This window comes from Paraburkholderia bannensis NBRC 103871 (assembly GCF_000685015.1).
Classification (GTDB): domain Bacteria; phylum Pseudomonadota; class Gammaproteobacteria; order Burkholderiales; family Burkholderiaceae; genus Paraburkholderia; species Paraburkholderia bannensis.
This window is the reverse complement of record NZ_BAYA01000043.1, coordinates 1-50,668: the sequence shown is the minus strand read 5'-3', so window position 1 is coordinate 50,668 and position 50,668 is coordinate 1. Positions and strand designations below refer to the sequence as shown.

Here is a 50,668-nt window from a genome sequence, read left to right as displayed (position 1 = left end):
CCGCGTTTGCAGTCAAACAATTGCAGAGAGATTCAGTTTCAGCAATATCACGTCGGCGGTTGGAGCACTGGATGCGCCGACCAAGTACTTGTCTGACCCAATTGCGTCCTCGTGCCTTGGCAAATCGCAACACTAGGCGCGTAAAGTGGAACACAGAGTTTGGTTCGGCACCCTTCCCCAAGTTGCTACAATAAATTCGGTAAAAAACGGGCAAGAACCGCGGGTCAGCTCATAAATAACTGAGAGTCATTAAAACGCCCTCTTGAGTCTGGAACTGACCGGCGTCGAACCGCTGGAAAGGCGTTGGCTAATAAGCGGAACATGACGCCAAACATCTGCGAAGCAGGACGGTTGAAGCTGTTTGCCGCTTACCGTGCCTGCTCTTCGTATCGGTCGCCCTCTGATATTTACTTGACACCAACTTGTGACGAGCCTTCCGTCGACGCGCCATAAGCAGCGTTCTCCTGTGCGACGCGCATTTCGGCAGACTGAATGTCTGCCGGGTAGGTGCGTGGGTTCATGCGCGCAGGATTGTAACCTGCGTGCTCCAGTTGCACCATTTCAGCGCGAACTTGCGCGCGGGTGAGTGGTTGACTGGACTGTGCAAATGACAAAGTGGGGGCAGAAAACACTACGGCCAAAGAGACAGCAACGAGAGAAATTTTCATGATCAAGGCTCCATAAGGGTAAGGATCAATTTAATCCTTAGATAAAAGTCTATAGGCAATATCACCTAAGGATAACCCCTCTTGAGCCGAATTCACTGTTATCGTGAATGCGACAATCGCGCCCTCGTTTGCTCCAGCCCTTTCACCGAGCTATCAGATAAAAGGCACTCAACCGTCAATAATAAAAATATTTTATATTGTGATTGACATCCCCGGCCTCATTGCCAGCAACGAAGCTGGCAAGTGCAAATGGTTTTGTTTTAAAAAAATAAACATTCATTCATTTTTCCTCGCGATTTTCTCATTTAAACATCAATTTTTCAATAGGTGGTATCCATTTTCCCGTAACGCGTGGTCGGTTGATTTCTTTTCAAATCAGAGCGTTGCATCGTTTCGCTCAAGGCGAGACTGGTAAGTGTCAAACATTGCATTGCAATTTGACGACATTTATCGCCTTGCAAATTTTTACTTCTCGCCTCGCAACGGCACCTTTGATACATTCGCTTCGTCGTAAAAAGAAGAAAAAAGGTTGCGGGAAAAAGTAGTTTCGCTTCCTAATCGCGCCTGCTGGGGAACTGAAAGTAGAACTGCGATCAGCAGAGGTGTCGTGATCCCAGAGCAGGGAACTTCGCTAACTTGGTTAATTGCTTGCGAATGGTTAGTGATACTTAGTAAGTATTCTCACGGAGGAGACAATGAAGAAGGCATTGCTTGCCGCGGCGCTTATGTCTGCTGGAATCGTCGCACACGCACAAAGCAGCGTAACGATGTACGGACGCCTCGATGCGGGGCTGCAGTATCGCCAGGGTATTCCTGGTGGAAACTCCGTTCAGATGGAAAGCGGTGACTGGGGGGAATCGGAGTTCGGCCTGCGGGGGGCTGAAGATCTCGGCGGCGGCACAAAGGCGATATTCAAACTCGAAATGGGCCTGAATGCGACCAATGGTAACTATCAGAACGGTTCGCTGTTCGGTCGTGAAGCGCGCGTTGGCCTTACAAATGACACGTGGGGCACGTTCAAGATTGGTTATGCCGGTGCGTCTGAAATCATTCAGGATAGTTGGGATCTCGATCCGCAACTTATGCAGCAGTACGCCATTTCGACGCTCGTGCGCGGCCGCAACTGGGCGCAGGCCGGCAACAGCGTGGAATACACGTCGCCGCTTTTCGCAGGCCTCACGCTGAAGGGCCAATACGACCTGGCCAACAGCTCGAACTGGAACGGTAACGGCGGTACTGGCAGCGCTCCAGGTCAGCTTGGTGCGACTTCCGGGTTCGGGAGCAGCCAAGGCCGCTCAGATGGAGCCAAGATCCAGTACAACGCCGCCAATTTTGAGCTTCAGGCAATCTACGACGAAATCCGTGACCCGTTTGGTCGCTTCAGTAACGTCTATCTTTATTCACGTTCGATCATGGCGGGCGGCACGTACTCGATCGGACCAGTCAAGCTCTATGCGGGCTACCAGCATCTCTCTGCACCTGATGCAGACGCTGCCGGCTACGATTTTGCAAGCTCACCGAATGGCGCTGGCCTGCCGACGGGGGTCGACCACGAGTGGGGTGGTGCCGCATGGCAGGTCACGGCAGCAACGGCACTTACCGCCGCGGTCTATCACGCAAATGCTAACAACGGCAACGGTAACGCGACGATGTACACCCTCGCCGGAACGTACAATCTGTCGAAACGCACGTTTCTGTATACCGAGTTGGGCTATGTACATAATAGCTCGACGTCGAACATTGGCCTCGGTAACGGTTACGCGGATCCGTACGGTGCGAGCGGTGCTACCAACGCAAACGGCGGTGGCTCAGTGGGTGATGGCATCAATGAAGGACCGGGATATGGTCATAGCCAGTTCGCCGCGAATGTCGGCATCATGACCCAATTCTGATAAACGGCCAGCGGGAGGCCGCCTCGGCTTCCCGCTGGCCGGGGTAGAGAGACAGCAACAACCTTTCAGGGCAAGGAGATAAGACATGAAGGTCATACACGTTGCGAAGGCGACTACTGTTGCATTTGCATTGATGCTGGCTATGGGTGCACATGCGCAGGCCAGTGACGCCCAGGCTAACAGCATGCCGGGCGCAACGGCAGCTTCCCGCAAAGAAATGAGGGTTGCCAATCGCGCGCTCACGAAGAAGGTGCGTCACGCTTTGGCACGTACAAAGGGACTTGATCCGACTCACATTTACGTAAAGGCTGTCAACGGCGCAGTGATTCTCACGGGTAATTGTGTCAGCCAAGATCAGATCAACCTCGCGGGCGAGATCGCACAGAAAGTCGACGGTGTGACGTCAGTCGCGAACAAACTTAGCGTTAAGACTCCTCGATAATGGCTTGTTGAACCACTGTCGACTGTCGCTTTGTTGTTTGAGATGTCAGGCGGTGTTCGTACCGCCTGACATTGGTCGCTCCATACTTTCCACGCTCCTATTTGCGCCCGGTTGGTCTTACTCCCACTTCAGATGCACGCCTCATCCCCTCGTCGCCGAGCCTCTGCATTTATAAAGCAACGCTTTGATGGTGCACATCGCTTGACAAGCGACGATCGACCGCCGATTCGGCTTCAGTACTCGGCCACCCGGCCGTTGATCTTCGGCTGCGCAAACCGGATGTGTGCATTTGTACGTCGACACTTCAGCGCTGTTGTCATAAATACGCGCATAGCCCGCAACCACGGTTACCGCAGACACAGCTCAATCTGCGCATCGCCCACGCGCCAACGCTTCGACGTGAACCTGTATGCTGGTCTAAGCGCGGAGCCGTCTTCAGCGCATCTATTCTCTGTTGACTAGGCAAACTCGCACACAACGATCTGGTGATGAAGTTTCCCGATAAAAATCCGGCGTCTGCTAGGCTTTATAGTTGCGGTCAGCGTAAATGAGACGCACAATTAGGCACCAACACTATCTTAGTATCCTCTGTACCGGACGCCGTCATGCCCACAAAACGTAGATCGCACTTTTCTGCAGGCCGGTCGAAAGCGATGCTGCTTCCTATGGCCCGCGAAAAATCGACTGACCTTATCCTGCGAACGCGATTGTTTCTTGAAAGCATCAAAAACGGAAATAGCGATCGAGATAAAATTAATCATCTGGCTAAGATTTGCATAATTAGTGGATACATTGCGAGAGCTGGGCATGGAAGAATCCCGGCCGAAAAGTTCGAAATGGTTGAAAAGGAACTGGCTCGGTTACTTTATGATGCTCAATTAAATGACAGGTGGCGTGAACCCAATGCCTTATTGCTGCAAGCGATAACGGACGTTGTTAACGAATATGATCGTATGCTTGGCGTTGTGCGCTTCGAACTTTTCGCACAAGCCAGTGAGTATATGGAGTATCTTCTGAACGTCGCGGCGAGTAGAAGGGGCGATGACCTGGGAGATCTAATTGGGCCGCTGTCTTGCGAATTAAATTTACGCCAATAGAGTTGAACGCTATTTTTGTGCATAGTCGCTGACATATATTGCGCTGGGAGTTGGCCTACTCCGATGTATCAGTGAGGCGGTCGGCGTGCGATGGCGGAAAGGTGCTGTGTCGCGCGAAAGGTATGTGTACGATCGCGCATAGCGCTTGCTATAAGGCGTATGGCGCGTAAATTTTTCAGCACTGAAAAGTGGAACGAAGTAAATTATCGGTAGGGTTTTCAATTTTCTTGAATATATTGCAGTAAGCTTGGCGGACAATAAAATCCCCGAACAAGCTTTCCGAGTTAAAGATTGGGTATATAACCAGAAAAGCCACGCGTACTTTCGATGATGGACGTTTGGGCAGCAAAATCTATTGGAAATCTACTTTGGCACGTTTCATGCTTTGGTTGTCAATCGATAACGTGAGATGACAGTGAAAAAAAATCACGAGGGCATTGTAGTGTTGCTCGTTGATGACGATGATCTCGCCAGAGCGGCTGTGCCCACAGCGCTGGGGGCTTGTGGATTTGTTGTAATCACGGCAGAAAATGGCCAGATTGCCTTGGATACTGCAGTGGTCACCCTGCCGGATATCGTAATCACCGATCTCACTATGCCAGTGATGAACGGCTATCGGCTATGCTCTGCGCTTCGCACTCATCCATTGTTGATGACGATACCGATTATAGTATTTTCTTCCTTAATTTCCCAGGATTCGTTAGATCTCCCTCGATTTAATGCAATATTTCTCCAGAAGCCCGTCGAAATTGCTACTCTTGTTGCGTCAATCATCGCCCTGCTCCATACCGGACAGGCTAGCGGATTGAGCAGTCACGACGAGACGTAACTGCCAGGGCAGTTCATCGTGTTCTCGTGGAACACTATCGAGAATAGCGTATCCATCCAATGTCAGGGTGCCGGTATAGACGTGAGTGTCAAGTTGAGTTGCTCGTGTAATTCAGGGCACGCGGACATCTTCAGGTCGATGGCACTGAAGCGCGGCTGAACTATCGAGGTCAGTTATATATCAGAGCTTTGTGCGAGGGGCGCGGATTGTAGGTGTTCCCTTGATTTCGTCCACGTTTGCGGTAATGCACATCTCTGCACTCGCGCGCCCTTTCCTTGTAGCCTGTTTGATTGGGATAGGGGGCAGCTTATAGCTGCGCCCCTCCCACACCACCCGGCTGCGGGCCGGCACCGGGCGGTTCGAGCAGTTGAGGTTATGAGAGACGGGGTATCCCGAGGCTGTCGAGGTAGGCAACACTAAGTACCTGATGAATTATGGTGCCGCACCGTGCACGGGCACCGGCGCTCGCGGCACCTCGAGCTACCTCGTCAGAAGCCCCAACCTGCGAAGCTCCCGATAGATAGTCGTGCCCCTACGCCATTGCTTGAGTTGCGCAGCTCGAACGCGATGTCGAATCCACGAATCCAGATTTTGAAATACCTTTGGGGTCTGCGCCAGACGGAAATAGGCTTTCCATCCCGGCATGTACTCCCGGAGCAGTTCCGCAACCTGTTCCATGCTTCTACCACCCATGCGTCGAGTAATTGCCCTGATACGGTCCTTGAAGGTTTCGATTGCTTTGGGAGCTACCGCTATCTTGACGAAGCCTCCGGACCACCTTCGCAGGCAGTATCCAAGGAATTTTCGCCCAAACACTATTCCCACCGCAGTTTTCGCCTCATTTACCGTCAGCTTTAACCCCAAGTAGATTCGACGCATAGCGGCCAGAACTCGCTCGCCTGCACGCTGAGACCGAACGTACACGTTGCAGTCGTCGGCGTACCGGGCAAAGCAAAGGCCGCACTTTTCTAGCGTCTTGTCCACTTCGTCAAGCAACACGTTGGCCAGGAGCGGCGCACCTTGCGGTGTTCCTTCTGTACGCGCCTGGACTGCGCCATCCATCATGACGCGCGCCTGCAGGAACCGCCGAATTAGCCGTAGGACGGCCTTGTCGTCAATCCTTCGGGAGAGTCTATCCATGAGGATGTCGTGATTTACCCTATCAAAGAACTCCTCCAGGTCTACGTCCACAACAACTTGTCGGCCTTCTTGCACATATCGCTGCGCCTGAAGCACTGCGTCGTGTGCGCTTCGGCCCGGACGAAATCCGAAGCTGGATTCCCTAGAACGTCGGGTCTATCAAAGGTTGCATGACCTGTAGTAGGGCCTGCTGTATCAGGCGGTCCACGACGGTCGGAATTCCCAACTCACGAACACCGCCACCCGGCTTTGGAATTTCCACGCGGCGCACGGCACTTGCCCGATATCGCTCATCGAGAAGCTCTTGCCGGATTGACGGCCATTCGGTCTTAAGATATTCCGCCGTTTCGTCGATGGACCGACCATCGACTCCTGCACTGCCTTTATTAGCTTTGACGTGTTTCCACGCTTCCGCCATATTCTCGCGCGCAAGGGCCTGCCGTAGCAGGTCCTTGCGCCCCAGACCTTCGGGGCTACAAGTCGCCGGAGGCGTTTCATCGTGCATCGCTTCGAGGTGGCTTCACCCGCTCTCTACGCAAGGCACCCGGTGTGACCCGGCATCTGATGCATTTCAACTCCGAGATTCATAGTCGCTGGTCTTCCTTCTCGTTCGGCCCTTCATCACTAGCCTCAGCCTCGCCGGCATATCCTGTGACTAATATGGCCTCTGCTGACTTCTCGCTCCGGAAACTCTCCGTCGCCCTTTCAGGCATGAGGCGAGACCTCGCCAGCCCGCCTGTCAGCGTCGGATAGATACTCCTCATTTTCGTCGAAGTAATTTTCCCCAGTTTTTGTCTGGCGCCGCCGCGTAAGCGGCGGCGCCCTCCCGATCACCGACCATATGCCACTACGGATCCGTCGAGGGGGTGTCGGTGATCGAGCTGGGAGAGGTTATGACGATTCTGGCATTGCACCGGCAGGGGCTGAGCATCTCGGCCATCGCCGCTCGACTGGGTATGGACCGCAAGACCATTCGCAAATACATCAAGGGTGGTGTGCAGGCGCCGCGTTACGGTCCACGTGCACCGCGACCCTGCGTCATCGACCCGTTCGTTCACTATGTGACCGAGCGTGTGCGTGAGTATCCGGACCTGAGCATCGAGCGGCTGCTGCGGGAGATTCAGGCCATGGGTTACGCAGGCGGTCGAACAGCTCTGGGCGACCTGGTTCGGGAAGTCCGGCCACCGCGACAGCGTGGCTTCGAGGTGCGCTTTGAGACTCCAGCTGGCCACCAGGCGCAGGTAGACTTCGCACACTTCAATGTTGAGTTCGACGATGTACCGGGGCAGCGACGCTCAATCTGGTTGTTCTCGATTGTGCTCGGGCACAGCCGCTATCTGTGGGGGCGTTTCGTCGAACATCAGGACCTGCAGACCGTCCTGCGCTGCCACATGGAAGCGTTCGAGCACATTGGTGGTGTGCCACGCGAAGTGCTGTACGACCGCATGAAGGCAGCGGTGCTGGGCGAAGTCGAGAAGCACATCGTCTACAACGCGAAGCTGGTCGCGTTTGCACAGCACTATGGTTTCGCTCCGCGTGCGTGCAAGGCGTATCGCGCCAAGACCAAGGGCAAGGTCGAACGCCCCTATCGCTATATCCGGCAGGACTTCTTCCTCGCGCGACGATTCCAGAATCTCGCCGATCTGAACCGCCAGTTGCGCAACTGGCTCGACACGGTGGCCAACTCACGAGTACACGGCACGACGCATCGCGTTGTCATGCAGCACTTCCGGGAGGAACGCCCCGCGCTCCAGGTGTTGCCGGCCGGCGCCTTCAATGGCGTCATCAGACTCGAGCGGCGCGTGAGCCACGAAGGTCTGGTCTCGGTCGGCGGCAACTACTATAGCGTGCCCGACCGCACCCGCAGACGCACGCTCGACGTCCATAGTCTGGCTCACGAGATCCGCATCTACGAGGACGGCGAACTGCTCGCAGTGCACCCCGTGCTGGAAGGCCGGCGACGAACATCGTTGCTGCCTGGCCATCGGAGCGCGGGCCAGCGCAGGCAGCAGGCGGCGCGCGACGTATCGTCGGGCACGACTGGTGTCGGACGTCGGCCGCTGTCGTTTTACGATCAGGTGGCCAGGCGTCTGGCTGATGCCGGGAGGCGCGCATGAACAGCGTTCCAACCTCAACCGTCGAACGGATACAGCGTTACCTCGTTGGCTTGCGTATGCCGCGTGCGCTTGAAGCGCTGGATGCCACCTTGAAGCGTTTCGAACAGGGCGACAGCTCGATGCTCGAAGTACTGGAGACGTTGCTGGGCGAGGAGTTCACGACGCGCGAGACGCGGCGCATCCGCATGGCGCTGCAGACAGCGAGGCTGGGCACCGTCAAGACGCTCGCCGGATATGACTTCAGCTTCCAGCCGAGTCTCGATCGCGATCGCATCATGACGCTTGCGCAACTTGAGTTCATCAAACGACGCCAGACGGTCCACTTCCTCGGGCCGCCAGGAACTGGCAAATCACACCTCTCCATTGCACTAGGTGTCGAAGCGGTGCGCGCCGGCAAGAGCGTGTACTTCGGCTCACTGGCAGAAATCGTCAATTCGATGGCGAAGGCCGAACGCGAAGGCAACCTCGCCCAGCGTGTGCGCTTTCTTGCGCGCAACAGTCTGCTCATCGTTGACGAGATCGGCTATCTGCCGATCGGCTCCAACGGGGGCAACTTGTTCTTCCAGCTCGTCAACGCATGTTACGAGCGCTGCGCCATCGTCCTCACGTCCAATCGCAGCTTCGGCGAATGGGGTGAGGTCTTCGGTGACACAGTCGTCGCAGCGGCGCTGCTCGACAGGTTGCTGCATCACGCGATTGTTGTCCAGATTGAAGGTTCGTCGTACCGGCTGCGGGAGCATGCCGATCTCCTGCCTGACCACCTGCGCAACCGACCATCCGCCCTAAACCCGGCACCGGTCGAACCTGCTAACCGACGCCCGGGTCGCCCCCGAAAGAGCTCACCTGATCCATTCAGCGGCTGATCACCGCAAATACACAGGGTGGGGAAATTTACTTCGACGAACACGACATTAGGATACAGCCGCTACAAATAAAATGTCGATAATCTTGGTTATGTTAAATCTGAGTGTTGGGCCAGCGCCTCACAAATCTCCGGTGCTCCGGTTCGAATCGGGCCGGTCGCCCGTGACTACTTGCCGACGTGATGATGCAATATGCGTCTGCGTGCGGCCATAACCTGTCGTTCAGCGAGCGAACGGAACTGTCATCGGATCGACCGCACAACTCCGCTAACGACCATTGCTCACGTGTAGCGACGAATGGCTGCGATGGGTCCGCACACGCTCACTGACGGTCGACGGTTCGGAGATGTGCAAGGCTCACCGAAGTAGCTCGCATGCTCAAGCAAGAGCTATCGCCCGGCTGCTTTTCGCCTAGGAAAACAGCCAAGTTCCAGCTCGAGGGCCGTGATGCTTGCGACCGCAAGCACACATTCAACGCGGCTGAAACGCAATCACGGCCATGCCGGCAAGCGAGAGCGCAACGCCTGCCCAATCCCAGTTTGTCGGTCTCAGCCCCTCCACCATCCACAGCCAAAGCAGCGCGACCGCAATGTATACGCCACCGTAGGCTGCATAGACGCGCCCAGCGGCAGAGGGATGCAAAGTTAGCAACCACGAGAAGATCGCCAGGGAAATCGCCGCAGGAACCAGCAGGAAAGCACTCTTACCCTCCTTGAGCCAGAGGTATGGAAGATAGCAGCCTACGATCTCGGCAATCGCGGTAACGGCATAGAGAAGCAGTGTTTTCATCAAAAGAGTAATTGCGCGACGGCGGGAATAATACATCGACAGAAGTAAAACGAAGTGGCCCGCTGCATGTCGGCGCGCAACTGATCCCAATCCGCTATGTCCAAATCGGTCGCGTAGAACGGCCAGGACAAACGCCGTGCCGGGTGAATGCAGACTTCGTTGCGCGACTACCTTACAATCATCGAAATTGCTTATCCGAGCTACCTGCGCGCTCGTATTACGCCCGAACAGTTCTCTCCTGCAGGTCTATCAAGCTATGCAAGCGGGGAACGAAAATGAAAAGAAAATCGCGGCGCCGCAAAGCCGCTCGCGACGAGCGCTCCGGCTCATTCAGATCGCAATCACGGTCGCAATCCTTGGTCTTTTGATCGTCCTGATCATCTCGAAGATGATGACGAGACCGGAGGTGATCAAGCACAACCTTGCGAAACAGGACATTGCCGCAATCGTAGAGGCCCTGAATAGCTACCGTCGCGACAACGGCCGCTACCCGACCCAGCCGCAAGGCCTGCACGCCCTGATTGAAAGGCCCGACACGGATCCCGTACCGCGCGCCTGGAAGAAAGACGGCTATCTTGCCCGCTTGCCAGACGACCCGTGGGGCAACGCCTACCTGTATCTCAATCCTGGCGTGCATGGTGACATCGACGTATTCAGCTATGGTCGGGATGCCAGGCAAGGCGGTGAAGGCGACGACGCCGACGTGGGCTCATGGGAATAGTAGTATCTCCCACGGAGTGCTAGGACCGGCCACGAAAAGACGCTCGTACCGGTGAATCAAAAGACCGAATGTCAGCTATATCTCGACCTGCTTCACAAGTTCGCTGATCAGCCCCCGGCTGTTGGAGACGTATGTCCCAGCACAGCAGCGATCGCAAGAGTCGCCAGCATTACGAGCGCTTCAACAGACAGCAAGGTGTCGAAGCGCTCCTTCCCGGCCACGAAGGCTGCGCCATCCTGTTGCGCCCACGCGCGAAGCTGCGGAAGAACCACCAGCCGGTTCCAGCCGCCCAATGCCACGGCTGCGGCAACACACACGAGCTTCGCAGCAAGTATCCGGCCCCAGCCAGTCGCGAAAATCCGTACATCCGTCTGTGACGTATCCTGAATCACGTTGTAGAAGCCGGTGACCAGCACAACGACAAGGGCAACCGTCGCCAGATACGAGAGTTCGTTGCGGAAAGCCACCTGTTTTTCGGCAGTCGCATACGTGGAAGGCAAGCGTCTGACCAGGACTGCGGCGACAATCACACTGCCGGCCCACAATGCCGTCGCGCATAAATGCACGACGTGGATGACCTCACGGGCCGAGAAGTCGCCCGCGTCAGCTGCGTGGCTGGCCGCAGCCTTGCCCGCGGCCCACACGACGAGGCCTATGACGAAAAGCGGCAGGCCACGGCGACCAGAAAACCCGCTCAGCGTCGCCAGCAACGCACCGACAAATCCAATGGACCACGCGACACCGTAGTGCGATTGCGTCAGCACCGCCGCGACCGCGCTCCCGGCTTCGGCAAGCGGTGTGCCGCTCATGACGGCCGCCTGCAACCAGAGGTATGCGAGGGCCATCAACGCCAACCCGATCGTGACACCCGCCTGCCAGCCACGCAGCGTGGCCGGCACGCCCACGCCGCAGCGCTTGCCGAGCACCTCGCACGCGAGGAGGCCGGCTGCCGTCGCAAACAGCACGTTCTGCACGGCAGCTACGGCAATCTGTGTGGCGACGAGCGGCTCCACGGTCACTTCACCGTAAACCGGTAGTGTCCCTGCGTGCGATGTCCGTCAGCAGCGACAGCCACCCACGCAACCGTATAGACGCCAGGCGTCAACGAACTGACGCCCACCGATATGCGCTTGCTGTTCGACGGCTCGACTTCGGACTTCCCATTCGTGACGGCCTTGCCCTGTGCGTCGGTGACAGTGATGGAGCTGAACGCAGGTTCGAGCGCATCGTCGAAGTCGATCACCACCGCATTGAGCTTTGCCTGCACGGTCGAACCCGCTGGTGGTTCCTGATGCTTCGGATAAGCGTGCGCCCAGGCGAGATGTGCAGCAAGCAGCGCGACCGATGCGACAGCCCTGCGCAATGTAGCGAGTTTCATCGCGGAATCCCTGTGTGCGTGCTTACTGGAAAAGCGGTTTGCCGAGCGTGTGCGGCGCGACATCGTCGAAGAAGATGTGCACCTGCGCCAGGATGCCGACGTGCGAGCCGCTCGCCCGGTTAATCGGTATCTGTGCTTCGATGCCTAGCTGGCCGTAGCGGTTCATCCAGATGAAGCCCGGGTTGACGGTTCCCGTCGTTTGCCCCTGGCTTCTGGAAAGAGGCACTTCGACGAGAGGAATCAGGTTGGAAAATGGCTGCGGCAAGCCGAGATCGTGAACGTGCTGCTGCAGATAAGGCAGGCTGTACTGGAACGTGAAGCCGTAGTCGAACGAGTTCGGCTGGCCGCTACCGGTGGTCAGCGACGGCCCGGCTTCGCCGGTCACGGCAATGGGACGCAGCCAAGCGAGCGAGTCTGGCAGGTCGCCCATGCCCTTCCCGGCAAAGATCGTGGGCGAGATCGTCGAGAAGTTGCTGGCGATGGCACGGCTACCCGTGCCGCCGAGTTCGGCGTTCACCCCCACCGATGTCATGAATTCGTGTGCGTCGTTCACGTAGAGCAGGTACTTGATTCCCACGCCGAAGTTGTCGAAACCGCGAGCGGTGGGATTGTTCTGCATGACGTAGCTGCCGTCCACAGAGAGCGCGAGCCGCGGCGTAATGAGCTTGTCGTACTCAAAGTCAAAGGTGTTGATGCTTTGATCGCCTGCGTCGCCAGGCACGCGCTGGTGCCCGAATTCGAGATTGGCTTCGTCACCGACGCCGGGGTCGTCGACGGAGAGCGTGGAGGGAAAGACGCGGTCGCCCGCGATGGCGTGGGCGTGGGTGACAGAAACATGGGCAAGGCAGGCAATGGTGGCCAGCAGCGCAGAGCGCGCCGGGGACGCATACCGGTTGATGATGGTTCGCATATTGGTTATCTCCAGTTGTCGTTCGTAGCGGTCGTGTAGAGGCACGGCAAGCGGCCACTTGCGACAGGCGCAGAGCGGCAGTTTTGCAGGTCAAAACGGGATCAGGAGAAGACCGGGGGCGCCCTGGGCTGAGCTTTTGTGAAGCTGACATCGGCACGGATGGCGACCAACGCGACGATGACCGGCATCGTCGTTGTGGTGAGCGATGCAAAGAGGCTGGCCGGATTGCCGGGCAGCGTCGGGATATGCCCAACCATGCCGCAATAGCCACAGGCCTGCCAGTGCGGAAGCACGCCGTGCGTAGGCTTGCCGTCATGTACCGATGGCACAACTTCGTCATCGGCCGAACAATACGCGGTCAGCGCATCGCTGAGACGGTGTTGCGACGCGAGCACCTGCGAAACCACCGGCGCGAGCGTCGCCAGCAGGATTGCAAGCAATCCCAGCAGGCTTCCAAGGCGATGGAGACGAGCGCGGTACATGGCGCGTAGCGAATGGCAAGAAATGGAAAGAGATGGCTATGAATTATGCCACGCGGTCATATGGCCAATCGTCGGAATCCGGGGGATTCTCTGCACCCCATAACAGAAAGCGATACGCAAGTATTCGGTGATGCTTACTGAATCCGTACGAGGAAACAAGGCGATCGTCCTCTCGATATCGGCAACGGAGACGCCCGATCAAGAAGGAATCCGGGCAAGCGGCGTTTCTTGCGCGCTTGCCCGGTGTGCCTTTAAAAGTCGTAGGAAACAGTCACCTGCGCCGACAACGGAGGGCTAGGCGTCAGCGTGTAGTCAAAGGTCGCGGCCGAGCCTCCGGTGTAATACTTCCGGTTGAACAGATTAAAGATGTTCAACTGTGCTTTCCAGGGGCCTCGCTTATACGAGGCCATCGCATCGGTGCGCACATACCCGGCGAGCTTGAAGGTGTTGGGCAGGGTCGCTTCCCGCGGGCCGACGTAATAAACGCCCGCTCCGACCTGCAAACCCGGAACCGACTGCAACTGATAGACGGTCCATACGCTTGCGCTGTTGCGCGGAACATTGCTCAGGCTGTCGCCTACGGGATACGTCGTGTCGCTCGTGACTTTCGCGAGCGTGTAGGCATAGGTGACGATGGCCTTCCATTGCGGCGTGATGTTGCCGGTGATGTCGAGTTCAACACCCTGGCTCCGCTGCTTGCCCGTGAGCACTTCCAGTAACGGATTGATGGGATCCGTGGTCAGGATGTGGTTCCGGTTGATATTGAACAACGCGAGGTTGGCATTCAGCCGGTTCTTGATGAGTTCCTGCTTCACACCTATTTCGTACTGCTCCGCGACTTCTGCGGCGTAGGTGACGTTGCTGCCGCTGTGGCCGACATTCGGTGCGTAGCTGCGGCTCCAGTCGGTGAAGAACGACGTACTGGCCGTCGGCTGCCAGACCAGCCCGACGCGTGGCGAGAAGGCCGTCTGCTGACCGTGGCCCGTCGGCTCACCGGCTTCATCGGCGGTGTTGATGAAGCGGTCCGCCCGCAACCCCACCTGCAGCTTGACCTGTCGCGTCAGATCGATCAGGTCCTGCACATAGACACCGTAGTCGGCGCCGCGCCCCTCATGCCCAGCCAGGGAACCGGCTGGGGTCAGCCCGGAGACATAGCTGGGATTGAAGAGATCCACCGTCATCGTGGAAACCTGCGAACCCCCGCTGCCCACTTCCAGATAGCCGTAGTCCACACCCGCCAGTAACGAATGCTTCAGGCTGCCGGTGAAGAAGTTACCCACCAGTTCGGCTCGGGCGGAATATTGGCGCGAGACTTCGTTGGCTCCGCTGTAGACAGAGTATTCGAGGAGATTGTCCGTAGCGCTCGTGCTGTCAGGAAACGACTGCGTCGAGTGCTGGCGCGCGTACGAATACTGCCCGGCCAGGCGCAGTTTCCAGTTCTCGGACAGCGCATGCTCGAATAACAGCGTTTCGGAAACGGTATCGTTTCGGCCGTAGTCGCCGTCGCGGAATCCGTAATACCGGGAGCGCGAAAGCTGCTGGTAGTTGGTGACGGCGGGCACACCGAAGTCAAAGCCATCCCGGTTCAGGTGGTTGAACTCGCTCAAGAGCGTCACCGAGGTGCCGTGATGATTGTCCCAGGTGATAGCCGGTGCAATCGACCACGATTTGTAGCCGCCGTTATCCTGGAACGTCGAGTTGGTCTCGGCTGATGCATTGAGCCGGATACTCAGGTCGTCGTTCAGGACGCGATTGACATCGACCGTCGTGCGGCCGAGGCCGTAGCTACCTGCCGTCGCGCTGACTTCGCCGAAGTTCTCCCACTCCGGCCGTTTGGACACGGTGTTGATATAGCCGCCTACCGCACCGATGCCGCCGTACAGGGCGCCTGCCGGCCCCTTGAATACCTCGACTTCGTCGATATTCTGAACGTCGCGAAAGGCGTAGTAGCCGTAGTTGCGGAAGCCGTCGCGCAAGCCGTTGCTTTCGCTGAAGCCGCGGATATTGAAGAACGTCGCGCCATTGCCGCCGTAGCTCGCCTCAGCGTGGACGCCGCTGACGTTATCGGCGATCTGGTCGATGCTCGTCACGCCGCGGTCCTGCAACGTTTCCGATGGCACGACCTGAATGGAGGCCGCATAGTCCTTGATCGGCGTATCGGTCCTGGTCGTGCTCGTGGCAGTGTCGGTGCTATAGCTCGAGCCCGCCGTGGCGGTGACCTTGATTGAGGGCAACTGACTGTCTGCCGCGACCGGCTCATGACCTGTTGCCGATGCCGTAGCACCTGGCTGGGGCGTCTGTGCATCGGTTTTTGTGCTCGTTGAGGACGTCGCCGGATCGGCTGCCTGTGCTTGAGCTTCGGCCACGAAACCCGCGCACAAAATGGCCACCGCCACGCCCAACGGCAGAGCTTTAAAGCGCGTCTGCGCCCCCGAAAAATCCTGGCTGGCACCGCACGTCACGAGCGCGCGCGTGCCGACGCCGGCCGCGCGCAGCGGTCGTTGTCTGGTCTTCATGTTATCGATTCAGCGAAAAGAAATAGTCGTGCGGGCGCGGCACCGTCGCGGTGCGCGCAGCTTGGAGACGGGTTTCAGCTGAAAAGCGGAGGCGCTCGCGACAGGGGCCGGAAATGAGGAAAGGTGCGAACCAGCGGGCGCGCAAGACTTGTGCTCCACAACTGGGTGACGCGTGTCAGCGTGAAGAGCACCACGGCAAGCGCGATGCTCACGCAGGCGACGACCAGCGCGGCACTGAACGGACAGAGGCCGTTGTCTCCCGCCATCGTGTCGTGAGCCGGTGAGCCGTGCATGCTTATGCCGTCGTGCATCATGCCCGCCATGTGGCTCATGTCCATGCCGGGCATCATGTCAGCCATATCCTGCATCGCGCCGGAATCTTTGGCAAACAGCGGGCCATGGCCGGAACACATCACGAGTGCGAAACCGCCCTGCGCCGCCGGATCCGGATCGAGCATGACGGCGCCCGGCAGGAGCGCGCGCGCAAGAAAGATGGCAAAAGCAGCAAGAAACAATACCCGGCTCGCCGTGCCACCTCGCAGCAGGAAACGGCGAAGGGAGAACATGGCGCGTATGTTACCAAGCTTTCGTCTCGTAATCTGGGCAGAATTGCCACGCTCCAGCGAGCGACGCTTTTCTATCCCGGCTGGTTGACCGGTCTACAGGGTGCAGCTACGCTTGCGGGCGATGGTTCCCGGCGACGGGATCAAAAGGGAATGCAGTAAGGGCGCACGCGCCCGAGTCTGCGGCTGCCCCCGCAACTGTGAGCGGCGAGCTTGTGCCGATTGTGGCCACTGGGAAACCGGGAAGGCCGGCACTGAGCCCAGACCCGCGAGCCAGGAGACCTGCCATCAACCGAGGTCCATGCAGCCGCAACGGGCGGGGTGTCCCAATGCGCAAGCCACCGTCGCAGACGGTCGCCCGTTGCAGGACAGCCCGACCTCAGGATCTCCCGCATGTCCCTGTCACTGCAAACCACGCCCGCACCGGGCACACTTCGGCGCCGCGTTACCGGCATCTATCTCGTACTCGCCGCATTCAACATCGGCGCCTGGATCTGGGCCTTCATCGCATTCCATGCGCACCCGCTGCTGTTGAGCACGGGTCTGCTCGCCTATGGCTTCGGATTGCGCCATGCGATCGACGCCGATCACATCGCCGCCATCGACAACGTCACGCGCAAGCTTATGCAGGACGGCCAGCGACCGGTGACCGCGGGCTTCTTTTTCGCTCTCGGGCATTCCGCGGTAGTGCTAGTCGTGGCCGCGGCCGTCGCCGCAACTGCGGCTGCCCTCGAAGGCCGCTTCGAGGCGTGGAAGGATATGGGCGGAATCATTTCGACCAGCGTATCGGCGCTCTTTCTGTTCCTGATTGCCGCGATGAACATCATCATCCTGCGTGGCGTGTGGCGCGCATTTGGCAAGGTGCGTCGAGGCGAACCCTACAACCATGATGATCTCGACCTGCTGCTGAACAACCGTGGCCTGATGGCGCGGCTTTTCCGGCCGCTCTTTCGTCTGGTGTCCAACCCGGTCTGGATGCTCCCGCTTGGCTTTCTGTTTGGGCTGGGCTTCGACACGGCAACCGAGGTGAGTCTGCTCGGCATTTCGGCGACCCAGGCGGCGCAAGGCCTGTCGATGTCCGTGGTGCTGGTATTCCCCGTGCTGTTCGCCGCAGGCATGTCGCTCGTCGATACCACCGACGGCATCCTGATGCTGGGGGCCTACGACTGGGCGTTCGTACGCCCCATCCGCAAGCTGTACTACAACGTCACCATCACGCTTGTTTCCGTGCTCGTGGCGGTGCTGATCGGTGGCATCGAGACGCTTGGGCTGCTCAGCGACCAGTTCGGTTTCAAAGGCGGCTTCTGGGACATCATCGGCACGCTCAATGACAACTTCAATGACCTCGGCTTCATCATCATCGGCGTATTCATTCTGGCGTGGCTCGTATCGTTCGTCATTTACCGGATGAAGGGTTACGACGACCTGCCCGCGGCTCGGTCCAGCAATTTCTAAGTGCTTTTGCGCAGCACGCGGCGGTATGCCTGCAGCGTTTGCTATTCATTGAATTGCTTATTTGCCAGCGCAACCCAGCCCAGGTGAGCTACCATGCGCGCATGACTGCCTCTATGCGCGCCCGACTGCGATCCGGCACATGGCTAGCACTGCTCGCCATGTGCCTGACTGTTTTTGCGCCGCTCATCAGCCAGATCCATGCTGCTGCGCGCGGTCTGGAGCCTGACGCAGCGATCTGCTCGGCCGGCCCGATCGGCCACGCTCCCCACCTGCTTCACCAGGGAACACTTTCGGCGTGCGGCTATTGCGACCTGCTCGCAACACCCGCTGCCCCGCCGCCCGTTGCCGCCGTAGGTCCCTCCTGGCTGCCACTGCTCACCGCAGTTCTGTCGCTGCCTGAATGGCGGGCGGAATTGCCGGCCATTGCCTGGTTCGCAGGCTATCCGCGCGCGCCACCCACCGCCCGCTAGAACGTCCCTTCACGTTTCGCACCCCGCTTGATCCGCTATCCCGATGCCTCGCTCATGTCGAGAGGCATCGGTCGGTCGCGCGCGCCCCTTTACCGCGCCCTGTATCCGCTTACACCTATGCAAAAACCCCGTATATTTGCGGCGCCCCGCTCATGGCGCCGCGTGATTGCCGCCGTTACAACGGTCCTGACACTGTCTGGAACGTTTGCCCTGACCGCGTGCGACCAGAAACCCCCACTGTCATTCCAGAACCTCGATATCACCGGAAACACGCGATTCGCCAGCGACTTCTCGCTGCCGGACACAAACGGGAAGACGCGGACGCTCGCTGACTATCGCGGGCAGGTCGTCGTGCTGGTGTTCGGCTATACGCATTGTCCCGATGTCTGCCCGACCACGCTTGCCGAGCTATCGCAGGCCATGCAACAACTTGGCCCGGAAAAAGCGAAGCACATCCAGGTGCTCTTCGTCTCACTTGATCCAGAGCGGGACACGCCTTCGGTCCTCGCCCAGTACGCCGCCGCTTTCAATCCCTTATTCCGCGCCTTGCGTCCTGCCGATGGCAGCCAGCTCAAAAAAATTGCTACGGACTTCAATCTGGTCTACGAAAAAGTTGCCGGATCGAGCGCGGACAACTACACCATGAATCACACGGCTGCGAGCCTCGTATTTGACACGCAGGGCAAGCTGCGCCTGTACGTACGCGATGCGCAGGGTGCCCAGTCATGGGTACATGATCTGGGCGAACTGCTCGACGCGACCTGACGGATATTGCCCTGATTCCCTTTCTACCTCCAGACAGGAAAAGCCATGCACACTCTTTTTCGCACGATCGCCATTGCCCTTCCGCTTTCGGCGATGTCACTCACCGCAGCCGCGGCGCCCAATTCGATGATGGTTTCTGATTGCTGGATTCGCTCGATGCCTGGCGATACGCCGTCGGGCGGCTATTTCAAGCTCATGAATATGAGCGACAAGCCCATCGATCTCGTCGGCGTCAACACGGACGCGTTTGGCATGTCGATGCTGCACCAGACACAAAGTAGCGGCAGCACATCGAAGATGGTCATGGTCGACAAGGCGAGCGTGCCAGCTAACGGCACACTCTCGTTCGCGCCAGGCGGCTATCACGTCATGTTCGAGCACGCGAAGAAGCCGCTCGCAGTTGGGTCAACTGTTCCGGTGACCTTCAAGTTCAGCGACGGAGAAAGCATCGACGTACAGTGCGCAGTCAAGAACGCCGCGGGTCAGTAATGTAGACAGCGTGAAATCCGCCGAATGCGCATGCAACACTCAGGGTGACGAAGTCGATTACTTTGGCACCCTGAATAAATAGCGATTACCGCGCTAAACCGCTATACGCCGTATCACGTGGTGTTTTAACGCAGGTTGTTTATAGATGCCTATTTAATGCGGTGCTAAACTACCGTGCACTCCACTGACCTGTGACATGAATCTTCGCGCCTGCAACCGGATGACCGCCTGGCTTGGCCTGATCGCCATGTGGCTCATCGTGCTCGCGCCGCTGGTCAGTCAACTGGTGGTGGCCGAACGCGCGCACCAGCCCGTCGCATCCTTATGCTCCGCGGCTCAACGCGCCGACACCTCATCCCATAAAACGCTCGACGACGCGCTCTCCGCCTGCGCCTATTGTGATCTGCTGGCCACGCACACGGCGATGCCGCCGATGCCCGCGATCATGCCAGCGCTTTTCGCGCTGATCGTCGCCGCCGTTGTCCCCGCACTGTTCTCCTCGTACACGCCACTCGGCGCGTTCCCTTCGGGGCGGCCAAGAGCGCCTCCGGCTGCACACTGATTCTCCATTCCATCTGATTCGCACTGCGCGCACGCCATCCCTGCCAATGCGCGCGGATGCACGCGGTCAATCGCGCACGCGCCACGTCGCTGCGTGAGGTTTCCGCTCGTCCTGCGGCAGCCGGTTTTCGCCCACGCTGTTCTTCTGCGCGCGCCGCTTGCGTGGCGCAGACGCGATACGTGCTGCGCGCATTTCCGTTCCCGCTCGTTTTCGAAGCACGCCCGAGAGGTCCTCTTCAATGCGCTTCCTCAAATGGCTTCATCAGTACGCCGTATGGCTGAACGTCACGGCCTGCGTCGCCGTCCTGGTATGGGCTGGCTGGGCATGGTCCGTGGTGTACGGCGTCCCCCTGGCGTCCGCGCCCATGCAACTTCAGCCGGTGCAGACACGGCCGCTGCAGATGCGGCCGATGCAGGCCTGCCCATGCCGGCAACCCGGCAACGATCCACGCGCGACCCTGCGCATCTGACGCTGCACGCGTCACTCTCTTCACCCATGACCCATCACATGAACGATCCCTGGCTGAAAGAGCGCGTCGTTTCGCTGCGTGCGCTCAAGAATCCCACCGAGCACCAGCGGGCACTGCTGGCGCTCTATGACAATCCCGCGCGCGATATCGATGAGGATCGCAAACTATCCGCCCTCGTCAAGGCCGAAAAAGCCGCCGCGCGCGCACAGAAAGCCCGTGCGAATGCCGCCCGCGCGCTCAAGCAGGACCGGCTTGCCCAGCGTCGCGCCCGCGACCAGCTGGCCATCGTGCGAAGTGCGCTGATCGATTGCGCGGTGCTGGAGAATCGCGACCCCGGCGAGTTGCTGGGTGCGCTGCTGTGCTTCATCGACCAGGGTGCGCCGTGCGACCGCCAGAGCTGGAAGCAGGCCGGCGACGCGCTGCTCGCGAGGCAGATCGCGGCAGGCATGCCCACCACGCGTTCTCGCAACCGCACGAGTCGTGCCTTGCCTGCCAGTGCGGCCTCGCAGGAACTGTAGAAAACGAACGGCCAGCGTAATAAAGAAGGCGCGCAGCGCCGGCTGGCCCGTTTGCCCTGAATACGTCACGCCACACGAGCCATAACAACCATGACCAGGCTGACCCTCGTCGCTGCGGCTTCGCTTGCGACGTTCGGCACATTCGCCACGATCGTCACCATCGCAACATTGGCGACCTACCCTTTAACCCTGCATGCGCAGGAGACCGGCACCGATGCTGAACCCATCGCGGCCGGTTCCAGCACCGAAGCGCCGGCCTTGCCCGTGATCCGGATCACGGGCAGCCGTTACCGATTCACCGAATCGGACACCGCGCTCGAGAGCCATACCGCCACGCGCACCGACACGCCCCTGATCGAGGTCGCGCAGTCGGTGCAAGTGATTCCGCGCAACCTGATCGAGGAGCAGGACGCGCGCACGCTGGCCAGCGCGCTCGTCAACGTCTCGGGCGTCATTCCGAGCCAGCCGGAAGAGAATGGATTTGTCGGCAATATCGTGCGGGGTTTCCCGGCCGAAATCTATATGGACGGCTTGCCGATGTACGGCATGAGCGCGACCAACAGTCCGGCCAGTCTGGTCGGCGTGGAACAGATCGACGTGCTCAAGGGCCCCGCTTCCACCCTGTACGGCGGCGGCATCGGCTCGCCGCTGGGCGGCCTGATCAACATCGAATCCGAGCGACCCTCCAGCGAAGCAGGCGGCTATGTGGCGATGCGCACGGGCAGCTATGGCACCGTCAATCCCTACTTCGACCTGACTGGTCCCTTGACCTCCGCGATCAACGCGCGCATCGCAGGCGAATATCAGAGCAACGGAAGCTGGATCGACAAGGTCAAGGGCGACCGCTGGTCGGTCAAGCCGAGCGTGTCATTCCAGCTCGATCCGAAAACGGTTCTGCTGGTCCAGGGGCAGTTCAGTCACACCAGCCAGCTCGAATATTCGGGCCTGCCTGCTGCCCAGGCGCTGGCCGGTCAGCTCGACCGCTACGCCTTCCCCGGCGCGCCGATCGGCCAGCCCCGCACGACCATCGACAACCAGCTCGCCACGGCGGAACTGCAGCACATATTCAACGACAACCTGAAACTCACGGTCAGCGGACGGTATTACCACAGCAGCATGCCCGAGTACGGCAGCTTTGTTTATCCGGGCGCCTATCCGCCCGATGCCGCGACCCCGACCACCTACCCGATCCTGCCGCTCAACATGCAGACCAGCGCGTGGGAGGCGACCTTCGACGCCAATCTGCTGGCGAAAGTCAACGCACTGGGCGGGCGTCACGAATTGCTGGTGGGCGTGGACTACGACCACACCGATTTCAGTTCCGATATGGGCTTCAGCGGCGTTCCCGTCGGCTCGCTCAATCTGTCCCAGCCGGTCTATAACCTCGGCTACGGTTCGCTCGCCCCGCTGAGCCTCACGCAGACCGACCGCTACCAGACCATCGCCGCCTATATCCAGGATCAGGCGACCTACGGGCGGCTGCATCTGACGGGCTCGCTGCGTTACACGCAACTCAATTTCCGCGAAACCGAAGAAGCCACCAACGAAACCTATCACCACGTTTCGCCGCGCGTGGGGGCGAGTTTCGACGTGGCGCCCGGCGTGGCCGTGTACGCCGCCTATGCAACGGCGTTTCGCGCGGCATTCGGTTATGTCGGTCTGACGCCGCCGCAGCCGGAGACCTCGCGCAACATCGAGGCGGGCGTGAAGCTGGCGCTGGAGCGCATCGGCCTGTCAGGCACCATCGCCGCCTTCGAGCAGACACGCAACAACGTCGCCACGCCCGACCCGGACAATCCACTCTATTCGATCCAGACAGGCCAGCAGCGCGCGCGTGGCTTCGAGACGGATCTCGTGTGGGAGCCGGTGCCTGCCTTCTCGCTGCTCGTGAACTACGCCTATACCAACGCGAAAGTCACGCAGGACAACTCCATTCCTGTTGGCGACACGCTGGCGCGCGTACCAAAGAACAGTGGACGCGTCGCGTTCCGCTACCGGGTGGCGAACGGCATCGCCCAGGGGCTGTCGTTCGGCGCGGGCGTGACCGCGTACAGCGCACGTGAGCTGACCTTGCCGAATACGGTGTCGGTGCCTGGTTATGCGGTCTTCGATGCGCAGCTTGCCTATACCTTCGATCGCTACACGATCGCCCTTTCCGGCGTGAATCTGACGAACCGAAGGGTCTACGAGCCCTATGAATACCTTTCGTTCCCGGTGGTGATGCCCATTCAGCCGCGCTCCGTTTATCTCACCCTGAAGGCACAAATATGATCGATATCGACCGTCGCAATCTCATCGCCATAGCGCTGTTGGCCCCGCTGGCTGCCGGCGGCACCGGCGCGAGCGCGCAGCAAAACGAAGCGCACAGCGCGCATATGTACATGCCGGACAGCACGGTCCACTGGGAAGGCAATGAACAGATCGCCATGCTGATCTATCCGGGCATGACCGTGATGGATCTGATCGGGCCACACTGCATGTTCGGCTCGCTGATGGGCGCGAAGATCCACCTGGTCTCGAAGACGCCCGAGCCGGTGACGAGCGACGCGGGAGTCACAATCGTGCCCACCGCAACCTTCGAGACCTGCCCGCGTGATCTCACCGTGCTGTTTGCCCCCGGCGGCACTGATGGCACCCTGGCTGCGGCCACCGACCCCGCAACGCTCACGTTCATGGCGGATCGCGGCGCGCGCGCAAACTATGTGACCAGCGTCTGTTCCGGTTCGTTGATCCTGGGCGCGGCGGGCCTGCTCAAAGGGTACAAGGCGACGTCGCACTGGTCTTGCCGCGATGCGCTGGCCGGTTTTGGCGCCATCCCGACGGATGCCCGCGTGGTACGCGATCGCAACCGTGTCACAGGCGCGGGCGTCACCGCCGGGCTCGATTTCGGCCTGATGATGATCGCGGAACTGCGCAGCCGCTTTTACGCCGAGTGCACGCAACTCGTGAGCGAATACGATCCTCGACCGCCGTTCCACGCGGGGTCCATGAAGACCGCGCCGGAGAAGGTCAAGGCCGATATGATCGAACTGCTCTCAGGGTTTTCGAAGCAGGCGGCACAACTGTCAAGCAGGACAAAACAAAGTTGAAACGGCCGAACGCGCGGGCTGACCGCTGCCTGGCGACATATGTCCGAGCAGCGCTGCCAACACGAGCACGGCCAGCATGACGAATGCGTCGCCCGTCAGTGCGGTGTCGAAACGGCGCTGGAGCGGCGACGTATTTCCCGAACACGTGCCAGCCGTCCAAGTGTTCATCGGGAACTCCACCACGGGAATCGGGTTCTTCAGGCCACGCGCTGCCCCATGTGCCGAAACACAAACCGGTCCGCGATCCAGACCAGCACGATCGTTGCCCCCATCAGCGGAAATATCGCGCCGAGCAGGACCAGTCCCGCGACCCAGCCACGCATGGGGGGGGCGCCGCGTTCACGCGACGGCGCACCAAGCCTGCGCGCGGGGCGGCGCTTCCACCACATCACCGCCCCCGTGATCGCCATCGCGCCAAGCCCCAGCGAAATCAGCGCGCTGACAATCTGGTTGCCAAGGCCGAAATAGCGGCCCATGTGCAGCGAAGTGCCGTAAGAGACCGCCTGGGCAATCGCGCCATAATCGGCATAGCGGATATCGCGGATCACCGCACCGCTATATTGGTCAATATAAATGGTCCGTTCGAGCTTCGGGTCAGCAGGGAAATACGAAACTGTATAAACCCCTTCGCGCGAAGCAGGCAGCGCGAGCGTATAGTCGTTCGACACCCCCAGCGCGGCGGCCTGGCCAATGAGCTGCTGGATCGGCAGCGGCTTCGCGGCTACGCTCGCCGCCCCCGAATCCGGCACAGGGACGTTGCCGACGGCCCAGGGCTCGATGGGCACCGGCAGATCGTCCATGACCATGCCCGGCATCGAATCGTCGCCATCGTGATGATGCATGGCGGCCATCGAATGAGCGTCGTGCGCAGTAGGCCTTGCGGGTTGACCTGGCAGTACCGACTGAACCGCCAGATCGCCCCATGAGCCAGGCGGCGAACCCAGGTTTGCACTGGTCGCCAGCGATTTAAAGTGCTTGCCCCATGAACCTGTCCACGGCAGCCCCGTCAACACGAAGGCCGCCGCACCGATCGCGAGCCAGATCCCCATGGCCGCATGCACGCTCTTCCAGAGAGGTCGCTCGCGCAACGAAAAGCGCGGCCAGAATTCCGCACGCTGACCGTTCTGCCGGCGCGGCCACCAGAGCGCCACCCCGGTTCCAATCATCACCAGCGTCCAGCAGGCGGCCAGTTCCATCACGAGTTCGCCGGGTTTGCCCAGCAAGAGCTTGCGATGCAGCATGCGGTCGACCTGCATGAAGCGGTTCGCCACGCTCAGCGTGCCCAGCACCTTGCCGTCGTACGGGTTCACATAGACGCTCTGCTGATCGCCATCGGGCAGGCGGAATACAAACTCCGCGCTGCGATCGGCGTCCGTGAGCACCTGCACCGAAACCGGCACGCTGCCGGCTGGCACGGCACTAAGCGCGTGGCCGAGCAAGGTGTCCGCGTCAAGCTTCGCGGTGGACTGTGGCTCGACCACGAGCCGGTGCGGATACAGCATTGGTTCGAGCTGCGCCTTGAAGCAATAGAGCGTGCCGGTAATCGCCAGCACCACCAGAAACGGCATGACAAACAGACCGGCGTAGAAGTGCCAACGCCAGAGCGTCCGGTAGCCGTCGCTTGCGGCTGTTGCGCGCGTATCCGGCTGGTCGAATGTGGTCGACATGCAATCCTCCTGCAGAAAAATCCGATATCACCGCCGTGCCTGCGCATGCGCAGGCACGGCTCAAACCGTGGTTAGAGCGTCACGCGAATGCCGCCGTAGACACTGAACGGCTGGCCGAGCTGCGGCGCCGTCGTGGTGCCCTGCGCGCCCGTGTCGTAGTAGTAATGGCCGCCGAGGTTCTGGATCAGGCCATACAGTTCGACGGTCTTGCTGACGTGCCAGGACGCGCCCAGATCGACCACGGCGGCACCGCCGTTCCACACCGTGTGCGCCGTGTTGTACCAGTAGCCAGGCCAGGCCTTGAGCTGTGCGCTCAGCGTCACCGTCGAAATGGGTTGCCAGTTCACGCCCGCCGTCCACATCCATTGCGGAATCTGGCCGATCTGGCTGTTCACGGGCGCGGCGGCCGGGTAATTCGATTCGACCAGGTAGGCCTGGGTCCAGCTCACTCCGCTCGTCAGCGTGACCGAGGGCGCGAGTTTCACGTCGCCCATCAGCTCCAAGCCGCGGATCACCGCGGTGCCCACGTTGCGATACTGGCGCACCGAAGTAATGCCGCTCAGCCCCGTGCCCGCGATATAGCTCGCGCAGCTTGCCGACGACGAACACAGCGACGGATAGTCAATGAAGTTGCTGATGCGGTTGTGGAAGGCCGTGAATGAGACGTTGTAGAGGTCGCGCTTGAAGTCCAGCCCCACCTCCTCGCCCACATTGGTTTCCGGCACGAGGTTGGGATTGGTTGAGTTATAGGTGCCGCCGGAGACATATGAGCGATACATCTGGTTCATGCCCGGCGCGGAGAAGTCGCGATACACCGCCGCGCGCAGATCGAGCCCATTGTCGAAGTAATATTTCGCGCCCAGACGCGGGTTGAACGTGAACTTGCTGCTGTTCGCCAGTTGCTGGTCGAGGCTGCCCGACAGCGACTGGCCCGCGATGGAGGCGTTGCTGGCGCGCCAGTAGTCGCCGCGCAGGCCGAGCGTGATGTCCAGCGGCACGGCGTCGAAGCGGTAGGTACCCTGCGAAAACAGCCCGAAAAACTGATGCTGGCCGTGCGCCTGGAATTCCGCCGTATTCGCGCCTGCGGCGCTATAGAGGCTGTTCTGGTCATCCACGCCGATGTAACGATAGTCCATGCCGATCTTCAGGTCATGGATGGGCCCGATATCCTTCTGCCAGTACACCGAACCGCCGCCAGTCTTGTAGGGAGCGCTTTCAATCTGCGAGACATAGGAATAACCGGCCGTCGGCGTGGAGAGCGAATAGCCGCCCGTCTGCGTGGCGTTCTGCGTCGCGAAGTTCGTGCGGTCGAGCCAGACGTAGGCATTCAGGCTGCTGCCATCGTCGAAGCGATGCGTGCCGCCCGCACGCAAACCGTACTTCTCCCAGCTGTTCTTCGCGTTCGCGTAGATCACGCCGTCCTCGTGCTTTTCGTGATCGTAGAGTTCGAGGTAGTACTTCGAGGCGGCGTCCGGCGTGAGATAGAACGACAGGCCCACGTTGTTGGCAAAGCCCGATGTCGCCACGTCCGAAGCATTGCGGTACTGCGAAGGCGTCTGGTTATAGCCGTCGGTGTGATACGTGCTCGCTGTCAGGCCCACCGTGAGCGCGGGCGTCGAGAACAGCGTAAGGGCGGCGTCCGCGCTACGCGTATTGAAGCTGCCGTACATCACGTCGAGCGTCTTCTCGTTCGCGTTCGGCTCGCGCGTGATGATGTCGATCACGCCGCCCATGGCGAGGTTGCCCCACAGGCTCGTCGCGCCGCCGCCGCGAATGACCTCGATACGATCGACCTGCCCCTTCGGCACCAGCGACCAGTCCACCGTGCGGAAATAGCCGTCGTTGATGGGAACTCCATCGACGAGCACCAGCGTCTTGGTGCCATAAGCGTTGCCGAAACCGCGAATGCTGACGATCGACGAGGTGGGATGCAGGGCGAAAGTCGAAGTCTGCGGCGTGTACACACCCGGAATCTTGTTGACGACCTGATCGACCGTTGTTGCCGGTGCCTGCGCAACCTGCTTGCGCGTGAGCTCGGTCGTGCTCAGGTCCATCTGGTCGAGCGACGAACCCTTGGTCGCGGAAACGGTTACGCTTGGCAGCGTCGTCACGGCTTCGGAGGCGGCGTTCGTGGGCGACGCGGTTTCGTCGGTCTGCGCTGCGTGTGCGTGTGGCGCGCCCGCGAGCGCTGCGAAGGTGGCAATGGCGGCCATCACCGTCATGCGCATCGGTGTGCGGTTGAACCGGGCGAATGGGTTCGCCCCCGGAAATGCTTGTGCGACAGCGCTCGCCACAGGCGTGCGCATGCGCGCGACGTCCGCATGCAGCGGACGTTGTTCGGTCTTCATGTTGTTAATTCAGCGAAAAGAAATAGTCGTGCTTACGCCGCGCCGATGTGGCGCGCGTAGCGGATGGACTGACTTCAGCTGAACCGGGGAGGCGCGCGCGATGGCGGCTGGAAGTGAAGCGGCGAACGCGACAGCGACTGCGCGACCACCGTGATCCATGACTGCGCGGCACGGATCAGTACGAACAATACGCAGGCGAGCGCGACACCCACACAGGCGACGACGAGCGCAGCGCTGAAGGGACAGAGCCCGTCGTCACCCGCCATGGAGCCATGTCCGGTTGCGCCGGACGCGCCACTCATCTCCATGCCGTGAGCAGTCATGCCCGCCATGTGGCTCATATTCATGCCTGGCATGGAGGCGGCCATGCCAGGCATGTCCATCATGGCAGCGCCCTGAGCGAACATCGGGCCATGCCCCGAACACATGACGAGCGCAAACCCGCCCTGCGCCGCCGAAACCGGGTCGAGCATCACCGCGCCCGGCAAGAGCGCGCGCGCAAGAAGAACGGTGAAAGCGGCCAGGAAAAGCGCCCGGCTCGCCATCCCGCTCCGCAGCAGGAACCGGCGAAGGGCATTCATGGCGCATATTTTACCGGGGATTTGTGCAATCCCACGGTTGTTCCTGCAACCATCCCGCGACGAAATGCCCCTCGTGACGCGCTCAGAACCGGTAATTCAGCAGCAGTTCGAGCCTGCGGTCGTTGCCGAGCAGATACTGCGTCTCGTCGTAATAGGCCGACTGTACGTAATGACGATTGAACACGTTGTAGGCTCGCGCCGTAATCGTCGTATCTTTGCGCGGTTGCCAGGCCAGGGCCAGATCGACGGTGGTGTACGAAGGCATCACCAGCGTGTTGGCCGTATCGGCGTAACGCTTGCCAACGTATTTGAGCCCGGCGATCGCGGTCCAACCCGGCGCGAAGCGCTCGCTGATCCACAGGTTGGCAAGCTGTTGCGGCACGGAAACCGGCACGTTGCCCGCACGCGACACCGCCGCCCCGCCCGAACTTTCGACGAAGTTATCGTAGCGCGCGCGCAGCAGCGCGACGTTGGCATCGACGCGCAGCGCCGGCGTAATCTGCGCCCCCACCGTGCCTTCGAGCCCGCGCGAGGACTGCTGCCCCACCTGGATCGACTGATTGGGATTCAGCGGATCGGCCGTGACGAGGTTGTTCTTGACGATGCGATAAGCCGCGAGGGTCCAGTCCACCCGGCCATCCAGCAGCGTCTGCTTGATGCCCACCTCGATCTGCTTGCCGGTGGCCAGAGTGTATTGCGCCTTAGTCGCGTTAAGCATCAGCAGCGAACTGACCGGGTCGGCCGCCGTCGCGTATTGTCCATAGACCGCCAGGTTCGGCTGGATATCGAACACCGTGCCGATACGCCAGCCCGTGTAGGGAAAGACCTTCGTGAAGCCAACGCCATTGACCAGATCGTCACGGTTCACGCTCGCATGGTCGTAACGCACGCCACCGATGATCGACCAGCGCTGTGTGAGCTTGAGCCGGTCTTCGGCGAAGACCGCATACTGATTGGACTGCGAACGATACTTCGGATAGGTGCCGGCTGCGTTGATGAAGCTGCCCGGATCGAAGTCATAGGGATCGACATAGCTGGTGCCCGAATACGGCGAGTTGTTGTCATGCTGGAAGGTCGTGTGATTGAACTCAAAGCCGGTCGAGAAGGTACTCTGCATGCCGAACAACGTGCCTTCGAGCGTGGCCGTCGTCACGTTGCCGTACTGCTCCTGATCGTGAAAAATCTCCGTATAACCGCTGCGTTCGATCAGTCCCGTCTGCGGCACATAGGTGTAGTCCTCCGCGTCCTTCCAGTGACGGTTGCTCTTCATGCGATAGAACGTGGTCGTCACGTTAAGCGCATCGCTGGGCTGCAAGTTCGCCGAAACGGTCGTCCAGCTATCGCGATACGAAATCTCGCTGTCGCCGACGTTGTAGTTCTTCGAGACCAGCGAACGGTCGAACGCACCGTTGATGAGCGGAATGCCGAAATACTGCATCGGATGCTGGAAACCCTGCGCATACGACGCCGTCACATAGAGGTCCGGCGTCAGGTCGTACCGCAGTGCCAGAGAGACGGAGAGATCGCGCGAATCGCCCCGGTCCACCCAGTTCGCGGAGCGGTTCGCGCTCACGTCGAAACGATAGGACAGGCGGTCGGTCAACGAACCGCCGCTGCCAAATGCGGCGCGTGCCGTGCGCTCGGTGCCCGCGCCCAATTGCAGTTCGTTTTCAATCGGCCCGCGGGTCGGCTTTTTCGGCACGATATTGACGACGCCGCCAATCGCGCCCTCGCCATAAATCACCGAAGCGGGACCGCGCAGGACATCGATGTGATCGACGAACCAGGTATCGAACGGATACGTCACGCCGATTGCGCCATAAGGACGCAGGCCGTCATACAGTTGCGTGACCGACGAACTGCCGACGAAGCCGCGCGCGCTCAGCTCCGAGCCGCCATTGCCGGGATGCGGCGATTCGCTGATGCCGGTGGCACGGCTGACTGCATCGACGATCGACGTATCGCCATGTTCGACCAGTTTCGCCCGGTCGATCTGCTCGACGCTCGCGGGCGTTTCAAGCGACGAAAGGCCAAGATGGCTGCCGGTTGCGAGGGGCTTTTGCAGTGCGTCCTCTTTCTTGACGCTCACGCGGACCGCGTCGAGCGTCTTGTCTGCTGGAGCAACGGTACTTTCCTGGGCATGTGTTGCGCCGGCGAATACGGCGAGAACCGCGGCAGCGGTCAGGGAAATACGGGGATTCATGTTGTGCTTCGTGTGAAGTGTGCGCACGCGCGCGTCCTGCTGCGCGATATCCGGCGCAAAGTGATCGGTGACACCGGCACGCCACCATGACGGGCGCGCGTGTAACCCCGCCACGCGCGCAGGCGTTAGCGAGGCTCGCTGCTGATGCAGCGATTCCGGGATCAAACGGGAAATCGGGAGCGACGCGTGGCCGGTCAGCCACGCGGCGTCAGATTGCGATCACTGAAGGCGGTGCGCGGGCCAGTTGCCGCGAATGGACGAACCAGACACGAAGCGGTTCACGCCGCCGGGAAAGCGGCGCGGCGGGGCGCGAAAGAAGATGGCTGACGAGCAGCAGCAGAATCGCCAGTTGAATGACTTGAGCGAATACCGCGCTGTATGCGCACATCACGTCGGGCGATGTGTGTTGCAAGGTCCAACCCGAACTGGACGCAGTATGAGCGTCAATGTCGTGCACAGTGGCCACCGATGCCTCGACCGAGGCGAGGGACACAGCGCCGGTTGCTGACGCGGGCAAAACGAGTTCGCCATGCCCGCTGCAAAGCACGAGCGTCAAGCCCTGCTCCGGCGCAACGGCGCCGGGCATCAGTCCGGATGGCAGCAGCAACCGGAACGCGAGAACAAGCAGGAAGAACCGCAAAACCCAGCAGGACAACGCGCTCCGCCGCCGCATGTTGCGAAGGCGATTCATGGCAGCGCGATTTTACCCATCTTTACAGAAAACTTAAAACTTCCCTTCAGTCGATTCTAAAAATGCAAACATAGGGATCAACCGGATCAGGGCGATCTGCCCAGCCACGATTTATTGTTTTGGCGTTGAATCTTCTGCCGCGGACCATACAGGCCAGGAACAGCGATTCCGGCCTTCCGCTTCGATACAGGGAATCAACGTCTGCGCCAGCACAGGCAATTGATCGGCTGATCTGGCAGTCCGGTATTTCACGCTGTGCACGCACTCCCGATCGCCAAATTCACAACGATTGAGCCGCGTTCGATCGCCGGTGGCCGTTCGCTAGGCCTTTTGGGCATGTTTCGGAGCAGACGTATAAGGTATCCCGCAAGCGACAGCGGCCGCAGGTATCACATCGCTACGCGCGCGAGACGAGTGCGTGCGCGAAGCCACGAGTCTAGTTCACAAGTCGTCCACCCTTGTCCACCAACATAACTTCGCATCACCGCCTCAGGGCAAACGGGAGCGAAACCGCGCCACGATGACGAGCACCGAGGTGAGCGCACGGTTGCTCATAGTCTAATAAGGCCAGGGATCGAGTGGCCGCTGCTTCTCGACGCCACCTGGCTGATGATGCCCGGGCCCGGGCATCGGATGACGAGGCGCGCGCAGTTGTCGATGGAAGCAAACCCGAGCAACGCCTGCCGTCCCGCCGTTCGAGGGCAGCGGCTGCAGTGTCGGTACCTTCCTTTGCTCCGGTTTCCCCGCTTTAGGATCGGCAGTCAGCAGGCCTTTGATTGGAAAGGAAAATTATAAGGGGCCTAAAGGCAAAGTCGCTTGGGACCTAGGTCGACCTAACCGGAAAATTGCACGAAAATCAAATGGATACCTAATATGATGAATAAGCAAAAAATCCGAATCAGGGACGCTTTGCAGAAGACCCATCATCGGAATATACTGTATAAATATACAGTATAGAGGCCACGATGGCAGCGCAGCCCCTAGTTCGTCCAGAAACCATCCATCCCGACTTGTGGCGGGCGTCGCAGCTTGGTTCTGCCGGGCATCGCACGGTTCGGAGCGGTTTTGACGCTCTGGATGCGGAATTGCCCGGACAAGGATGGCCAGCGGGCTCTTTGACGGAATTCATGCTGCCGCAGCCAGGCTGCGGCGAGCTTCGTTTGCTGCGACCGGCACTAAAGGGCGTCTCGCAGCGCCCCGTGTTTATGGTCCACCCCCCTCACCGCCTTCAGACCGCTGCGTTCACGTGGTGGGGACTCGACACAACCAACCTGTGTGTACTCAACCCAGCGTCAACTGCCGACGCACTCTGGGCAACTGAGCAGATCCTGCGGACTGGAACGGCTGGCGCGTTGCTGCTCTGGCAGTTGCAAGTGCGCGCGGATGCGCTGCGCCGCCTGCATCTGGCAGCACAGCGAGCCGAAACACTGATGTTTCTGTTCCGGCCGATGGCTGCTTTGGTTTCCACATCCCCCGCACCGTTGAGGTTGGCGCTTGAACCCGCGCCTGGCGGTATCAATGCCTCCTTCATCAAGCGTCGCGGACCACATCTCGACAGCCCGGTTTTTGTTCCGTTATCACCGTCACCTGTTCTCCTGAATCGCCATGCACCACTGGATCGGCGTACATCTGCCGCGCCTGCCCATCGAGAGTTTTTGCCCGACCTGGCACATGCCGGTGTCTGAGGATGGCGTCGTGGTGCTCGATAAAGGCTGCGTACTGGCCATGGATGCGAATGCCGTTGCGCAGGGCATCGTCACCGGGATGCGGCGCGGTGGCGTGCTGACGCTCGCGCCGCACGCAGACATTCGTGAACGGGATCTCGCAAGAGAACAGGAGACCCTGCAGGGTGCGGCATTCGCGCTGCTTCAGTTCACGCCCAGCGTCGTGATGGCAGATGAACACGTCGTGCTGGCCGACGTGACAGCAAGCGTACGACTGTTCGGTGGCCTGCGCGCACTGCGCCAGCAGATGCGTCGCGCGATCGCCGGGTTTGGCGTGACGTGCGTCACGTCAATTGCAACAACGGCCGAGGCGGCGTGGCTGCTCGCGCGCACCGGCGGTGGCGTAGCGCTGGGCGAGCGCAGCCAGGCCCGCGCACTGGCACGCGTGCCAGTGACCGTAGTTCCCGCGGCGCGCCGATACGCGGAGTGGTTTGATGGCCTCGGCTGCACCACCCTGGCGGACGTCATGCGTTTGCCGCGCGCAGGTCTTAAAAAGCGCTGTGGCACAGCACTGCTCGACACAATCGATCGAGCCGTGGGCGCCGCGCCGGAGGTTCACGACTGGCTGGAGATGCCGCCAACATTCGAGGCGCGCATCGAGTTGCCGGACAGGATTGAGCACGTCGAGGCCACGCTCTTCGCTGCGCGCCGGATGACGCTCCAGATGACGGGGTGGCTCGCTGCGCGCCAACTTGCGGTGGCCCGCTTCGCCCTCTTCCTCGAACATGAGCGCGGACGCTGCGCAATCGAACCGACCGAAGTCGAGATTGCGTTGGGCGAGCCGACATGGCATGAAGAACATCTCGTGCGCCTGCTGAAAGAGCGACTCGCGCGGATCGAGCTCACAGCACCCGTCATCGCCATGCGTCTGGAGGCGCGGGACGTGCGCCCCGCCGACGCCCCCAGCGATTCGTTGTTTCCAGAACCCGGCGGGACGCCTCAGGATCACGCGCGGCTAATGGAACTGCTCGTCGCGCGCCTGGGTGCGGAGAATGTGCTGCGCGCCAGTCCCCTTGCGGATCATCGCCCGGAGAAAGCGGCCCGCTGGATACCGACTTCGAGCGAAGTATCGCGCGAACGAACGCCGCTGCCTCGCGACCTGCCGCGACCCGCCTGGCTGCTCGATGCCCCGATCCAGCTGATCATGCGCGGTCACCGTCCCTTTTATGGCACCCCTTTGCGTATGGTGTCGCCGGGCGAGCGGATCGAATGCGGCTGGCAGGATGGAGAAACCGTCACGCGAGACTACTTCGTGGCCGAATCTGAAAATAATCTGCACTACTGGATATATCGCGAGCGCGTCGGCAGTCGCGACGAACGCGAGCCGCGATGGTTTCTGCATGGCCTCTTTGGATAGGTCATGGCAACGCCCGATGCATTCGGTGCACTGCCCGCCTACGCGGAATTGCAGTGCGTCTCGAACTTCTCTTTTCTTCGCGGCGCATCGCACGCAGACGATCTGGCCGCGCGCGCGGCGCAGCTCGGCTACACGGCGATTGCGATTACCGACGAGTGCTCACTCGCTGGCGTTGTGCGCGCGCACGTCGAGGCGAAAAAAGCGGGCATCCCGCTGATCGTTGGCAGTGAGTTCGGACTGACGAATGCCGATGGGGCCCAGGCTCTGCGCTTTACCGCGCTCGCGACCACGCGCGAAGGCTACGGCAATCTCAGCGAGCTGATCACGCTCGCGCGCATGAGGGCCGACAAGGGCACATATCGCCTTGCGACGCGCGACCTCGATCATCCCGATCCTGAACAGGCGCACCTGCGAGCATTGCCGGGGTGCATCGTGATTCTCAGCCCGGAGTACCCTGCTGATGAAGCGCGCACCGATGCGCAGGTCGAATGGATGGCCTCGACCTTTGGCGAGCGCGCGCGCGTCGCGCTGACGCTGCACGCTCGCGCGATGGACGACATCCATCGTGGCGTGATCGAGCAGGCAGCTGCGCGCCACGGCGTGCCAGTGGTGGCCACCGGCGCGCCGGTCATGCACGTGCGCTCTCGCAAGCCCTTGCAAGACGTGCTGACTGCGATACGCCTGGGCCGTGCGGTTGCCGACTGTGGCTACGATCTCGCGCCAAACGCTGAGCAGCATCTGCGTTCCCGGCTAAGGCTCGCTAATTTGTATCCCGCTGGTGCGCTTGCCGAAAGCGTGGCGATCGCGCGGCGTTGCACGTTTTCGCTCGACGAGCTGCGTTACGAGTATCCCGACGAACTGGTGCCGCAGGGATTTACGCCCGAGGCGTATCTACGGCAGGAGACGTACATTGGCGCGCACCGCAGGTGGCCCTCGGGCATTCCCCACAAAGTCCAGGCACAGATCGAGCACGAACTCGCGCTCATATCCGACCTGAAGTACGAGCCATACTTCCTGACCGTCTACGATATTGTGCGCTTCGCGCGCAACGAAGGGATCCTGTGCCAGGGGCGCGGGTCGGCGGCAAACTCTGCCGTCTGTTACGCACTTGGCGTGACCGAGGTCGATCCGGCGCGCTCCTCTATGCTCTTCGAGCGCTTCATCAGCAGGGAGCGCGGCGAGCCACCAGACATCGACGTCGACTTCGAGCACCAGCGGCGCGAGGAGGTGGTGCAATACATCTATCGCAAGTATGGTCGCGACCGGGCCGCACTGACGGCTGCGGTGACGACGTATCGGCCTCGCAGCGCGCTTCGGGAATCCGGCAAGGCGCTCGGCGTCGATCCAGCGATCGTTGACCGCGTCGCGAAAGCACATCAGTGGTTCGATTCGCGCGACGATCTGCTTGAACGCTTCCGGGAGGCGGGGCTCGACCCGCAGGCACCGATAATTGTGCAGTGGGCGAATTTTGCCGCCCTCCTCCTCGGCTTCCCACGGCATCTCTCCCAGCACAGTGGCGGCTTCGTCATCAGTCGCGGAAAGCTCTCGCGTCTCGTGCCCATCGAAAATGCCGCGATGGCGGATCGCTCGATCATCCAGTGGGACAAGGACGACATCGAGGCGCTTGGGCTGCTGAAGATCGACGTGCTCGCGCTCGGTATGCTGTCGGCGGTGCGCCGCGCACTCGACCTCATCTCGGACAAGCGTGGCGAGGTATTCGAGCTCCAGGATATTCCGGCGGAGGATCCGGCGACCTACGAGATGATCTGCCGCGCCGACACCGTGGGCGTGTTCCAGATCGAATCGCGGGCCCAGATGAGTATGCTCCCGCGCCTTCAGCCGCGATGCTTTTACGACCTCGTTATCGAAGTGGCGATCGTGCGTCCCGGCCCGGTACAGGGCGGTATGGTGCATCCCTACCTGCGCCGCCGGCAGGGTATCGAGCCGGTCACCTTCCCGAGTGCGCAGATGGAACAGGCGCTCGCGCGTACGCTGGGCGTTCCGATCTTTCAGGAGCAGGTTATGCAGGTGGCCATGCTTGCGGCCGGCTTCTCCGCTGGCGAGGCGGACCAGCTGCGGCGCGCGATGGCTGCATGGCGGCGCAAGGGCGGCCTGGGCGTCTACTACGACCGCATCGTGAATGGAATGCTTGCCCGTGGCTACGATCGTGAATTCGCCGAACAGATCTTCGCGCAGATCCAGGGCTTCGGCGAATATGGCTTTCCGGAAAGCCACGCAGCGAGTTTCGCGCTCATGGTCTACGCGAGCGCGTGGCTCAAATGCCACGAGCCGACCGTGTTCGCATGCAGCCTGCTGAACAGCCAGCCGATGGGCTTCTATTCGCCCTCGCAGCTCGTGCAGGATGCGAAGCGGCATGGTGTAGTCGTACTGCCTGTCGACGTGACGGTGAGCAACTGGGATTCAGCCATCGAAGGCCCGACGACTCACGATCCTTTGCGGCTCGGCATGTCGCTGGTGCGCGGCATGAAAGCGGAAGCGGCCGCGCGCATCGAGATGGCGCGCGCCGTGCGGCCTTTCCTCGACGTATCCGATCTTGCGCGACGCGCCCAGCTCGATCGGCGCGACCTCGAAGTCCTCGCGGCAGCAAACGCCCTTCGGTCACTCGCCGGAGACCGCCGCGCCGCTCTCTGGCAGGCCGTTGCGGCCGCGCCTGATCGCGACCTCCTGCGCGGCGCGACGGACGACGACGAGACGCCTGCGCTGGCGCCGATGACGGAAGGCCAGGAGATCGTCAGCGATTACCGGATGACAGGCCTCACGCTCGGGCGCCATCCACTCGCCCTGCTTCGGCCACGGCTGGCCACGATGAAGCTCATGCCGTCAGACGTGCTGCTACGCTACCGGAATGGCCAGCTCGCGCGCGCGTGCGGGATCGTCACGGTTCGGCAGCGCCCCGGCACCGCAAACGGCGTGATGTTCATGACGCTCGAGGACGAGGGTGGCCAGGTGAACGTCATTGTCTGGCAGTCCGTACTTGAAAAATTCCGCCGCGAGGCGCTCGGCGCTTCGCTGCTCGCGGTATACGGTGTCTGGCAGCGGCAAGGTGAGGTTCGCCATCTGGTCGCAAACCGGCTCGTTGATGTCAGCAGCCTGCTGGGCGAGCTTCCCACCGTCAGTCGCAATTTCTGCTGATCCGAAGATGGACTACCGCTGCCGGCCAGTTGCGGCCGGCCAGAGGAAAAATTCGGCCGCCGGCTAACAGGCCAAGATGAGACGGTCGCAATCAATGCTTTACTGATTGATTGCAGTAGGGATGAGTTAGTTGACAGTTCTCCAATGTGCCGACTCCACCGTCTCTTGCCGGCACGGTGTGGTCGTACGAAACGGACTTGTTCGGATCAAGGTACCCGCCGCAGATGGGACATTTAATCGCGGACTGCAGCGCGGATTTGATGAACGCTGCACTTTTAGTATCGTCGTTGAACGCTTTGCTGCCAGTCACTTTATCTCCAACGATGATCTTTCCGACTAACCGAGCATACGAAACCATGTCGGCTTCCGACACGGCCTTGCCATTGTCCAGCTCCAAGATGATCCGATCTAGCAGAGATGAATACTCGTTCACGCGATGACGGCTGATAGATTTTTGTAAGATCGTCGCAATAAGGTCTTTGTGCGAAATGAGCAAAGCTTCTAGATGAGCTCGTACGCGCGTGAACTTTTGGAAAAACGTGGGATCGTTGTTCGCTAACTTCGAAGCGATCAACGTTGCCGTGCCCATGAATAGAGGCCCCATGTGTCGCCCGGTCGGACCGTAGAAGTAGATCGCGGGATGCAAGCCCAAGCTCCCCTTGTCGTTCCCGGTCATCCGATTGACGAGCGCCAAGGCACGGTTGAGTGCCTTCACGGTTGCGGTGCCGTCGACGTCGTCCGCCTGATCACTCACAAGCTTTGGCGTGCCTTGTTGGTTCCGGTTAGCAAGCAAAATGAATTCGATGAGAACTTGCATTGCGGTACGAACCCCCTTCGAGCCGCCCAACGGCAAATCGAGAGTCTTGACTGGCGCATTTAGCTCGGGCTCGAAAAGAGAGAGGTGGACATCTTGTGCGAGTTTTTCGACCGACGCGCTCGCCGGATCGGGAAAGCGTGACCAATATTTATGGCCCATGCCCGCGCGAATCACTGCTCGTGCGGCAATGGGTATGGGTTTGTTACGATTCGCCAAGAGGAGTTCTTCGATTTCGTCCAGCGGGGTTCCGTTGGTGTTGATCTTGAAGAAGGAGGCTTCAGCCTTTTCAGCATTGCCTTGCACCCATTGGACAGGGAGTCCGCGCGAAACGATCGCGTTGATCTTTCGGAGGTCCGCTTCGGGCAAGTCTGGAGATTGCATGCGGTGAAAGTGCTGCCAGGTGCCGATGCGCTCCGCTACGAGCGTCCGCGTAAGTTTGGCGGCTTTCCTCTGTTCATCGGATATCGCATTGCCGAAAAACTGAAGCGACAACGGGCCGTCGCCGTAGTCGTCCTCAATCCAAGCGCGTAACACGCTGAGACGATGGCCCCCGTCGATGACGTACAAATATGTTGGGGAGCGCCACAAGATGACGGAGGGAATCAGATCACCGTTGACAAAGCACTCCAGTAGCGAGACGACTTGCTCAGGGGTCCAGTGGTTCGTCTCCCGTTGAAAATCCGGCTTACGCAAGCTGGTAGGTAACAAACTGCCGGGTGCAAGGTCACGCAGCGAGACGGTTGCTAGTGAATCAAAAGAAGACGGGACGTCCCCCTCTGCAAGCGCGAAGTCCGCCCTGCGGATCATTGCGTCCAAATTTACAAGTCGGCTCCTGCTTGCCATGTTTTCCCCGCGTGTGCTTGGTTGATCAATGACGTTTACGTCCCCTTCTGCGGCACGATTGTAGAACACGGCCGGGCATGAAGAGCCCAGACCGGACCATCCGGACAGTGCACCGACGTTACCACCGGTCCAGAGCGGTCAGAGGCGCAGCGGGAATGACGATGGGGGAGGGTGATCAGATTAAGGGGCGCGGAGTTACCAGTGACCGTCTTCTGTGCGACGCGGAACTGACAGTGGCCTGCCGTGTCCGGACGACTCAATCGGGTCGCACTCGGCCGGTCGCCCTGCGCCGATGAGTCCTTGGCTCATGCGAAACGCATCGAACAGTAGCCGTCCATGCGCCGCCGGTGGCCAGCTCGTAGCAAGTAAAATACGCCCTCCCGACATTATGGATGCGACGGCGCAAGCCCTTCTCCCGATGAAAAACTCCCTAATGCCGCTCGCTCTGTTCGCGCTGTCCGCAGCGTCACACGCCGCCGGCCTTCCAGCGGAAATTGCTTTGCAGTTACCGCCGGGCTACGAGCCGATGGTGTATCAAGCAGGGCCTCAAATCGAAAGTGGTCGACGCAGCATACTCGTCGTCGTTCACCGGCGAGGCGACTCCGCCGACACGCCGTCGCCGCGCCCGCTCCTGATCTTCGAGGAACGGGCAAGCAAGCAGTACTGGCTCGCCGCGCGCAACGATACTGTTGTATTGCGCGCCAACGAAGGCGGCCAATGCGATCCGTTTGACGACGGCGACGCCGGTCTTGCAGTTAAGGGGCGCTACTTTACGGTGCAGAACGGCGTCGCATGCGGCGCACACTGGACTGACTTCATCACGTTCCGCTACGACGCTGCGCGCCGCGATTGGCTTTTCGACAGCGAGATCCTCACGTCTTCCGATCCGCTCAACGGCACGCCGGACAAGGTCCGCGTAATGCACGCGAACCGCGCCAAGCCGGTCGCATTCGATGCCTGGCGTTCTGCTCGTTGAACCGCCCCGACGTGCGAACGAGGCCGCAACTGCAACAGTTACGCCGTGCGTCCCGCGAAGTGAAGTTGTTTCGCTCGCCCCCATAGAGTGCGCCGTGCTGCGGCAGTTCAACCAGCACATGTATTCAACTTTGCTTTCCGGCAATGGGAACTGAAGTTGGACCTTGTTGATGAAGGGAAGTAAAAGTGAAACTTTGTGGAGAGGTCGCGGAAACGTTTTTTTCTCGGGGTGGCGTAGCTAAGGCGGCGGGCCGGCGACTTTCAGGTGCATCGGGCGGTAGCCGGCCAGGAAGCGACAGTCGCCCACCTCAGCGGTTTGCCCTTCGAACGGCAGCTTCAGCCTCGGCAACAGTCGTACGCCACGGTTCCGACAAGTCAGACTGGCGGACGTCACCCAAGGTGCTTCGTCAAGCGACGGCAGAACGTCTACGGCAAGCGCCTCACAGTCAGCGACACGCCAGGGCTCACGCTTCGGCCTCATAAAACAGACCGTATTTCCCCCTCGTTCGCGTTATACGCGCGAAACCGGCTTCGCCCAAATGCATGCCGGCGATCAGAAGACGCTCGGAACTAACCTGGTCCAAAAGCCGGGATCGTGTAGTCGCGGCCAAAGATGCGTCCTGATCGAACGCAATCGATACATCCGGCCGCTCAATTTGAATGTGCGGAAAGTGAACCACATCTCCCCAAACCAGCAGACCCATATCGCCAGATTCGAGGAGATAGCCGGTGTGCCCGTCGGTGTGCCCCGGAAGTGACATCGCCCGGATACCCGGAAGCACATCCCCATCTTCGAAAGTACGGAGCGTGTCGCTGTAGCGATCGAACACTCGGCGCGCGATAAGGAAGTTTCCGCGCGCCCGTTCGCTGGCTTGCGCCAGATTGCCGTCGTCCTGCCAGAACTTCATCTCTCGCTCATGAACGACAAGTTGTGCGTCCGGAAAGGCCATCTGTCCTGCGGCATCCAGCAGCCCCCCGACGTGGTCAGGATGGGCGTGTGTTAGCAGCACGGTGTCGATCGTGGACGGTTCGATTCCGGCAAGCAATAAATTAGGCTTCAGGCGACCGCCCCATTGCTTGATCCCACCAGCGCCACTGTCGATAAGCACGGTGCGGCCCGCTCCGCGCACCACGTAGCAGTTGATATGTACAGCAGCGGGCTCCTTCTGCCCCGCGTCGCCCTGCATTCTGGCGGCTTGCGCGACGTCAATATTCGAAAGATAGTCGAGGCTGGCCGTGAGATAGCCATCGCTGATGGCGGTAATCGTGAAGTCGCCGACTTGCTGACTCGGAAACGTAAGGGTGGGCACCATGCTTCTCCAGACCAATCAATTTCGGGCGTAAATGTTCGACGCGGCGTAGCCAAAACAACGGATGCGCGCCGCGAAACCTGTGCGGCAAGCGATGGCGCTCTCGAGCGCTTCCATGAACCGGTTCATTACTGCCGGCGTGCGAAACATCTCAAGGCGATATTGGACTTCCACGAAAACGGGATGTCCGTGCCCATGGCGAACGTCCACGTAGACGACGTGAACGTTTTTGAGTTCTGCTTCGAGTACGTTGGTGCAGAGTCGGACACAGTCGTCGGACAGGTCGGCAAGCCGTTCGTCGGACGGCATTTTCCCAGCGTCAATGTAGAACGTGACGTTTGGCATTGCTGACTATCTTTCCTGCGCGGTCAAAGCCGCTCGAGCGCTGGTCAGTTGTTCCGTCATCGGCGTATAAAGGTGAACGCCCTCAAGACCCTCGAAAAGACGGGCGTCGCTCAGACGCAGTTTTGCGAGCCAACGAAGTTCCGGAAACTTCTCCAGCGCAACTGCTTGCATGGCCAACGGGTCGAGGCCCATTCGGATCAGCGAATCGGGGCCGCTTGCGCAGAGCGCGAGCAGTTCGTCGGCGTTGACCGCGGGCGCCACACCAATATCGCTGTAGAGATTTCGATGCCAGTCGGTGATGTGTTGCTGCCACCTTGCGAAATTACCGCCGCCCTTGCGGCGATATTCGTCTCCCGTCAGAACGTCGAGACTGTCGATCGTGTGGACGGCGAGGTAGACAGGGCAACCATCGCTTATCGCCTTGAAGCGCTGCGACGTGTGAAAGCCGGCCACCGAGATAAGAGCAGGCAGCTTTTCGAGACTATAGAAGTTGTTCCATTCGGCCTCGCTGGTGGGATCGGCGAAGCTGCATTCCACGGTGTAGATCATCGGATTTGTCCTTGGTGGCGGATGCGCATCCCGCTGCAAGCGCCACGTTCATTGCGGTAAAGTCATGCTAGCCCGATGTTTCCCCCGTGAAAATCGAAATAATGTCAGCCTTCAGTGACTTTTACTCAAGCTGATGCCCATCCAATAGCTCGGCCAGACTCCAGTGCGACGCAAGATCCCAAGCAACTCAGCACTCCTGGCCTTCGAGGCAGCGGCGCGACACGGAAGCTTCGCCCGCGCCGCTGAGGAATTGGCGCTCACTGAGGGCGCCATCAGTCGTCAGATTGCTCGGTTGGAGTCGTTTTTGGGTGTTGCACTATTCGAGCGAGTCGGAAATCGCGTGCGGCTTGCACCGAACGGCACGCGATACGCAGTGCAGGTTCGGGAGAGTCTCGATCGGCTGGAACGCGACAGCCTGTATCTGATGGGGCAGCCCATCGAGGGCGCGAGCATCGATATCGCAGCCATTCCGACCTTCGCAACGCGTTGGCTTATTCCCCGGCTGAAGCGCTTTCAGGACAAGCACCCGAACATCACCGTGCATATCGCAGAACGGATGGACCCTTTCCTTCTTGCAGGTAGCGGTTTCGACGCAGCCATTCACTTCGAGCATCCCGCATGGGCGGGTATGCATTTACATCACCTGCTCGAGGAGGTGTTGGTGCCCGTCTGCAGTCCGGCGCTCCTCGAGGACGCCGGCGCGAACACGCCGCTGGATGAACTGCCACGCCTTCACAGGCGGCAAAATCCGGACGCCTGGCAGCTTTATGCCCAGGAGGCCGGCATCGTGCTGACCAACTCTGCGATCGGTGCTCGTTATGATCTACATTCCATGCTGATTGAAGCGGCGCTAGCCGGCTTGGGCGTGGCATTGGTGCCGCGCCTTTACATCGGGATAGAGCTTGAACAAGGCCGTTTGGTTGCGCCCTGGCCGGTAGGTAAAGGGGTCGCCAAAAACTTCAGCCTCGTTCTTCCCGAGCCAATCGAATTGAGTGCAGGGCCACTACAGGCATTTGCGACATGGATTCTCAATGAAGCCCGAGGCTTAGCGCTTCAGGGCAGCACCTGAAGCGAATCGCAAACCGCGAACTCACCAGGGTCTGTTCGCCAAGTTGTCGCCTCCCTTCGAACTTGCCTCCGTTCACCGCGACTCAACGAACGGCCGTTGTATCTTGAAAGCGGCCAAATAGGTCAGGTTGAGGCCTAGGGCTGCTACGGGTCGGCTGCCGACCATCGTTGTCTGGATCCGAAGCACGCGATATGCGATTCGCATAAGACGGCACTCGGCCAGGAGCGGCCGCTCGCTCGTCGGCGGCCTATGTCCGAAGAGCGACCGGTTTCGGTCATTGGATCCGCCGGATATCAGCTCACCTCTCAAAGCCTCCTCTTTCGCTACTGCTGCTCAATGCTCTGGCCGCGGGTCTTCACGAACCGGGAAGCCGACTTCGTCTCGCTTTCAGTTCAGCCCAAGCGGATTCGAGATCACGAACCGCCAACCTCCGTCCCGCCCCCTTTCCATGACCTGCGTTGCAGTCCCGGATTGGACTTGTGTGTCGCCGTTCTCCGTTACCACTTCCAAGGTCCAGTCGAGCAACACAAGTGCAGTGCCTCCGGTGCGCAGCACTCGACGAACGGTATTGGTTATTCGCGGTTTTGACGTCAGCAACTGCGCGAAAGCATTTCGCAGGTCGGCGAAATTCTCTTGTGTCACGTCACCGCTCGTCAGCCTCATTGTGGCTTGATTGCTGAATACGCCGAGCAACTCGTCGAGATCTCCAGCATTGAACGCCGCGTCAAATGCGCCCGAGACCTGCTCAGGTGTGCTGCAGACGACGGAACGATCTTCTATCGCTTGAGCAAATCTTCCGATGATCGTTGCGACCTCAACCGGCGTTTCCAGAGGTAACAGGTGTCCGGCGTCAGAGACGAAGTGTGTCGTCGCATGGGGAATATGAGGCAGCAGTTCCGCCTGTAACGTGGAGAAGCGATCCACCTGATCCAACTCCCCAGTGACGACAATGGTAGGCACGTCAATCGAGCCCACTGCGGCGGAGATGTCCTCGCGCATTGCGACGTTCGGCCACGCCGCTTTTGCCTGCGGCGCAGCTTTGAGGCTGTCTTCGATAATCTGCTCGCGACATGAAGCGTCGAGCTTTCTTGCAGTGAGTACGTGATCGATGACAAATTCGACCGACTCGCGCGATTGATATGCGCCAGTCAACGTCGCACGTTCCTCCTCGGAGAGAAGCATTGGTGATGGCGGAGAAGGTGCAACAAGGACCAGACCTTCCAGTCCGGCCGGTCGGCGGGATGCGATGAGCTGCGCGACCTTCCCCCCCATCGAATGACCGACGAGGATATAGCGCTGCAAACCCAGGGTGTCGATAACACCTTCGGCGTCCGCAGCGAGTTCAGCGATCCCGTACCCATGCGAAGGCGCGGCAGAAGCACCCCACCCTCGATGATCGGTTGCAACGATTCGATATCGAGCCGACAACTCACTTGCCACACGGTCCCACGTGCGGGACGAGCCTCCGTAGTAATGCAGGAAAACCAGCGCCATTTCCCCATTGCCTCTCTGCGCCACGTGAATTCGCGTGCCGTTCGTTTCGATGTCCATTTTTCACTCTATCTCCGTTGGGTATGGCAATCGTAGATCCGCACCCTATCGGTGATAATTGCCGAGTCTGTAGCGACAGTCGATAATGATGGTATCGAATGGAGGCACAATGGACAGACTGACGAGTCTCGGCGTATTCGTCGCCGCTGTGGAGGAAGGCAGCCTTGCAGCAGCAGCCCGGCGCTTCGGGCTGTCTCCAGCGATGGCCGGCAAGCATGTGAGCGCGATTGAGGCGCAACTGAATGCGCGGCTACTGCAACGAACCACACGGCGCCTGAGTCTGACCGAAACGGGGCAGGCCTACTATGAACGCAGCAAGCAGATTCTCGAAGCGTTTGACGACGCCAATCGGGAGGCGAGCGATACCCAGCGTACCGCGCGCGGTATTCTGCGCGTTTCAGCGCCCGTTACGTTTGGCGCGATGCATTTAGGTAGCGTGACCGCCCAATACCTTGAGGATCATCCTCAGGTGAACATCGAAGTGCTGCTTGGCGACCGATATGTTGATCTGCTCGATGCGGGCATCGACGTCGCGATACGCATCGGCCGACTCGATGACCCCGGTGTGGTTACGCGCAGGATCGCTCCCTGTCGGATGCTGATGTGTGCATCACCGGCCTACCTCGATCGATATGGCACCCCACGCACGCCGCAGGACCTGAGCAAGGCGCAGCGCCTATGCTTCAGTGAAGCCGTGTCTGCGGGCGACTGGACGGTGTTTGACTCGAAAGACCGTGCGCACGTCATCGACGGACCTTGCAGGCTCGCAGCGAACAATACGCAAATGCTTCTTTCCGCCACGTTAGCCGGAGCGGGCATTGCGTACGGTCCGACTTTCGTCTTCGGCGAGCATCTGCGCTCCGGGCAGCTCATCGCGGTTCTTCCGACCTATCGCACCACGGAGCTTGTCATTCAAGCTGTCTATCCGAGCGCGCGGAGCATACCGCTTAAAGTGCGCCGCTTCGTCGATTACCTCGCGACAGCATTCGGCGACATTCCGCCTTGGGACCAGATGCCAGAAAAATCAAGAGGTTCGCGGACGCGCGTATCGCCTCGATCCAGGTAGATGACGGGACTATCCTGGCGATCCCACGATAGAAGCCAAGCGCGTTTGTAACCAAGACTCGGATCGGCGAAGGAAGATCGAACAGGCCAAGCACGATCCGAGAACAGTCGCAAAAGACGAAATTCAAGAGGGCCACATGGATCTGCGAATCACGCAGCAGAAATTCCCGGCGTGGAAATGTGGTTCTTTATCTGCGATCACATCAGCCTTAACGTTACCGAACGTCGTCTCAGGCTTGTGTCTGATTCCCTCGTAGAAGGCAGAAATAATTTCTTCCTTGAAACTATCGCCGCGCGGATGTGCCCTTACGACTGCGTCACGGTCAGTATCACTGTACTGATCATATTTCAGACCGAGAACATCCATTTCCACGCCGGCAGTCACCAGTGCAATGACCGGATGCATGTGCTGGGGAATACCGGGCGTCGTGTGCAACGCAATGGATGTCCAGACGGTGTCGATATCGCTCTGCGATATGCCTTCTTGCTTGAGGAAATCACGCGCAGCGTTGGCTCCGTCGACTTCGAACCGCTCGTTCGCGCTGCTGTACTGTTTCATAAGACCGAAATCGTGAAACATGCAGCCGCAATAAAGCAGTTCCGGGTCAAATTTGAGCTTTTGCCTCGCACCAGCGAGGGCGCCAAAGTAGAAAACCCGGCTCGAATGGTTGAAGAGTAACGGGGTGGTGTTCTCCCGCGCGAGTTCGGTCACTTTCCTGACAAGTGCACTATCCGGGATTGTGACGCCGTCAATTTCGATTGTCATCGTTCGCTCTCTTGGTGTGTCCGCAATACGCGGATGAAGGAGATACCCCACTCGTCGCCAGCGTGGTGACGTAGTGGTGAACAGAAAAACGGTTGGGCTAGCGAGGACGGTTGGGCTCGTCGCGTACGGACATATTCCCACGCTGGTCCTGCGCTTCCAGGGCGAGCCTGACACCCGCGCCATAGGCAGGATCAGCCTTTGTGCAGTGCTCGATATGGAGTTCCCGAACTGCAGCGGAAACGCCATCCATCGCACGTGCGGTATTTCCAAAAAGCACATGCTGTTGTGCTGCAGACATCAAGCGAAACAGATCCCCCGGCTGACTGAAATAGTCCTCATCGGTGCGGTGATTCCAGTGGCCTGCTTCCCCCTCCAGCGGCAACGGCGGCTCACTAAAATCAGGTTGATCGAGCCAGGCGCCGGTTGTATTGGGGTTGTATGACGTTAATCCGCCCCGGTTGCCGTCGACACGCAGGAGTCCATCGCGGTGATAGCTGTTGTAGTGACTTGTCGCCTTCGGCGCGTTGACAGGAATCTGGTGATGATTCACGGTCAGCCGATAGCGCTGTGCGTCACCATACGAAAAGAGCCGACCTTGTAGCATCTTGTCGGGCGAAAAGCTGATTCCGGGGACGATGTTTGCAGGATTAAAGGCTGCCTGCTCGACGTCTGCAAACCAGTTTTCCGCGTTGCGGTTAAGCTCGAAATGTCCTACCTCGATGAGAGGGTAATCCTTCCTGGACCAGACTTTGGTGAGATCGAAGGGATTGAACTTGCACGTGGAAGCCTCTTTTTCCGGCATGATCTGGAAGTAAAGCGTCCAACGCGGAAACTCGCCGCGCTCAATCGCATCATACAGATCCCTATGGTGGCTTTCGCGATCGGAGCCAACCAGAGCGACCGCCTCTGCGTCGGTCAGATTCTGAATACCTTGCTGCGTATGCATGTGAAATTTGACCCACGAACGCTCACCGGCCGCGTTGATCAAGCTGAAGGTGTGACTGCCAAAGCCGTGCATGTGGCGAAACGAACGGGGGATACCACGATCGCTCATGACAATGGTGACCTGGTGAAATGCCTCGGGAAGCTGCGTCCAGAAGTCCCAATTACTTTGGGCGCTGCGCAATCCCGTGCGGGGATCACGCTTGATCGCGTGATTGAGATCCGGAAATTTCAGTGGATCTCTCAGGAAGAACACCGGGGTGTTGTTCCCTACAAGATCCCAGTTACCTTCTTCCGTGTAGAACTTCAACGCGAATCCACGAATGTCCCGTTCTGCGTCTGCAGCGCCTCGCTCCCCCGCGACGGTCGAGAAGCGGGCAAACATCTCTGTAGTCTTGCCAACCTCTGAGAACAGCTTTGCACGCGTATAGGCCGTTACATCGTGAGTCACAGTAAACGTACCGAAAGCGCCCGACCCCTTGGCATGCATACGACGCTCCGGAATAACTTCCCGATCGAAGTACGCGAGCTTCTCGAGGAACCATACGTCCTGGAGAAGTGCTGGGCCGCGCGGCCCGGCTGTCTGAATATTCTGGTTATCCGGCACAGGTGCGCCGAATGCAGTCGTCAATTTGCTCATTGCGTGTTCCGAGGGAGGCTACGTGAAAAACAGGAGATGAGTTTCACGGTGACGCGACGCGTTCGACACGTACCAGTGATTTCTCCCAGGCGTTGCAGGAAAGTGCGGAGAATTTTTGATTGTTTGAACTGTCAGTTACCGTCGAACTTGCCAGTATCAGGAGTTCGAAACTGAAGAACAATAATAGAGATTCCTCACGACGCGATAGTCGGCGGCATCGAATGCATCGACAAGTCTGTGCTTCAGATCGCGGGGAATCTTCGACGCCAGCATCATCCAATCTGCGTTATGGGGGAAATGACCGCGCGTCGACGGCTTGTAGATATCATCGCCGCGCCTTATGCGATCACCCGATAGCACGCAGTGTCCACTTTGTCGTGCACGGCTAAGTTTCCAGGTTTGAGCGCCATAATGACCAGCAGTTGAGTCCCTGCACGCAATCGTGAGATTTCCGGCCGGATTACATCCGATGAACTCGATGCGTGCTGTCGCACCGGGCGTTACAGGCTTAATCGAAGTTTCTTGACTTAGTCTGCGTAGCCTGGTGAATTGTGGTCTTTCGGTGTCTCGCTTCAGATCTTTTGAGATCGTCTCCAGCAGCGCGAGCGTGCTATCCCAAATAGCGTTTCGATCCAGCTCGATCATTTCTCACCCTTCCGTCGATTTGGCGAAATATCAGTTTGATGAAATCCTATGACAAGAAAAATCAAGGAAAAGTGAAGATTTGGATTTTTAAAAAGATACCCCGCCAATAATGGCGGGGTGAAGATATCGCGGAAGACTCGCGATTTACCCGAATCTCTCCATCAGTTCTCCAAGCCACCACCAGTCACATCAACGTAAAAAGCGGTAGCTTTTCGACTGTCGGATCCATTAACGGTGCCATGCCCGCGTTATGGCTCCCTCAACGATCATTGAGCAGACTTCTGCGCTGCCTTCTCGATGAGTTTCGCAACCTCCTTGGGGTGGGACATATACGCTACGTGGCTGGAATCGAGTTCGATCGTGGTGCTACCGGCGCGCTTCGTCATGAACCGCTCGAGATCCGGGTTGATCGCACGATCCGCAGTCGCAACGACTGCCCAGCTCGGCTTCGTTCTCCACGCGGCCGTTGACACCGGCGTACCGAAGGACGCGGCGGCCGGCATGACCTGGGAGCGAGCCATGAACTCAGCTTCGGCCGCCGGCAAGTCAGCCGCGAAATCTGCGTGGAAGTGAGCCGGGTCGAGGTACAGAAAGCCATCTGCGGTAGCCTTGATCGCGGTGGAGGCCGACGGTATCTTCTTGGCGAGATCCATCGCGCTTTCTCCCGAGTCCGGCTCAAAAGCGGCGACATATACGAGGCCTGCCACCTTCGCGTCATTTCCCGCTTCCGTGATCACAGCGCCACCATAGCTATGACCAACGAGGATCGACGGTCCCGACTGCGCATCGACTACGCGCGTCGTAGCTTTGACGTCATCCGCAAAAGACGTTTCGGGTTCCTGTACGACCGAAACGTTGTAGCCGTCGCGTGACAGGATCCTGGAGACGTTCTGCCAGCCCGATCCATCGGCAAAGTAGCCGTGTACGAGAACGATATTTTTGACCGGCGCTGCGGTCGCGGCGGCAGCGCCGAAGAACGCAAACGAAGCAAGAATCGCCGCGGCGATACGGCCATATTTGGAAGCAGCTTTCATAGTTAAAGTCCGATAAATTCAACTTGGGTACGGCCAGGGCACGGCCACGCTCTACTACGCCCAATTCACAGATGCGCTTTAAACCAGTCGACAGCCGCGCGCGAAGCGGTCTCGAACTCTGCGAGATAGGGATCGAAATGCCCCCCCTTCACTATCGCCAGTCGCTTAG

General features: G+C 59.7%; 44 protein-coding genes, 1 pseudogene and 1 riboswitch. Of the genes and pseudogenes, 21 read left to right on the top strand and 24 right to left on the bottom strand.

Going from position 1 to position 50,668, the window contains the following annotated elements; genetic code table 11:
* Positions 1-407: 407 nt before the first annotated feature.
* Positions 408-668 carry a DUF4148 domain-containing protein gene (locus tag BBA01S_RS35760; protein WP_027820621.1) on the bottom strand — a complete coding sequence of 87 codons (261 nt, stop codon included), beginning with the start codon at positions 666-668 and terminating at the stop codon, positions 408-410.
* Between the two features lie 695 nt (positions 669-1,363).
* Between BBA01S_RS35760 and BBA01S_RS35755 the strand changes: the two genes are divergently transcribed.
* From BBA01S_RS35755 to BBA01S_RS45400, 4 genes are all read left to right on the top strand, one after another.
* Positions 1,364-2,560 (top strand): porin, encoded by a 1,197-nt coding sequence (locus BBA01S_RS35755; protein WP_027820620.1) that lies wholly within the window; start codon positions 1,364-1,366, stop codon positions 2,558-2,560.
* A gap of 85 nt (positions 2,561-2,645) precedes the next feature.
* Entirely contained in the window at positions 2,646-3,002 is a 357-nt protein-coding gene (locus BBA01S_RS35750) for a BON domain-containing protein (protein ID WP_027820619.1), read from the top strand.
* Between the two features lie 605 nt (positions 3,003-3,607).
* Positions 3,608-4,099 carry a hypothetical protein gene (locus BBA01S_RS47260; protein WP_156966197.1) on the top strand — a complete coding sequence of 164 codons (492 nt, stop codon included), beginning with the start codon at positions 3,608-3,610 and terminating at the stop codon, positions 4,097-4,099.
* A gap of 409 nt (positions 4,100-4,508) precedes the next feature.
* Positions 4,509-4,928 carry a response regulator gene (locus BBA01S_RS45400; RefSeq protein WP_052392042.1) on the top strand — a complete coding sequence of 140 codons (420 nt, stop codon included), beginning with the start codon at positions 4,509-4,511 and terminating at the stop codon, positions 4,926-4,928.
* Between the two features lie 373 nt (positions 4,929-5,301).
* Here the strand turns inward: BBA01S_RS45400 and ltrA are convergent.
* Positions 5,302-6,516: pseudogene (ltrA, locus tag BBA01S_RS44270) on the bottom strand (group II intron reverse transcriptase/maturase); the annotation flags it as partial.
* Between the two features lie 445 nt (positions 6,517-6,961).
* Between ltrA and istA the strand changes: the two are divergent.
* Together istA and istB are read left to right on the top strand one after the other, a co-directional pair.
* Positions 6,962-8,185 carry an IS21 family transposase gene (gene istA / locus BBA01S_RS35725; RefSeq protein WP_042298437.1) on the top strand — a complete coding sequence of 408 codons (1,224 nt, stop codon included), beginning with the start codon at positions 6,962-6,964 and terminating at the stop codon, positions 8,183-8,185.
* A complete protein-coding gene (gene istB / locus BBA01S_RS35720) occupies positions 8,182-9,048 on the top strand; it encodes an IS21-like element helper ATPase IstB (protein WP_027820616.1) in 867 nt (288 codons plus the stop codon). Before istA ends, istB begins: the two co-directional genes overlap by 4 nt.
* 471 nt (positions 9,049-9,519) lie before the next feature.
* Here istB and BBA01S_RS35715 read toward each other — a convergent pair whose 3' ends face one another.
* Positions 9,520-9,837: a YnfA family protein gene (locus tag BBA01S_RS35715; protein WP_027820615.1), complete on the bottom strand. Its 318-nt coding sequence runs from the start codon at positions 9,835-9,837 to the stop codon at positions 9,520-9,522.
* 256 nt (positions 9,838-10,093) lie between these two features.
* Here BBA01S_RS35715 and gspG point away from each other — a divergent pair, with 256 nt between their 5' ends.
* A complete protein-coding gene (gene gspG, locus BBA01S_RS35705) occupies positions 10,094-10,558 on the top strand; it encodes a type II secretion system major pseudopilin GspG (protein ID WP_042298436.1) in 465 nt (154 codons plus the stop codon).
* 107 nt (positions 10,559-10,665) lie between these two features.
* On the opposite strand, the gene BBA01S_RS45395 is transcribed toward gspG, so the two are convergent.
* The 6 genes from BBA01S_RS45395 to BBA01S_RS44260 form a co-directional block, all read right to left on the bottom strand.
* The gene (locus BBA01S_RS45395; protein ID WP_156966196.1) at positions 10,666-11,571 is read right to left on the bottom strand and encodes a CopD family protein; all 906 of its coding nucleotides are present in this window, start codon (positions 11,569-11,571) and stop codon (positions 10,666-10,668) included.
* A gap of 2 nt (positions 11,572-11,573) precedes the next feature.
* Entirely contained in the window at positions 11,574-11,936 is a 363-nt protein-coding gene (locus tag BBA01S_RS35695) for a copper resistance CopC family protein (protein WP_027820613.1), read from the bottom strand.
* A 22-nt stretch (positions 11,937-11,958) separates the two neighbouring features.
* The gene (locus BBA01S_RS35690) at positions 11,959-12,846 is read right to left on the bottom strand and encodes a hypothetical protein (protein ID WP_027820612.1); all 888 of its coding nucleotides are present in this window, start codon (positions 12,844-12,846) and stop codon (positions 11,959-11,961) included.
* A 101-nt stretch (positions 12,847-12,947) separates the two neighbouring features.
* Positions 12,948-13,328, bottom strand: a complete 381-nt coding sequence (locus tag BBA01S_RS35685) for a DUF2946 domain-containing protein (protein ID WP_027820611.1) — start codon at positions 13,326-13,328, stop codon at positions 12,948-12,950.
* A 251-nt stretch (positions 13,329-13,579) separates the two neighbouring features.
* Positions 13,580-15,844: a TonB-dependent receptor gene (locus BBA01S_RS35680; RefSeq protein WP_027820610.1), complete on the bottom strand. Its 2,265-nt coding sequence runs from the start codon at positions 15,842-15,844 to the stop codon at positions 13,580-13,582.
* 74 nt (positions 15,845-15,918) lie between these two features.
* Positions 15,919-16,302 (bottom strand): DUF2946 family protein, encoded by a 384-nt coding sequence (locus tag BBA01S_RS44260; protein WP_156966195.1) that lies wholly within the window; start codon positions 16,300-16,302, stop codon positions 15,919-15,921.
* A 213-nt stretch (positions 16,303-16,515) separates the two neighbouring features.
* Positions 16,516-16,711: riboswitch (cobalamin riboswitch) on the top strand.
* A gap of 89 nt (positions 16,712-16,800) precedes the next feature.
* Here BBA01S_RS44260 and BBA01S_RS35670 point away from each other — a divergent pair.
* The 8 genes from BBA01S_RS35670 (at position 16,801) to BBA01S_RS35630 (ending at position 24,224) form a co-directional block, all read left to right on the top strand.
* A complete protein-coding gene (locus tag BBA01S_RS35670) occupies positions 16,801-17,862 on the top strand; it encodes a HoxN/HupN/NixA family nickel/cobalt transporter (RefSeq protein WP_027820609.1) in 1,062 nt (353 codons plus the stop codon).
* A 38-nt stretch (positions 17,863-17,900) separates the two neighbouring features.
* Positions 17,901-18,332, top strand: a complete 432-nt coding sequence (locus tag BBA01S_RS46320) for a DUF2946 domain-containing protein (protein WP_167336081.1) — start codon at positions 17,901-17,903, stop codon at positions 18,330-18,332.
* Between the two features lie 27 nt (positions 18,333-18,359).
* Positions 18,360-19,097, top strand: coding sequence for an SCO family protein (locus BBA01S_RS44255; protein ID WP_245641691.1), 738 nt, complete (start codon positions 18,360-18,362; stop codon positions 19,095-19,097).
* A 45-nt stretch (positions 19,098-19,142) separates the two neighbouring features.
* Entirely contained in the window at positions 19,143-19,586 is a 444-nt protein-coding gene (locus BBA01S_RS35660; protein ID WP_027820608.1) for a copper chaperone PCu(A)C, read from the top strand.
* A gap of 196 nt (positions 19,587-19,782) precedes the next feature.
* Positions 19,783-20,148 carry a DUF2946 domain-containing protein gene (locus tag BBA01S_RS35655; RefSeq protein ID WP_027820607.1) on the top strand — a complete coding sequence of 122 codons (366 nt, stop codon included), beginning with the start codon at positions 19,783-19,785 and terminating at the stop codon, positions 20,146-20,148.
* Positions 20,149-20,421: 273 nt separating this feature from the next.
* Positions 20,422-21,135 (top strand): hypothetical protein, encoded by a 714-nt coding sequence (locus tag BBA01S_RS47820; protein WP_174479198.1) that lies wholly within the window; start codon positions 20,422-20,424, stop codon positions 21,133-21,135.
* A gap of 90 nt (positions 21,136-21,225) precedes the next feature.
* Positions 21,226-23,406: a TonB-dependent siderophore receptor gene (locus BBA01S_RS44240; protein ID WP_052392037.1), complete on the top strand. Its 2,181-nt coding sequence runs from the start codon at positions 21,226-21,228 to the stop codon at positions 23,404-23,406.
* Positions 23,403-24,224: a DJ-1/PfpI family protein gene (locus BBA01S_RS35630; RefSeq protein WP_027820605.1), complete on the top strand. Its 822-nt coding sequence runs from the start codon at positions 23,403-23,405 to the stop codon at positions 24,222-24,224. The genes BBA01S_RS44240 and BBA01S_RS35630 overlap by 4 nt, the downstream gene beginning before the upstream one ends.
* A gap of 197 nt (positions 24,225-24,421) precedes the next feature.
* On the opposite strand, the gene BBA01S_RS35625 is transcribed toward BBA01S_RS35630, so the two are convergent.
* The 6 genes from BBA01S_RS35625 to BBA01S_RS48700 form a co-directional block, all read right to left on the bottom strand.
* A complete protein-coding gene (locus BBA01S_RS35625) occupies positions 24,422-25,891 on the bottom strand; it encodes a PepSY-associated TM helix domain-containing protein (RefSeq protein WP_027820604.1) in 1,470 nt (489 codons plus the stop codon).
* Positions 25,892-25,962: 71 nt separating this feature from the next.
* Entirely contained in the window at positions 25,963-28,239 is a 2,277-nt protein-coding gene (locus BBA01S_RS35620; protein WP_027820603.1) for a TonB-dependent receptor plug domain-containing protein, read from the bottom strand.
* Positions 28,240-28,313: 74 nt separating this feature from the next.
* Positions 28,314-28,820 carry a hypothetical protein gene (locus BBA01S_RS45390; RefSeq protein ID WP_052392036.1) on the bottom strand — a complete coding sequence of 169 codons (507 nt, stop codon included), beginning with the start codon at positions 28,818-28,820 and terminating at the stop codon, positions 28,314-28,316.
* Positions 28,821-28,902: 82 nt separating this feature from the next.
* Positions 28,903-31,023 carry a TonB-dependent receptor gene (locus tag BBA01S_RS35610; RefSeq protein ID WP_027820602.1) on the bottom strand — a complete coding sequence of 707 codons (2,121 nt, stop codon included), beginning with the start codon at positions 31,021-31,023 and terminating at the stop codon, positions 28,903-28,905.
* Positions 31,024-31,231: 208 nt separating this feature from the next.
* On the bottom strand, positions 31,232-31,714 hold the full coding sequence (locus BBA01S_RS35605) for a hypothetical protein (RefSeq protein WP_027820601.1): 483 nt from the start codon (positions 31,712-31,714) through the stop codon (positions 31,232-31,234).
* A 280-nt stretch (positions 31,715-31,994) separates the two neighbouring features.
* Positions 31,995-32,084, bottom strand: a complete 90-nt coding sequence (locus tag BBA01S_RS48700; RefSeq protein WP_218004275.1) for a hypothetical protein — start codon at positions 32,082-32,084, stop codon at positions 31,995-31,997.
* A gap of 595 nt (positions 32,085-32,679) precedes the next feature.
* Between BBA01S_RS48700 and imuA the strand changes: the two genes are divergently transcribed.
* The 3 genes from imuA to BBA01S_RS35595 are packed head-to-tail and all read left to right on the top strand — an operon-like array spanning position 32,680 to position 37,948.
* The gene (imuA, locus tag BBA01S_RS46310; RefSeq protein ID WP_084162742.1) at positions 32,680-33,399 is read left to right on the top strand and encodes a translesion DNA synthesis-associated protein ImuA; all 720 of its coding nucleotides are present in this window, start codon (positions 32,680-32,682) and stop codon (positions 33,397-33,399) included.
* Positions 33,320-34,795 carry a Y-family DNA polymerase gene (locus BBA01S_RS35600; protein WP_027820600.1) on the top strand — a complete coding sequence of 492 codons (1,476 nt, stop codon included), beginning with the start codon at positions 33,320-33,322 and terminating at the stop codon, positions 34,793-34,795. The genes imuA and BBA01S_RS35600 overlap by 80 nt, the downstream gene beginning before the upstream one ends.
* 3 nt (positions 34,796-34,798) lie before the next feature.
* Positions 34,799-37,948 (top strand): error-prone DNA polymerase, encoded by a 3,150-nt coding sequence (locus tag BBA01S_RS35595; protein ID WP_027820599.1) that lies wholly within the window; start codon positions 34,799-34,801, stop codon positions 37,946-37,948.
* 91 nt (positions 37,949-38,039) lie between these two features.
* On the opposite strand, the gene BBA01S_RS35590 is transcribed toward BBA01S_RS35595, so the two are convergent.
* Positions 38,040-39,572, bottom strand: a complete 1,533-nt coding sequence (locus BBA01S_RS35590) for a GmrSD restriction endonuclease domain-containing protein (protein WP_245641692.1) — start codon at positions 39,570-39,572, stop codon at positions 38,040-38,042.
* Positions 39,573-40,041: 469 nt separating this feature from the next.
* Here BBA01S_RS35590 and BBA01S_RS35585 point away from each other — a divergent pair, with 469 nt between their 5' ends.
* Complete coding sequence (locus BBA01S_RS35585) at positions 40,042-40,584, top strand: hypothetical protein (protein WP_245641690.1); 543 nt, start codon at positions 40,042-40,044, stop codon at positions 40,582-40,584.
* A gap of 463 nt (positions 40,585-41,047) precedes the next feature.
* On the opposite strand, the gene BBA01S_RS35580 is transcribed toward BBA01S_RS35585, so the two are convergent.
* From BBA01S_RS35580 to BBA01S_RS35570, 3 genes are read right to left on the bottom strand one after another with little or no spacing between them, the layout of a single operon-like run.
* Complete coding sequence (locus BBA01S_RS35580; RefSeq protein WP_027820596.1) at positions 41,048-41,893, bottom strand: MBL fold metallo-hydrolase; 846 nt, start codon at positions 41,891-41,893, stop codon at positions 41,048-41,050.
* Between the two features lie 18 nt (positions 41,894-41,911).
* Positions 41,912-42,238 carry a hypothetical protein gene (locus BBA01S_RS35575; RefSeq protein WP_027820595.1) on the bottom strand — a complete coding sequence of 109 codons (327 nt, stop codon included), beginning with the start codon at positions 42,236-42,238 and terminating at the stop codon, positions 41,912-41,914.
* A 6-nt stretch (positions 42,239-42,244) separates the two neighbouring features.
* Positions 42,245-42,787 carry a hypothetical protein gene (locus BBA01S_RS35570; protein WP_027820594.1) on the bottom strand — a complete coding sequence of 181 codons (543 nt, stop codon included), beginning with the start codon at positions 42,785-42,787 and terminating at the stop codon, positions 42,245-42,247.
* A gap of 163 nt (positions 42,788-42,950) precedes the next feature.
* Here BBA01S_RS35570 and BBA01S_RS35565 point away from each other — a divergent pair, with 163 nt between their 5' ends.
* A complete protein-coding gene (locus BBA01S_RS35565) occupies positions 42,951-43,856 on the top strand; it encodes a LysR substrate-binding domain-containing protein (protein ID WP_027820593.1) in 906 nt (301 codons plus the stop codon).
* A 387-nt stretch (positions 43,857-44,243) separates the two neighbouring features.
* On the opposite strand, the gene BBA01S_RS35560 is transcribed toward BBA01S_RS35565, so the two are convergent.
* Positions 44,244-45,407: an alpha/beta fold hydrolase gene (locus tag BBA01S_RS35560; protein WP_027820592.1), complete on the bottom strand. Its 1,164-nt coding sequence runs from the start codon at positions 45,405-45,407 to the stop codon at positions 44,244-44,246.
* Positions 45,408-45,516: 109 nt separating this feature from the next.
* Here BBA01S_RS35560 and BBA01S_RS35555 point away from each other — a divergent pair, with 109 nt between their 5' ends.
* A complete protein-coding gene (locus tag BBA01S_RS35555; RefSeq protein WP_027820591.1) occupies positions 45,517-46,473 on the top strand; it encodes a LysR family transcriptional regulator in 957 nt (318 codons plus the stop codon).
* A 123-nt stretch (positions 46,474-46,596) separates the two neighbouring features.
* Here the strand turns inward: BBA01S_RS35555 and BBA01S_RS35550 are convergent, their stop codons facing one another.
* From BBA01S_RS35550 to BBA01S_RS35540, 4 genes are all read right to left on the bottom strand, one after another.
* A complete protein-coding gene (locus tag BBA01S_RS35550; protein WP_027820590.1) occupies positions 46,597-47,238 on the bottom strand; it encodes an HD domain-containing protein in 642 nt (213 codons plus the stop codon).
* 97 nt (positions 47,239-47,335) lie between these two features.
* On the bottom strand, positions 47,336-48,820 hold the full coding sequence (locus tag BBA01S_RS35545) for a catalase (RefSeq protein ID WP_027820589.1): 1,485 nt from the start codon (positions 48,818-48,820) through the stop codon (positions 47,336-47,338).
* Positions 48,821-48,976: 156 nt separating this feature from the next.
* Positions 48,977-49,465: a DUF3331 domain-containing protein gene (locus BBA01S_RS46305; protein WP_084162741.1), complete on the bottom strand. Its 489-nt coding sequence runs from the start codon at positions 49,463-49,465 to the stop codon at positions 48,977-48,979.
* Between the two features lie 266 nt (positions 49,466-49,731).
* Positions 49,732-50,499: an alpha/beta hydrolase gene (locus BBA01S_RS35540; protein WP_027820588.1), complete on the bottom strand. Its 768-nt coding sequence runs from the start codon at positions 50,497-50,499 to the stop codon at positions 49,732-49,734.
* Positions 50,500-50,668: the final 169 nt, after the last annotated feature.

Excerpts from the sequence above, each read along its gene's own strand:
- BBA01S_RS35610 (WP_027820602.1), bottom strand. The coding sequence starts at position 31,023 with ATGAATCCCCGTATTTCCCTGACCGCTGCCGCGGTTCTCGCCGTATTC.
- BBA01S_RS47820 (WP_174479198.1), top strand. The coding sequence starts at position 20,422 with ATGGCTGAACGTCACGGCCTGCGTCGCCGTCCTGGTATGGGCTGGCTG.
- BBA01S_RS35660 (WP_027820608.1), top strand. The coding sequence starts at position 19,143 with ATGCACACTCTTTTTCGCACGATCGCCATTGCCCTTCCGCTTTCGGCG.
- BBA01S_RS35690 (WP_027820612.1), bottom strand. The coding sequence starts at position 12,846 with ATGCGAACCATCATCAACCGGTATGCGTCCCCGGCGCGCTCTGCGCTG.
- BBA01S_RS47260 (WP_156966197.1), top strand. The coding sequence starts at position 3,608 with ATGCCCACAAAACGTAGATCGCACTTTTCTGCAGGCCGGTCGAAAGCG.
- BBA01S_RS35550 (WP_027820590.1), bottom strand. The coding sequence starts at position 47,238 with ATGACAATCGAAATTGACGGCGTCACAATCCCGGATAGTGCACTTGTC.
- imuA (WP_084162742.1), top strand. The coding sequence starts at position 32,680 with ATGGCAGCGCAGCCCCTAGTTCGTCCAGAAACCATCCATCCCGACTTG.
- BBA01S_RS44240 (WP_052392037.1), top strand. The coding sequence starts at position 21,226 with ATGACCAGGCTGACCCTCGTCGCTGCGGCTTCGCTTGCGACGTTCGGC.
- BBA01S_RS46305 (WP_084162741.1), bottom strand. The coding sequence starts at position 49,465 with ATGATCGAGCTGGATCGAAACGCTATTTGGGATAGCACGCTCGCGCTG.
- BBA01S_RS35620 (WP_027820603.1), bottom strand. The coding sequence starts at position 28,239 with ATGAAGACCGAACAACGTCCGCTGCATGCGGACGTCGCGCGCATGCGC.
- BBA01S_RS35685 (WP_027820611.1), bottom strand. The coding sequence starts at position 13,328 with ATGTACCGCGCTCGTCTCCATCGCCTTGGAAGCCTGCTGGGATTGCTT.
- istB (WP_027820616.1), top strand. The coding sequence starts at position 8,182 with ATGAACAGCGTTCCAACCTCAACCGTCGAACGGATACAGCGTTACCTC.
- BBA01S_RS35670 (WP_027820609.1), top strand. The coding sequence starts at position 16,801 with ATGTCCCTGTCACTGCAAACCACGCCCGCACCGGGCACACTTCGGCGC.
- BBA01S_RS35555 (WP_027820591.1), top strand. The coding sequence starts at position 45,517 with ATGGACAGACTGACGAGTCTCGGCGTATTCGTCGCCGCTGTGGAGGAA.
- BBA01S_RS35750 (WP_027820619.1), top strand. The coding sequence starts at position 2,646 with ATGAAGGTCATACACGTTGCGAAGGCGACTACTGTTGCATTTGCATTG.
- gspG (WP_042298436.1), top strand. The coding sequence starts at position 10,094 with ATGCAAGCGGGGAACGAAAATGAAAAGAAAATCGCGGCGCCGCAAAGC.
- BBA01S_RS35755 (WP_027820620.1), top strand. The coding sequence starts at position 1,364 with ATGAAGAAGGCATTGCTTGCCGCGGCGCTTATGTCTGCTGGAATCGTC.
- istA (WP_042298437.1), top strand. The coding sequence starts at position 6,962 with ATGACGATTCTGGCATTGCACCGGCAGGGGCTGAGCATCTCGGCCATC.
- BBA01S_RS35695 (WP_027820613.1), bottom strand. The coding sequence starts at position 11,936 with ATGAAACTCGCTACATTGCGCAGGGCTGTCGCATCGGTCGCGCTGCTT.
- BBA01S_RS35540 (WP_027820588.1), bottom strand. The coding sequence starts at position 50,499 with ATGAAAGCTGCTTCCAAATATGGCCGTATCGCCGCGGCGATTCTTGCT.
- BBA01S_RS45400 (WP_052392042.1), top strand. The coding sequence starts at position 4,509 with ATGACAGTGAAAAAAAATCACGAGGGCATTGTAGTGTTGCTCGTTGAT.
- BBA01S_RS35715 (WP_027820615.1), bottom strand. The coding sequence starts at position 9,837 with ATGAAAACACTGCTTCTCTATGCCGTTACCGCGATTGCCGAGATCGTA.
- BBA01S_RS35545 (WP_027820589.1), bottom strand. The coding sequence starts at position 48,820 with ATGAGCAAATTGACGACTGCATTCGGCGCACCTGTGCCGGATAACCAG.
- BBA01S_RS35655 (WP_027820607.1), top strand. The coding sequence starts at position 19,783 with ATGAATCTTCGCGCCTGCAACCGGATGACCGCCTGGCTTGGCCTGATC.
- BBA01S_RS35595 (WP_027820599.1), top strand. The coding sequence starts at position 34,799 with ATGGCAACGCCCGATGCATTCGGTGCACTGCCCGCCTACGCGGAATTG.
- BBA01S_RS35600 (WP_027820600.1), top strand. The coding sequence starts at position 33,320 with ATGCACCACTGGATCGGCGTACATCTGCCGCGCCTGCCCATCGAGAGT.
- BBA01S_RS35585 (WP_245641690.1), top strand. The coding sequence starts at position 40,042 with ATGCCGCTCGCTCTGTTCGCGCTGTCCGCAGCGTCACACGCCGCCGGC.
- BBA01S_RS44260 (WP_156966195.1), bottom strand. The coding sequence starts at position 16,302 with ATGCTCGATCCGGATCCGGCGGCGCAGGGCGGTTTCGCACTCGTGATG.
- BBA01S_RS35630 (WP_027820605.1), top strand. The coding sequence starts at position 23,403 with ATGATCGATATCGACCGTCGCAATCTCATCGCCATAGCGCTGTTGGCC.
- BBA01S_RS35575 (WP_027820595.1), bottom strand. The coding sequence starts at position 42,238 with ATGCCAAACGTCACGTTCTACATTGACGCTGGGAAAATGCCGTCCGAC.
- BBA01S_RS35590 (WP_245641692.1), bottom strand. The coding sequence starts at position 39,572 with ATGATCCGCAGGGCGGACTTCGCGCTTGCAGAGGGGGACGTCCCGTCT.
- BBA01S_RS35625 (WP_027820604.1), bottom strand. The coding sequence starts at position 25,891 with ATGTCGACCACATTCGACCAGCCGGATACGCGCGCAACAGCCGCAAGC.
- BBA01S_RS35680 (WP_027820610.1), bottom strand. The coding sequence starts at position 15,844 with ATGAAGACCAGACAACGACCGCTGCGCGCGGCCGGCGTCGGCACGCGC.
- BBA01S_RS35570 (WP_027820594.1), bottom strand. The coding sequence starts at position 42,787 with ATGATCTACACCGTGGAATGCAGCTTCGCCGATCCCACCAGCGAGGCC.
- BBA01S_RS35605 (WP_027820601.1), bottom strand. The coding sequence starts at position 31,714 with ATGAATCGCCTTCGCAACATGCGGCGGCGGAGCGCGTTGTCCTGCTGG.
- BBA01S_RS35560 (WP_027820592.1), bottom strand. The coding sequence starts at position 45,407 with ATGGACATCGAAACGAACGGCACGCGAATTCACGTGGCGCAGAGAGGC.
- BBA01S_RS45390 (WP_052392036.1), bottom strand. The coding sequence starts at position 28,820 with ATGAATGCCCTTCGCCGGTTCCTGCTGCGGAGCGGGATGGCGAGCCGG.
- BBA01S_RS35760 (WP_027820621.1), bottom strand. The coding sequence starts at position 668 with ATGAAAATTTCTCTCGTTGCTGTCTCTTTGGCCGTAGTGTTTTCTGCC.